A 55,071-nucleotide genomic window follows, 5' to 3' on the forward strand; every position below is an offset into this window, starting at 1 on the left:
GTCTTGCCGGGGTACAGCGCGCCGAGCTGGGAGACGAGCCCGGTGGCCGAGGTCTGGGTGTCGGTGGCCATCTGGTGGGCGGCGTTGTCGTAGTAGTCGAAGGTCATCATGTTGACCACGTCGACGCGGGTGCCGTTGGAGACGGCGTTGCGCAGTACGGCCAGGCCGCTGTCGGCGAGGCCGCGGGTGGTCGTGGGCAGGGTGTAGGAGATCTGCAGCGACCGCCCGGACGCCGCGGCCCAGTCCTGGACCTTCTTGATGGCCTTGTTGCGGCGGTCGATGCCCGCCGAGTTGGTGAGCGAGTTGTCCTCGATGTCCATGTCGAGGCGGGGGACGTCGTAGGTGGTGATCACCGACTCGTAGGCGGCGGCGATCGAGTCCACGTTCGTGCAGCTGTCGGCGATCTCGGTGCCGGTGTTGTCGGCGGTGTAGCCGCCGAAGGACGGGATGACGTCGCCACCGCGGGAGCGGATGGTGGCGATGTCGGAGCCGAAGACGCCGGTGGAGATCGGCATCCCGCTGTCGCCGTTCCAGTAGACGGTGCAGGATCCCTTGGTGGCGGCCTGGATGAACGCCATCGTGAGGTGCTTGGCGCCCGACTGCTGGGCCAGCGCGGCGGGGCTCTCACCGGTCCAGGCTTCGAAGTACGGCGCGAAGACGTGCGTGGGCAGCGGCGTCGCGGCTTGGGCGGTTCCGGCGCCGGCGACCAGCGATCCGGTCGAGATCGCTGTCAGGGCAAGAAAAACGGACATTCGGGAGAAAGGTCTGCGTCGACGCATCTGCGCTCCAGTGCCGGCGGGGAGCCGTGCCGCGGCGTAACACGGCGAGAACGTCTTCAGGATTGGATCAGACCAATATCGACGTCAAGGTCTAGACCATTAAACCGGCCGGATGGCCGCACGCGTTGCTCGCTCCCCAATCGACGGCCGATGACGGCGTGTGAGCAACAATCGAATACAAAAACGTGCCAACTCCTGCGATCTGCCGGTAGCGTGCGCGTCCATGCGGGTGAAATGGGGGAAGATTGGACAGCGCAGAGTGACCAAGCCGTGGCGTGCGGCACCGAAGGCCGCCCTCTCCAGCCCGCTCACCCTCATCGTCGCGGCGGTGACCTCGCTGCTCGCCTGCTTCCTCGGCACGGCCGCGGTCCTGCAGGCCTCCGCCGCCGGCGGCGCGGCGATCGCCTACCAGACCGGGATCACCTGCCCCGACAGCTACGGCCCGGTCTTCGGCAAGGGCAACATCCCCGTCCAGGACATCCCGGCCGTCACCGGCGCCGTGCAGCGCCACGCCGGCGCGCACGGCTTCGGCACCCCGGTCGTCGGCCAGTACACCACCGTCCTGCCCGGCACCCAGTTCAACGGCGACCCGCACTACAAGATCCGCCTCGCCTACCGCGACCAGGCCGGTCTGGACAACCTGACGCTGCAGCAGGGCAGCCGCGCCCCCGGGCTGTGGCTGGGCAACGTCGTCGCCGACGCCGAGCACATCGGCATCGGCGCGAAGCCCAGCATCCGCGGCGACGTCCTGCCGCCGGTCACCGGCATCTACCGCGACCTGGTCGACCCGCCACCGCGGTGGTGGTGCTCGCAGCAGTCCGGCGCCGTCGTCGACCGGCTGGCCAACGACCCCATCGACTCGATCGTGTTCGCCACCGACCGCAAGACCTTCGACGACGCGATCCGGGCGATCGGCCTGCCGAAGATGCAGTACTTCCACATCTCCTTCTACGAACCGGCCCCGGCCACCCTCAGCGCCGCCGAAGACCTCCTGCAGCGCTCCCGCGACCTCGTCACCGACGTCCGCGCGGACCTGACCGCCCAAGGGCTCGGGAACCTCGTCCCCGGCGACGTCCCGACGTTCGAGCGCTCGGTGCAGATCGCCCGCCAGGCCCAGGACAACGTGTTCGTCTCGATCCTGCCGCTCGCGCTGATCAGCGTCCTGGTCGGCTGCGCCGGCCTCGGCACCGTCGCCCTGCAGTGGTACCAGCGGCGGCACGCGCAGCTGCGGCTGCTTTCGGCGCGCGGCAGCGGCCCGGGCGCCCTCGGCGGCCTCGCCGTCGCCGAACTGGGCCTGCCGATCCTGCTCGGCGGCGCCCTCGGCGCGGCCGCCGCCCGGCTGCTGCTGGGCGTGTACGGCCCACCCGGCGCGCCCGACCCCGACGCCGAACTGCGCGCCGGCACCGTCGCCGCGGGCGTGCTGGTCGTATCGCTCGCGCTGCTGGCCCTGATCGTCGCCGTGCGCGCGCACCGCGAGTTCGAACTCGGCCGCGTCCGCCGCGGCGGCAACCGGATGCGGCTGCTCGGGTACTTCCCGTGGGAGCTCGCGACGGCCGGCATGGCGTGGCTCGGCTGGACCCGCCTGGCCCACTACAGCACCGGCTCCCGCCTCGGAAATCCATTACCCCAGGTCGACCCGCTGGCCCTGACCTACCCGGTGTTCGTCGTGCTCACCGTCGGCCTGCTGACCGCACGGCTGGCGTGGCTGGCCCTGCACGCCTCCCACCGGGCCCGGTTCTGGTCCCGCCCGGCCCTGCAGCTGGCGATCCGGCGGCTGGCCGGCGCCCGCGCCCCGGTGACCGGCGTCCTGGTCATCGGCACCCTCGCCATCGGCACGCTGGCCACCGGCCTCGGCATCGCCAACGGCCAGGAAGCCGCGCTCGACACGAAGTCGGCGATCTTCGTCGGCGGCAACGCCCGCCTCGACACCGACAGCCCGATCGGGATGGGCACCGTCGCGATGCCCGCCGCGCTGGCCGGCACCAGCACCGTCGTCGGCGAACTGACCGGCACCGGCAGCGTCGTGCTCGTCGTCGACCCCGCGACGTTCACCAAGGGCGCCGCCGTCGGGGACATCCCGGCGACCGACCTCGACGGCCTGCTGCGGAAGATCTCCCAACCCGACCCCCACGGCACACCCGTGATCCGCATCGGCCACACCGCGAAGCAGCGCGCCCAGCTGCCAGGTGGGCTGCGCGACGCCGTCACCGTCGCCGACCTGCCGGTCTTCCCGATGATCGGCACCTCACCCGGCTACGTCGTCTCCCGCACCGCACTCGACCACGAGCAGCTCGACGGGATCCCGAAGTGGAGCGTCCTGACCGGCGCGTCGCTGGCCGACGCGACCACCGCCCTGCGCGCCGCGGGCGTGTTCATCCCCAACCGGATCAGCCGCGAAACCGCGCTCGACGGCCTGCCGTTCTTCGTCGTCTCGTGGACGTTCTCCTTCGTGGCGCTGCTCGGCGCGGTCCTCGGCGTCGTGGCGATCCTCGCCCTGCTCGTCGCGGTCGAAGTCCGGCGACGGCAGAACGCCCTCGCCGGGGCGCTGGTGCTGCGGATGGGCATGCGGCCGCGGACCCTGCTGGCCAGCCACCTGATGGAATTGGGCGCGCTCAGCGGGCTGGCGATCGTCGTCGGCGTGGTCTGCGGGGTCTCCGTGGCCGGGCTGTCCGTGCCGCGCTTCGACCCGGCGACCTTCCTCGCGCCACGCTCCGAACTGCCCGACCCGCTGCCGTTCGTGCTGACCGTGCTCGTCGTCGGGGTGCTCGTCGTGGCCCTGGCCGGCTGGATCGCGGTGCGCTCGGTGCGCACCGCCCGGACCGCGGAGCTGATCCGTGCCTGACAAACCGATCTTCACCCTGCGCGGCATCGGCGTCGACTACCCGACCCCGGCCGGCGTCGTCACCGGCGTCGACGACGTCACCTTCGACGTCCCCGCCCACGGCATGACCGTCTTCGCCGGACCGTCGGGCTCCGGGAAGTCGACCCTGCTGCGCGTACTGGGCCTGTTCGAACAGCCCGTACGCGGCACCCTGACCTTCCAGGGCGCCGACGTCCGCAAGCTCAAGCACCGCGAGCGGCGCGCGCTGCGCCGCCACCACCTCGGCTTGGTGTTCCAGAACCCCTCCGACAACCTGCTCGGCTACCTCTCGGTCGCCGAGAACCTGCGGGCCGCGGCCGAAGCCGCCGGGACCGACTGCACCGCCGAGGACATCCTCGGGCAGCTCGGCCTGCACGGCACCGGCGACTGGAAGATCTCCGCGCTCTCCGGCGGCCAGCAGCAGCGGCTGGCGTTCGGGTGCGTGCTCGCCGCGCGCTCCACGGTGATCCTGGCCGACGAACCGACCTCCCAGCTCGACGAAGCCTCGGCCGACCTCGTGCTGGACACCCTGCAGTACCTGGTGGACCAGGACTTCGCCGTACTGGTCGCCTCCCACGACGAACGCCTCATCGACCTCGGCGCACGCGTGGCCCGGCTGCACAAGGGCACGCTCGACGGCGTCGAAGAACGGGAGCCGCAACGGTGACCACGGAAGTCACGCCGTCCATGCTGGAAGCCGTCGGGCTGCGCCGCAGCTTCGCCCACCCCAGCGGCGACATCGAGGTCCTGCGCGGACTCGAACTGCGCGTCGCCGCCGGCGAGCTCGTGACGGTCTCGGGCCGCTCCGGCTCCGGCAAGAGCGCCCTGCTGGCGCTGCTGTGCGGGTTCGACTCCCCCGACTCCGGCTGCGTCCTGCTCGACGGCGTCCCCATCAGCGGCGCCCCGCCGTGGCACACCTGCGCGGTGCTGCCCCAGGCCCTCGGGCTCGCCAACGAACTCACGATCGCCGAAAACGTCGCCCTCCCCCTGCGGCTGCGCTCCGACGTACCCCGCCCGTCGCCCGCCGCGATCCACGCCCGCGTCACCGAACTCCTGGACGAGCTGGGCATCGGCGAACTCGGCGACCGCTACCCCCTCGAGGTGTCGTTCGGCCAGCAGCAACGCGTCGCCCTCGCCCGCGCGGTCGCCGGGAAGCCCCGCGTCCTGCTCACCGACGAGCCGACCGCCCACCTCGACGCCGGCAGCACCCCCCGGGTCCTGCGCCTGCTGCGCCGCTGCGCGCAGGAGGGCGCGGCGGTGATCGTCGCGACCCACGACGACGAGGTCCACCGCATCGCCGACCGCCGCGTCCGCCTCCTCGACGGAGTGCTCACCGCCCTGCTGGACTAACCGATCAGGAATCGAGAAGCGCTGGTCACCGGGCCGCGAATAGCGTCATCGCCGTACCGCACCACCGACTTCAGGAGCAACCCGCGATGAGCACCCAGGGGATCAAGACCGTTCTCCACCCCGTCACCGACGTGGCCGCCGCCAAAGCCGTCTACACCGCCCTGCTCGGCATCGAACCCGTGGCCGACGCCCCCTACTACGTCGGCTACGACACCGAAGGCCAGCACATCGGCCTCGTGCCCAACGGCGCGCAGCAGGGCATGACCGGCCCGGTCACCTACTGGCACGTCAGTGACATCGCCGCCAAGCTCGCCGAGGTGACCGCCGCGGGCGCGAAGGTCAAGGACGAACCGAAGGACGTCGGCAACGGCCGCCTGGTCGCGACCTTCACCGACGCCGACGGCAACGTCCTGGGCCTGCTCGAAGACCCCGCCTAATCCAGCGCGGTCGCCCGGCTGACCTCCTCCCAGGCCGCCAGGTCCGCCGCGAGCGCCTCGTGCTGGGCCCGGATCGCCGCCACGGCGTCCGCGCCCAGCGCGAGGTGCAGCGGCGCGTCCGCACTGCCGACCGCCCGCACGATCGCCGCGGCCGCCTTGGCCGGGTCGCCCGGCTGGGTACCGTCCATCGACTCCACCGCATCCCGCGTGCCCGACGTCGACACCGCGTAGGCGTCGATCGTGCGGGACCGACGCATCCGGCCACCGCCGAACTCCGTGCGGAACGCACCCGGCTCCACGATCAGCACCCGCACCCCGAACGGCTTCACCTCTTCCGCAAGAGCCTCGGACAAACCCTCCAACGCGTACTTCGCCGCACTGTAAGCACCGAACCCGGGCATCGACAGCTGCCCGCCCATCGAACTGATCTGCACCACCGTGCCGCTGCCCTGCGCACGCAGGTGCGGCAGCACCGCCTTCGTCACCGCCACCGCGCCGAAGAACATCACCTCCATCAGCGCACGCAGCTCCTCCAGCGTGAGTTCCTCGACCGCGCCGACCGACCCGTTGCCGGCGTTGTTGACCACGACGTCGATCCGGCCGAACTCCGCCAGCGCCGTCTTCACCGCCGCGTCGACCTGCCCGGCATCGGTCACGTCCAGCGCCGCCGTCCGGACCCGGTCCCCGCCACGCTCCTGCAGCTCGCCCAGGGTCTCCGGGCGCCGCGCGGTGGCCAGCACCCGGTCACCCGCGGCCAGCGCGGCCAGCGCGATCTCCCGCCCGAACCCGGCCGAGCAGCCGGTGATCAGCCAGACGCGGCCGTCGGTGTTCGTCATCTTCACGTTCCTCCCAGTGGATTCCTCCCTGCCATCCTGGGGACGATCACGACCGCGCCGCCAACACCGATCTCCTGCCAGGGCTACAGTCCCAGCCTGTGACTCCCGAGCTGCGACAGCTTCGCTACTTCGTCGCCGTCGCCGACGAAACCAGCTTCACGCGCGCCGCCACCGGCCTGCACATCGCCCAGCAATCCCTCTCCCAGCAGATCACCGTGCTCGAACGCAGCCTCGGCACGCGCCTGTTCGACCGCGACACCCGCGGCACCCGCCTCACCGCCGTCGGCGAGCTCTTCCTCCCCGAAGCCCGCGCGGTCCTGGCCCGCGCCGACGAAGCCGTCGCGACCCTCGCACGGGCGGTGCGCGGCGAGATCGGCACCATCCGGCTCGCCTTCCTCACCACCACGGCGAACTACCTGCTGCCCCCGGTGGTCCGCGCCGTCCGCGAACGGTTCCCCGACCTCACCGTGACGACCGCCGAAGCCTCCATCGCCGAACTCGTCGACGGCTTGCGCGAACGCCGCTTCGACCTCGCCTTCACCCGGCCACCCCTGGTCGACGGCCTCGCCTCCCGGACCCTGCTCACCGAGGAAGTGTGCGCCGTCCTCCCCACCGGCCACCCCCTCGCCGGACGCACGTCCCTGAACCTGGCCGACCTGGCCGCGGAACCGTGGGTGCTGACCCCGCGCAGCACCTGGGAACCCTGGCACCGCAGCTACGACGCCGACTTCGCCGCCGCCGGCTTCACCCCGCACGTCGTCCAGCGCGCCGCCACCGTGCAAGGACTGCTCGGCCTCGTCGCCGCCGGCGTCGGCATCACCCGGCTCACCCGCTCCTCCCACAGCCTGCGCCGCAGCGGCGTCGCGTTCGTCCCCCTCGAGGACGACCTCGCCCGGACCGAACTCGTGTGGGTACCCGGCCACGACAACCCCGCGATCCCGGTCATCGCCGACGTCGCCGCCGAACTCGCCGCGACCACCGACCTCACCGAAGCCGGATAGCCCGCCCCGAATCGCGAAGCTTGCCCGATCTCACCCCATTAACATCGAAAGTTGATCGACAAGCCCATTTCGTTGACAACCGTGATCACCTTTTCTTGTTGACGCCCAACCAGGCACGCCAATAACCTGTTCAATGTCAACGAATGAATTTCTTCGTTCTGGGGAAATCGGTTTCAGCGAAGGAGCCGCGGGATGAACTCGCCCGAAGTCCGCCCACCGTCACTGGAAGACGGCGGATCCGCGTTGTTCGCATGGGTCGACGAGATGCGCGAGAACCACCCGGTCATCGAGGACGACAACGAAACCTGGCACGTATTCCGGCACGCCGACGTCCGCCGCATTTTCACCGATCACCAGTCATTCTCCTCCGACCCGGGATTACTCCTTCCGGACACCGCCGAAGCCGTCCGCGGCAATATGGCGGCCGTCGACCCACCCGTCCACCACCGCCTGCGGAAACTGGTCAGCAAAGCCTTCACCCCCAAAGTCGTCGCCGACCTCGAACCGCGGATCGTCACCGCCACCGACACCCTCATCACCGAAATGGCGCAACGCGACGACCCCGACCTCATCCGCGACCTCGCCTACGCACTACCCGTCGTGGTCATCGGCGACCTCATCGGCATCCCACCCGAAGACCGCACCCTCTACCGCGGCTGGGCCGACGCCCTCCTCGCCGGCGGCGGCCCCCAGGAAGACGGCACCAACCTCACCGAGGTCATGGAGACCTACCTCGCCGCCTTGCTCGCCCAGCGCCGCCGCGACCCCGAAGACGACCTGTTCAGCGCCCTCGCCCACGCCGAAGTCGACGGCGAACGCCTCGCCGACCACGAAGTCCTCAACTTCGCCTCCCTGCTGCTGGCCGCCGGCCACATCACCACCACCATGATGCTCGGCAACACCGTGCTCTCCCTGCACGAATTCCCCGAAGCCGCCGCCGCGGTCCGCCGCGACCCCAGCCTGATCCCCAGCCTCCTCGACGAAGTCACCCGTCACCGGCCCCCGATCATGCGCCTCCTGCGGATCAGCACCACCGACGTCGACCTCGGCGGCGTCACCATCCCCGCCAAGTCGATGGTCACCCCCTGGGTCCTCGGCGCCAACCGCGACCCCCGCCACCACACCCGGCCCACCGAGTTCGACCCCCGCCCCCGCAAGGAAGCCAACCTCGCCTTCGGCGGCGGCGTCCACTTCTGCCTCGGCGCACCCCTGGCCCGCCTCGAAGGACGAGTCGTCTTCGAACAACTGCTGGACCGCTTCGACGACATCCGCGTCCGCGACGGCGTCCAGGTCGGCTACCCCTCACCGATGATCTTCGGCGTCCGGGAACTGCCGGTCGACCTCGTCCCCCGCCACGTCGTCGCCCGCACGGCGTGACCGGTGACGCACACCCCGCCCACCCCTGATCCGTAGACTCGACGACGATGCGACGTCTCAAGTGGTACTGGGGAGCCTTGGTCCTCGCGTGCGTGGCCCTGCTGGCCGGATTCTTCGTCTTCTTCGGCTCCGAAAGCAAAAACGGGCAACCCCAACCCCGGCAGGGCCCACCCGGCACCGGCCCGCTCACCGTCGTCGCCATGGGCGACAGCACCGTCTCCGGCGAAGGCGCCGGCCAATACACCCCCACCACCAACGGCCAGGGCGGCAACTGGTGCCACCGCTCCCCCAACGCCTTCGTCGACAAGATCGCCATCCCCGGCATCACCGCCCACGTCAACCTCGCCTGCTCCGGCGCACCCGCCGAACAGGTCGCCCTCGGCGACGTCAAGCAGTGGACGGAACCCTCCCAGGCCCAGCAGCTCGCCGCACTGGTCAAGGACCACCGCGTCGCCGCGGTCGTGATCGCCGTCGGCGCGAACGACGAACCGAAGTTCTCCAACCAGGTCACCGACTGCTTCAAGGCGTGGTTCAACGCCGCCGGCCCGCCGTGCAGCACCGCGCTCAAGCAGACCTGGCAGTCCAAAGTGGACGCCATGGTCCCGAAGGTCGCCACCGCCGTCGCCGACGTGAAGAAGGTGCTGGCCGCCGCCGGGTACGTCCCCGCGGACTACCAGCTGATCCTGCAGTCCTACGCCGCCCCGATCGGCCCCGACCTCCCCGAGGACCTGCGCAGCCTCAACGGCTGCCCGTTCCGCGTCGAAGACCTCCAGTGGATCTCCCAGACCGGCATCGGCGTGCTCTCGGCCGGCCTGAAATCCGCCGCCCAGCAGACCGGCGCACGGTTCCTCGACCTGGCGAAGGCCGGCGTCAAGCACGAAGCGTGCAGCGGCGGCGCCAACCCGGCGACCGAGTGGTTCACCCGGCTGACGCTCCAGCTGGCGGACCTCGGCCAAGCCGACCGCGCGGGCCACGCGCTCCAGGAGTCGTTCCACCCCAACGCGGCCGGCCACGCGGCGATCGCGAACTGCCTCACGGAGTTCATCGCCGCCCGCGACGGCAACGCGTCCTGCCTCGCGGGCGCGGACGGGAAGCTGCACGCGGCCCCGGAGGTCGTCGCCCGCTGACCCCCTCGCCCTGTGCGGTTTTAGGGGTGACGTGGGCGCTTACCGGACCGCTGTTTTCCCACCACGTCGAGCGGTATAGGCCGTTATACACTCAGAGATCGAGGGCGGCTCGCAGGGCGATGTCGATGCGCTCTTGGACTTCGAGGTCGATCTCGGCGATGCGCTCGTCGAACCACGGCCGGTAGAGCCGGGTGAGGTTGAGCGTCGACACCCAGTACCGGGCGTCGATGGCTACGCCGAGGATGTCCTGCGGGTCGCGTTCGAGCAGTTCGGTGCCGAGGAGCCAGGGGCGCTCGGACTCGTTCACCCCGTCCGAGGACAGCAGCACGACGGTGCGTTGCCGGGCCGGTTCGGTCGGGGGGTGGTACGTCCAGACTTCACCCCTGCGCACGCAGATCCTTCTCCGCCGCCGCGAGCTCGGCCTCGTCGACTTCGGCGAGGGCCGGTTCCGGCTTCTGCGGGGTGTAGCCCGTGCGTACCGCCTCGCGCCTGGCTGCCTTGGACAGCCAGGACGAGACCGAGATCCCGTGTGCTTTCGCGGCGCGTTCGGCGAAGTCGAGGGCGCCACTGTCCAGTGAAAGAGTGACCTTACGTGTTGCCATACCTTTTACCGTACCAGCGCCCCGGTCGCCGGGCGGGGCGCTGGTGTCAGAACGTCGGCGAACGTCCCTCGAACGGCGTAGAGAGCACCACCGTGGTCCTCGTCGACACCTTCGCGGCCTCGCGGATCCGGCGCAGCAGGTCCTCCAGGGCCAGCGGCGACTGGACGCGCACCAGCAGGATGTAGGACTCGTCGCCGGCCACGGAGTAGCACGACTCGATCTCCTTGATGTGCTGGATCCGCTGCGGGTAGTCGTCCGGCGCCCCCGGGTCGTTCGGCGTCAGCGAGATCAGCGCCGTCAGCGGCAGGCCGATCTGCTCGCCGTCGAGCCGCGCGGTGTACCCGAGGATGACCCCGCGCTGCTCCAGGCGGCGCACCCGCTGGTGCACCGCCGACACCGACAGCCCGACCCGCTCGGCGAGGTCGGTGAAGCTGCGCCGCCCGTCGGCCGCGAGCTCCTGGACGATCGACTGGTCCAGCGGCTCCAGGCCGCCGACCGTCATGCGTCCAGCACGACGAGCTCGTGCGGCTGGTTGTTGACGGACTCGACGCCGTCCGCGGTGACGATGACGATGTCCTCGATCCGGGCGCCCCACCGGCCAGGCTGGTAGATGCCCGGCTCGACGCTGAAGGCCATGCCCGGCTCCAGCGGCAGCGCGTTACCCGCGATGATGTAGGGCTCCTCGTGCACGTCCAGGCCGATGCCGTGGCCGGTGCGGTGGATGAAGTACTCGCCGAACCCGGCCTCGGCGATGACGTCGCGCGCGGCGGCGTCGACCGCTTCGGCGGTGACGCCCGGCTTGACCGCGGCCACCGCGGCGGCCTGGGCGCGCTGCAGCACCGCGTACGTCTCGGCCACGTCGGCGTCGCGCGGGGTGCCGACGGCGTAGGTGCGGGTGGAGTCGGAGTTGTAGCCGGCCGGCAGCGGGCCGCCGATGTCGACGACCACGACGTCGCCCTTCTCGATGACGCGATCGGAGACGTCGTGGTGCGGGCTCGCGCCGTTCGGGCCGGACCCGACGATCACGAAGTCGGCCTGGACGTGGCCCTCCTCGACGATGGCGGCGGCGATGTCGGCGCCGACCTCCGCCTCGGTGCGGCCGGGCCGCAGCCACTCGTGGACCCGGGCGTGCACGCGGTCGATGGCCGCACCGGCGTCCCGCAGCGACGCGACCTCCGCGGCGTCCTTGCGCATCCGCAGCTCCCGGACCACCGGGCCGGCCAGCGTCTGCTCGGCCGTCCCGAGCGCGGCCCGCAGGGCCAGGACGTGCAGGGCCGGGGTGAAGTCACTGACCGCGACGCGGCCGGGCTTCCCGAGCCGGTCCGCGACGAGCGCGTACGGGTCGTCGCCGTCCACCCAGGTGACCAGCTCGACGCCGAGGGCGTCGGTCGGGACGTCGGCGTACCCGGGCGCCTCCAGCTTCGGCACGACCAGCGCGGGGGTGCCGTCAGCGGGCACGACGAGGGTCGTGAGGCGCTCGAACGAGCCGCCGGCCTGGCCGATGAGGTAGCGCAGGTCGGAACCCGGCGCGATCAGCAGGGCATCGGTGTCCGCGGCGGCCGCGGCCGAGCGGGCGCGGTCCAGGCGGGCCCGGAGGGCGGCGGCGTCGGGGGCGGGCGTGTGGAGGGAACGGCGCGACATGAAGCCGAGCCTAGTGGGGCGGCCCGGGTGATCCGCCCGCCCGGGCCCACGACATGCCGTGCCGGGTGACGCGGCTCCCCTCCCCCGGCCCGTGAAGGCACTTCAGTTCTCTTGATGTGCCCTTCACGGCCTCCCGGGCACCGCTGCGGCGGCCGCGTGCGCGTGGCTTGCCCCGAGCCCCCGCCCGGCGTGGCAGGCTGTGCGGGTGACCGGATCCCTTGCCCTGCTCGACTCCGCCAGCCTGTACTTCCGTTCGTTCTACGCCCTGCCCGACTCGATGCGCGCGGCCGACGGGACGCAGGTCAACGCCGTGCGGGGGTTCGCCGACACGATCGCGCGGATCCTCACCGACCGGCACCCGGCCCGGCTGGTGTGCTGCCTCGACGCGGACTGGCGGCCGAAGTTCCGCACCGACCTGCTGCCCAGCTACAAGGCGCACCGGGTGGCCGAGGAGAACGGCACCAGCCCCGACGTCGAAGAAGTGCCCGACACGCTCACCCCGCAGGTCCCGATCATCCTCGACCTCCTCGAGGCGTTCGGGTTCGCCACCGCGGAGGCGGCAGGCTACGAGGCCGACGACGTCATCGGCGCGCTGGCCACCCGCGAGACGAAGATCCCGGTCGAGGTGATCACCGGCGACCGCGACCTGTTCCAGCTGGTGCGCACCGAGCCCTCCCCCGCATCGGTGATCTACGTCGGCAAGGGCTGGGCCAAGGCCGAGGTGCTCGGCCCGGCCGAGATCGCCGAGCGCTACAGCCTCCCCCTCGAGACGGCCGGACCGGCGTACGCGGACATGTCCATGATGCGCGGCGACCCCTCCGACGGGCTCCCCGGCGTCGCCGGCATCGGCGAGAAGACCGCCGCCAAGCTGATCACGCAGTTCGGCAGCCTCGACGCGCTCCTGGAGGCGTCGGCCGCGAGCGACCCCCGCGTCCCGCTCAAGACGCGCCTGCGACTGGCCGACGCCGCCGACTACCTGGCCGTGGCGCCGACGGTGGTCCGGGTCGCCGTCGACGCGCCGGTGGAGCAGTCCCGCCCCGACACGGTGCCGGCAACCCCGGCCGACCCGGACCGCGTGGCCGAGCTGACCGAGCGGTGGAACCTCGGCAACTCCACCGAACGGCTGCTCAAAGCCCTGCCCGGCGCCTAGGCGGCGTCCTGCAAGTCAAGCTCGCGGTCTTCGCGCCCAAGCGGCCCCTGACGGCACGGGCGGACCACCCGAGTACAACCCGGTACGAGGGCGCTCCGCCCGCACCGCCAGGAACCACGTGGATCACGAAGCCCATCGAGCAGGCTCACAGGACACCGCCTAGAAGTACGTTCCGCACCACGGCGCGGCGATGGTGGTGAACAGCTCGTCCGCCCGGGCGAGCGCTGCCGGGTCGTGCGCCGTGATCCGGCCGGCCTCCGCCAGCGCCGTCGCGCTCCACTGGCCGAGGTAGAGCATGCCGAGGGTGTCTACGTCGAGGGCCAGGTCGGCCGCCGCGTCCGTGCGGTGGGCGCCGTCGGGCGAGACCTCGTAGTTCCCCGTGTTGGCCGGGAGCATCCGGTCGGCCACCGCGAGGACCACCGGCGCGGCCGCCCGGTAGGTGCGGGCGGCCAGCGCCGCGGCCACGTCGACCGGCCGCAGCCACAGGTCGTCCTCGACGTCGGTGGTGTGGGCGTGCCGGTGGTCGGCCAGCAGCAGGGCGAGCGGCTCGTCGACCGGGCGGTAACGCGCCCGCACCCCGGAGACGAGGTCGATCGACAGCAGGAACCGCCACAGCGCGGCGCGCGCGGCCGCGTCCGCGGCCAGCAGCTCCCGGACCTTCAGCACGGCCCCTTCGTCGGGCGACGCCAGGGTGCGGCGGTCCACCGTGTCGTACACGACGAACCCGTCGTCGCCATCCGGTCCACTGTGGACGGCCACGACGTGGCTGCCCTGCGGGCCGACGAGCCGGTCGTGCGCGATCGGCCACCACTCGGCGGGCCGGCCGATCATCCCGGCCCGGTGCAGCCCGATCCGCTGGTACAGCGCCGGAATCTCCGTCAGGGCTTCCTCGGGCGTGAGCATCCGGACGTCGCCCGCCGCCGGGACGCGTTCGTGCAGCCGGGCCGCGGGCCGGGGCAGCCACACGGTCTTGCCGAGCGCGGCCGAACCGTAGCCGAACCGGCCGTAGATCGTCGGCTCGCTCGCGTGCAGCGCCGCCAAGGGGATTCCGCGCGCGGCGAAGTCGTCCAGCTGCTCCGCCATCATCGCGGTCAGCACCCCGCGGCGGGTGCGGTCGGCGCGGACCCCGACGCCGTCGACCGCCCCGAGCGGCAGGACCGCCCCGCCCGGTACCGCGATCTCGGTGTCGAACGAGCTGGCGATCCCGATCGGGGTCGCGCCGTCGAACGCGCCGAACTTGTGCGCCGCCGGCCACGAATCCCCGTACTGCGCCCAGGAATCGTCACTGATCCGGTTGGTGTGCAGGGAACGCCCCAGCAGGTCCAGCGTGGCGCGGCGCTCGTCCTCGGTGACGGCGCGGACGTCGAAGTCGGTCATGCCGCCGATCCTGCCGTCCGCCCGCGCCCACGGCATCCCGATTTCCGGCGGCCGCTCAGAAGTGCGTGCCGCTCCACGACGCCACCCGCGTCCCGAAGAGCAGATCGGCGTCCGCCAGGACGCTCGGGTCACGGACCTCGATCCGGCCCGCACCGGCCAGCGCGGACGGTCGCCACGTACCGAAACAGACCATCGCGAGGGTGGTGACGTCGAGCCGGAGCGCCGCGGGCTCCCCGGTGCGTTCCGCGCCGCCGGGGCCGATCCGGTACGTGCCGCCGTTGGCCGGCAGCAGCGGGTCCTCGACCTCGATGACGACCGGCGCGGCGTTCCCGTACTCGCGAGCGGACAGCGCCTTCGGGACGTCGACGAGCCGGATCCAGTGCTCGTCGCCGACCCGGTCGACGGTGGCCGTCCGGTGGTCTTCGAGGATCAGCTCGATCGGCTCGTCGAGCGGACGGGCCTCCGCGACGACCCGGTCGACCAGGTCGATGCCCAGCAGGAACCGCCACAGCCCGGCGAACGCGGCCGGCGTACCGGCGAACAAGTCCATCAGCTGCAGGTTCTTCGTCCACGGGTGCACCTGCAGCCCCTCGACGAAGTAGAACGCCAAGCCGTCCGGCCCGTCGGGGCCGTAGTGCACGGCGGCCCGCATCGGCTGGCGATTGCGCCGCGACTGCGCCTCGTACAGCCGCCACAGCACCTCCGGGCGCGACATCCGCCCGGGCCGGCCCGGGAGGCGCTCGTAGACGCCGGGACAGACCTCCAGGGCCTCGTCCAGCTCGAGCAGCCGGACCTCCCCCGACGCCGGCACGTCCGGACGCAGCCGCGCGCGGTGCCGGTCGACGCTGTAGGTCCGGTGCCGCAGGGCCAGCCCGTAGCCGAACCGGCCGTAGATCCGGGCCTCCGACGCGAGCAGGCTCGCGAACATCATCCCCCGCGCGGCGAAGTCCGCCAGCTGCGCGGCCATCAGCGCCCGCAGCACGCCCCGCCGGGTCCGGTCCGCGCGCACGGCCACCCCGGTGACCCCGGCCATCGGCAGGCTCGCCCCGCCGGGGACCGTCAGCTCGGCGTCGAAGGACCGCGCGGTGCCGATGAGCCCGGTGTCGAACGCACCGAGCGTCCGGCCGGGCTGGTACGCGCGGGACACGCGCTCCCAATCGTCGTCGGCGCACGGCGGCACGTGCAGGCTCGCCCGGAAGAGGTCACCCGCCGCGCGGACCTCGTCGTCACGCAGCGTCCGGATCTCGAAGTCGCTCATCCCCGGATCATCTCCGGAAACGACGAAGTCCGGCCACCGCAATTCCGCGGCGACCGGACCTCGTGGGCACAGCTACTTCGTGGCGGGCGGGGAAACCTCGTAGTTCCCGCCGTCACCCTTCACGGTGATGGGGATCTGCTGCGGCTTGCCCGCGATGGTCGCGGTGCACTCGAACTTCGCGCCGTCCTCGACCTTCTGCTCGGCCGGGCAGGTGACACCGGTGACGCCTTCGATCTTGTACGTCTCGGTGAGCAGCTTCTGCACGTCGGTCTGCATCTGGGTGTTGTTGAACACCTGGGTCTTGAAGAACCCGGGCGCCACGAACCCGAGGATGCCGACCACGGCCACCACCACGACCAGCACCACGATGCCGATCAGCAGGCCCTTCTTCGACTTCGCCGGCTGCTCCCCCTCGGGCGCACCCTGCCCGGGGAACTGCTGCTGGCCGTAGTCGTACTGGCCCTGAGGCTGCTGCTGGCCGTACTGCGGCTGCTGCTGGGGCCCGCTCTGCGGGTACGCCCCGCCGGGCTGCTGGCCGTACTGCGGCTGGGCCTGCGGGCCGCTCTGCGGGTAGCCGCCACCGGGCTGCTGACCGTAGGGCGGCGGTTGCTGACCCCACTGCGGCTGCTGCGGCGGCGTGTACCCCCCGGGCTGCTGGCCCCACTGAGGTTGCTGGGGCTGCCCGTACTGCTGCTGGTTCGGGTCGTACGAAGGCGGCTGCTGGCCCCACTGCGGCTGCTCCTGCGGGCCGCTCGGGGGGTACGCGCCGCCCGGCTGCTGCCCGTACTGGGGCTGCTGTGGGTCGTTGCCGCCATACGGCGTGCTCATCTTCTGCCTCCGCCTGCTTCGCTCATCTCGCTGTCCACCCCGAAACCGCCGCAATGCCGCGTACACCCGGTCTTGCAGGCGATCCAACCACAGGTCGGAGCCGAGCACACGTGTCCACGCGCAGCTCCTGCCCGGCCGTCCATCAGCCCTTACACGAAGTTCACGCCGCGCCTGCGGCCACGACACCCCGCCGCAGCGCCTTCACCGCCTCGGCCGCCGTCGCCCCCACCGGATCGGCCTTGCCGAGCACGTCGCGGATCTGGTCGAGCAGGTCGATCACCTGACGCGACCAGCGCACGAAGTCACCCGCCGACAGCTCCTGCCCGTTCGCCTCGGCCGCCGTCAGCACCTTCTCCAGCGACTCGCCGCGCGCCCAGCGGTAGACCGGCCACGCGAACCCCGCGTCCGGCTCCCGGGTGCGGTCGAGCCGGTGCCGCCGCTCGTCCTCGGTGAGGTCCACCCACAGCTTCACCGTCTCCTGCCACGCCTCGGGCACCGCCCCGCCGGGCAGCCGGGGCTCACCCGCGGTGTCCCGGCGCGCCTCGAAGACCAGCGTCGAAACGACCGCCGCCAGCTCAGCCGGGCCCAGCTTGCTCCACACGCCGTGGCGGATGCACTCCGCGGCCAGCAGATCGGACTCGCTGTAGAGCCGGGTCAGCCGCCGGCCGTGCTCGGTCACACGGTCTTCGCCGTCGCCCGCCGACTCCGGCCCCAGATAACCGCGCTCGCCGAGCAGCGCCAGGATCCGGTCGAACGCCCGCGCCAGCGAGTGGGTCGTCGCCGCGACCTTCCGCTCCAGCTGCTGGGTTTCCGCCGCCAGCCGTTCGTAGCGCTCGACCCAGCGCAGGTTCGCCTCGCGCTCGGCCAGCCCGTGGCACGGGTGCGCCCGCAACGCCCGCCGCAGCGCCGCCAGCTCACCGTCCTCGTTCGCCCCGGACCGCTGCTTCTGCCTGCCGGGCAACGAAATCCCGGCGTTGCGCAGCGTCGAAGCGATGTCGCGGCGCGTCTTCGGCGACCGCAGCTCGATGTGCTTGGGCAGCTTGATCCGGCCCAGCGCCTCGACCGGCGCCGGGAAGTCGGCCACCGACAACGGCCCCGACCACCGGTCCTCGGTCACCACGACCGGACGCGGCTCGCGGATCGGGTCCAGTCCCGGGTCGACCACCACGGCCAGCCCCGCCCGCCGGCCCGCCGGCACCGCGATCACGTCACCCTTCCGGAGCTTCTCCAGCGACTCGGCCGTCCCGGCCCGGCGCACGGCGGTGTTCTGCCGTGACAACGCCTTCTCCCGCGCCGAAATCTTCGAACGCAGCTCCACGTACTCGAGCATCTCGGCGAAGTCCCCGGTCACCGCGGCCGTGTAGCCCTTCAGGGCCTCCTTGTTCCGCTCGATCCGGCGGGCCGTGCCCACCACCGACCGGTCGGCCTGGAACTGCGCGAACGACTGTTCCAGCAGCTCACGGGCTTCTGCCGCGCCGACCTGGGCGACCAGGTTCACGGCCATGTTGTAGCCGGGCCGGAACGAGGACCGCAGCGGGTAGGTCCGCGTCGAAGCCAGCCCGGCGACCTGCTTCGGGTCGACCCCCGGCTGCCACGCCACGACGGCGTGCCCCTCGACGTCGATGCCGCGCCGCCCGGCCCGGCCGGTCAGCTGGGTGTACTCCCCCGGCGTCAGGTCGACGTGCGCCTCGCCGTTGTACTTGACCAGCCGCTCCAGCACGACCGTGCGGGCCGGCATGTTGATCCCGAGCGCGAGTGTCTCGGTGGCGAACACCGCCTTCACCAGACCGCGGACGAACAGCTCCTCGACGGTCTCCTTGAACGCCGGCAACAGCCCGGCGTGGTGCCCGGCGATCCCGCGCTCCAGCGCCTCGCGCCACTCCCAGTAGCCGAGCACACCCAGGTCACCCTCGGGCAGCTCCGACGTCCGCTCCTCGATGATCCGGCGGATCTCCTCGACCTCACCCGGCCCGTTGAGCCGCAGCCCCGACCGGACGCACTGCGCGACGGCGGCATCGCACCCGGCGCGCGAGAAGATGAACACGATCGCCGGCAGCAGCCCGGCCCGGTCCAGCTGCTCCACGACGTCGACGCGCGACGGCGGCCGGAACCGCGGCATCCGCGGCGCACCCCGCCGGGACCCGCGCGGCCCCCGGAACCCGGCGGGCGCGTACTGGCGGCCGATCTCCTCGGCGCGGCGCAGCAGGGTCGGGTTGATCCGCAGCTCGGCCCCGGGCGCGTGGACGTCATCACCGGCGAACAGGTCGAGCAGCCGGTTCCCGACCAGCATGTGCTGCCAGAGCGGCACCGGCCGGTGCTCGTCGACGACGACGGTCGTGTCCCCGCGGACCTCGACCAGCCACTCGCCGAACTCCTCGGCGTTGCTGACCGTGGCCGACAGCCCGACCACGCGGACGTGCTCCGGCAGGTGCAGGATCACCTCTTCCCACACCGCCCCGCGGAACCGGTCGGCCAGGTAGTGGACCTCGTCCATGACCACGTAGCCGAGGTCGGTGATCGTCGAGGACCCGGCGTAGAGCATGTTGCGCAGCACCTCGGTGGTCATCACGACCACCTGCGCGTTGCCGTTGATCGACGTGTCGCCGGTGAGCAGGCCGACGGCGTCCTGGCCGTACCGGGCGACGAGGTCGCCGTACTTCTGGTTCGACAGCGCCTTGATCGGCGTGGTGTAGAAGCACTTGCGGCCTTCGGCCAGCGCCAGGTGCACGGCGAACTCGCCGACGATCGTCTTGCCCGCCCCGGTCGGCGCGCAGACGAGCACGCCGTGACCGCCCTCGAGGGCTTCGCACCCCCGGATCTGGAACTCGTCGAACTCGAAGGACACTTCCGCGGCGAAGCGCGTCAGCTGGGGGTACTTCCCTCGACGCGAGGAGGCCGCATAGGCCTCGGCCGGGGACTGAGAAGGGCTACTGGCCACCTCGTCAGGGTTTCACATCCCCCCGACAGTTCGCACGCGGCGTGACCGACGCCGGAGTTCGCCGTGATGTATAGGTCGTTATACACTTGGGTGGCGGGGTGGAACCGGGGTGGGTGCGGCGGCGTCGGAGGCTGCATGACCGAACCGTGTCCGAGCTGCGGGCTGCTGGATCAGGTGCAGCACGTGCCTGCCGTCTACCAGGGCGGGCATGCGTTCTTCCGCGGGCAGGGGCCGACGGTGGCGGTGCCCGTCGGGGACGGGCTGGTCTACACGAGCAGTCAGGTCAGCGGGGTTTCGGTGTCGGCGGTGGCGCGGTCGCTGGACCCCTTCCCTCCCCCGCGTCGCAACGGCGGGCTGGTGGCGGCGGTGATTCTGCTGGCGTTGATCGGGAGCTGTTTCCTGGCGTTGCCGCTCTCGGCGGTGGACGATCCGCCGCCGGGTGGGCCGGCGGCGGAGGTGCTGGGGTTCGCGGTGATCTCGTTGCCCGCGTTGTGCGTGTACGTCGCCGCGGGTGTGGTGATTTGGCTGTACGTCCGCCGGGTCCGGGCGCACCGGCGCCAGCGGCGCGGGGTGCCGGCGGCGCGGCAGGTGTGGGAGCAGGGCTGGTTCTGCCACCGCTGCGGCGGGGTGTACTTCACCGACGCCGGGCAGTTGCTGACGCCGGCGCACTTCCGGCAGCTCGTGGCGCGCGCGGGCGGCTACGAGCGTTAGGCGAGGACGGTCAGCGCGCCCGGGACGCAGCTGACGGTCACCGGCACGGTCCCCTGCGGCTCGCCGTCGGCGTAGGCCGGCCAGCTGTTGCCGGTCAGGGACACCTCGCGGGCACGCAGCGTGCGGACCGCCGGGTGCGTGAGGTGCTTGCCCGTGCGCAGGCCCGGGAGCATGCGGACGAGGCCGCGGCGGCTGACGTCGCCGACGACCGTGACGTCGAAGACGCCGTCCTCCGGGTCCGCCGTCGGGCAGATCGGGACGCCGCCGCCGTAGAAGCGGGTGTTGCCGACGGCCACCAGGGTCGCGTCGAGCTCGAGGCGTTCGGTGCCCGTGTCGACCACCACCGGGCGGGAGCGGAACGCCGCGAGCTCGGCGAGGATCGCGAGGTCGTAGCGGCGCGGCCCGGACGGCCAGCGCATCCGGTTGGCGCGTTCGTTGACACTCGCGTCGAAGCCCGCGCACAGCACGGTCGCGAACCAGGTGTCGCCGGCCCGGCCGAGGTCGATGCGCCGCCGGGCGCCCGAGCGCAGGGCCGCCACCAGCGCGTCGACCGCGGGCAGGGGCTCGCCGGGGACGCCGAGGGCGCGGGCGAAGTCGTTGCCGGTGCCCGCCGGGACCAGGCCGAGCGCGACGTCGTGGTTCGCGCAGAACTGGACGCCCTGGTGGGCCGCGCCGTCGCCGCCGAGGACGATCAGGACGTCCAGGCCGGCGTCGTGGGAGGTCCGCATCAGTTCGCGGGACTCTTCGACGGAGTTGGCGACCAGCACGTCGAGGCGGTCGACGGCGGCGCGCAGCCGGTCGGCGACGGTGTCGGCGATGCGGGCAGCCGCGCCGTGCCCCGAAGCCGGGTGCACGGCGAGCGCGGCGTGGATCCCCACTACGTGATGTCGTCGGTCGCCGAGCGGCCGCCGGACGCGGTCGGGGCGGACGGCTCGTCGTCGATCGTGCTCGGGGTGTAGCTGAACGGCGCGGCTTCGTCGTCGTCGAGCTGGTCCCAGCCCTCGTCGGCGCGCTCGCGGTCCTTCTTGCGGTCGTGCAGGCGCGCGAGCTGGATCGACAGCTCGAACAGGACCGTCAGCGCGCCCGCCAGGCCCAGCATCGAGAACGGGTCCGAGCCGGGGGTGACGAAGGCGGCGAAGACGAACAGCGCGAACACGATGCCGCGGCGCCACCTCTTCAGCTGCCGGTACTTGACCACGCCGACGCGGTTGAGCATCACCACGAGCAGCGGGAGCTCGAAGCTGATCCCGAAGATGATCAGCAGCGACAGCATGAAGGAGATGTACTTGTCCGCGGTCAGCGCGGTGATGAACTCTTCCTGCCCGAAGCCCATGAGCAGCTGCAGCGCGTGCGGGAAGAGGATGTAGGCGAGCACCGCGCCGGCGGCGAACAGCACCGACGCGAAGCCGACGAAGGTCAGCGCGTACTTGCGCTCCTTCGAGTACAGGCCGGGCGCGATGAACGCCCACACCTGGTAGAGCCAGAGGGGCGAGAACAGCACGGCGCCGGCGGCCAGGCCGACCTTGAGCTGGATCATGAACGCTTCGAACGGCACGGTCTGCAGCAGCTGGCAGCCCTGGTAGCCGTTGAGGCGGCGATCCGGCGGGATGGCGCAGTAGGGGTCCTTGACGATCTCGCCGAGCGACGGGATCGGGCCCACCTTGGTGCTGAACCAGAAGAAGCCGACGATCCCGCCGATGACCACGGCGAGCAGCGCGAAGCCCAGGCGGCGGCGGAACTCGTAGATGTGCTCGATGAGCGTCATCGTGCCGTCGGGGTTCTTGCGGCGGCTGCGCTTGCGCCGCTTCGACCGGCGGCTGGTGCCGTTTCCGGAGGCGGGTTCCGCCACGGGATGTTCCGTTCTCGTCGGAGTCCGCCGGAGCGCGCCGGGACCGGCGCGCTCCGTGGACCAGGGACCGGGTGTGGCCCAGCCGTCAGCTGGCGTTCTTCTGCGGCTGGTCGGCCTGCTGCTTCTTCAGCTCGTCGAGCTGGCGCTGCAGGTCGGCGACCTGCTGGTCGGTCGCGGCAGGCGGGGTCGCCGGGGCGGGCGTGGCCGGGATCTGCTTCGTCTCGACCGGCTCGGCGTCCTCGTGCGAGGCGCTCTTGTCGCCCGCGAGGTCCTTGGTCTCGGCCTTGAAGATCTTCATGGACTTGCCGATCGACCGCGCCGCATCGGGAAGCCGCTTGGCCCCGAACAGCAGCACGACGAGCAGCACCAAGATGATCAAATGCCATCCTTGCAATCCGTTGGCGAACAAGATGGCCTCCTATCTGCGTCTGGTAGGGATGTTACTGGTTTTCCGGGTTCCGGCGGCGCTGGGCGAACGCGACGCGCAACGCTGCCGACCGGGCGCGGAGGAGACCCGCCCGGTCCTGGGTGTTCGTAGCCACCATGCTTGCGGTCTGCTTGAAACCACGCAAGACCTTGACGGTCCGCACCAGCAGGAGCACGAGCAGCAGCAGGCCGATCGCGACGAGCACGACGGTGGGCAGGTACGGCACGTCGATCACCCTAGTGGTCGCAGGTTGACGGAAGGTGACGGGCTCGGGCCACCGCGTCGGCGGCGCGGCGTCCGACGTCGGACGCGAGGTCGGCCGGGCTCTCCACCAGCGCTTCCCCGCCCAGGCCCAGCACCAGGCGCACCATCCAGGACTGGTCGGCGTAGCGCATCCGGATCCGCAGCCGGCCGCCGTCGAGCTCGTCGAGCTCCTCGCACGGGTAGTACTCGGCTACCCAGCGTGCATCCGGGTCGAGGACCAGCACGGCCTCCCGCTGGTCGGGACGCTCCCGGAAGACCCCCTCGGAAATATCGGTGGGGTGGGCGTGCGCCGGCGGGCGCGAAGGCTCGTCGAGCACCGTCAGGTCGTCGATCCGGTCGAGCCGGAACAGCCGGACGCCCTCGGCGCGGCGGCACCAGGCCTCCAGGTAGCCGACCGACTGCACGATCAGCAGCCGCATCGGGTCGACCGTGCGCTCGGTGATCTGGTCCTTGGACGCGGTGTAGTAGCGGATCCGCATCGCCCGCCCGTCCCGCAGCGCCCCGGCGACCTCTTCGCGGTTCTGCGCGGTCTTCTTGCCCTCGCGCAGTCCCCCGCCGACGACCACGCCGGCCGGCTGGGCCTGCCCGGCCGCGGACTCGATCTTGGCGATGGAGCGGCGGACGGCGTCGCCGTCGACCACGCCCGGCGTCTCGCCCAGCGCGCGCAGCGCGACCAGCAGGGCCGTGGCCTCGCCGCCGGTGAGCCGCAGCGGGCGGTTCATCCCGGCGTCGTGGGTCACGACGATCGTGTCACCCTCGAAGGAGAGGTCGATCAGGTCGCCGGGGCCGTAGCCGGGCAGCCCGCACATCCAGAGCAGCTCGAGGTCCTTGCGCAGCTGCTTCGGCGTGACGTCGAAGTCGTGCGCCGCCTCGTCGACGCGGATGCCCGGGCGCGCCAGCAGGTAGGGCACCAGCGCCAGCAGCCGCGGCATCCGGTCGGTCGACCCGCTCACCGGCCGCTCCCCTGCCGGGCCACGACGGCTTCGAGCCGATCCTGGACGGTCTTGGCCAGCACGTCGGGTTCGAGCACGACGACGTCGGGGCCCTGCGCGGTGATCCAGTCGGCCGCCGACTCCGGGAAGTAGAGCCCGATCTCGACGAGGTCGCCCTCTTCGCCGTCGATCGTGCAGCGGCCCAGGACGGTGCCCCGGCGCCGGACCCCGGCGGCGCGGCCGTCGGCGACCCACAGCCGCGCGGTGGTGACCGGCGCGGGCTCGGCGCTCCCGCTGGTGGCCGACACCAGCTGCAGCAGGTTGACGCCGTCGGGCCGCCGGACCGCGCCGGGCTTGCCCACCGGGCGCACCTGGCCGGTGACGCGGGAGAGGCGGAAGCAGCGGGTGGCGCCGCGGTCGCGGTCGTGCCCGACGACGTACCAGCGGGCCTTCCACGACACCACGCCCCACGGCTCGAGGGTGCGCATGATGCGTTCCGGCGAGCCGCTGCGGCGGTACTCGAAGCCCACGGCCTGGCCGTTCTGCACCGCGGCCAGCAGCGGCCCGAACGCGGGTTCGGCACGCACGCGCGGCTCGACGACGGTGGGCGCCTGGTCGTCGACCTCCAGCCCGGCGGCGCGCAGCTTCACCAGCGCGCCCTGCGCCTGCCCGGTCAGCTCCGGGGAGTCCCACAGCCGGGACGCGAGCGCGACGGCGGCGGCTTCGTCGGGGGCGAGGTCGATCTCGCCGAGTTCGTAGTCGCGGCGGGCGATGCGGTAGCCCTCGATGGCGTCGAAGGCGGAGTTGCGGCCGGTCTCCAGGGGGATGCCGAGCTCGCGCAGCTCGGTCTTGTCCCGCTCGAACATCCGGAAGTAGGCGTCGTCGCTGGCCGCGTCGCCGTATCCGGGCACGATGCCGCGGATCTTCTCGGCAGTGAGGTACTGCCGGGTGGACAGGAGGGCCAGCACGAGATTGACCAGCCGTTCGGCGCGTGCGGTGGACACCCGGTAGAGCCTAGCCCGCGCCGCCCGGCCCGATCGTGAGGTCCGGGGTGCGCGCGTCGTAATCGGTCCTGGCGGCGGCCACGGCGTCGAAGTGCGTCTCGGCCCAGTCCTTGAACCCGGCCATCAGCGCGCGGAGGCTTTCTCCCAGCGGGGTAAGGGAATAGTCGACGCGGACGGGCACCGACGGGGTCACGTCGCGGCGCACCAGGCCGTCCCGTTCGAGCACCCGCAGGGTCTGGGTGAGCATCTTCTGGCTGACGCCGGCGATGCGCCGCGAAAGGTCGCTGTAGCGCTGCGGGCCGTCACCGAGCGCGACGAGGATCAGGCTGACCCACTTGCCGGCGATCTCGTCGAGGAGCTTCCGGGTCGGGCAGGCCGCGAGATAGGCGTCGTAGGCGGCTTTTTCGGCCTGCCGCCGCTGTTCCGCCGTGCGCGTGGGCACCGGGCGAACCTCCTGGTACGTGGGGAACCTGCGGGTGCGTACTTCCCGATGGAGAGTAGCTCCCCATACGTTCGCGGAGGAAGTTCCCCCGCGAAGGAGACGAAGATGCGCGCGATCGTGGTCCGCCGGTTCGGCGGCCCGGAAGTCCTGGAGTCGATCGAGGTCCCGGTGCCGGAGCCGGGCCGGGGGCAGGTACGGATCCGGGTGGCGGCGGCCGCGGTCAACCCGGTCGACCTTGCGACGCGGGCCGGGATTTTGACTGGGGCGGGGGTGATCCCGCCGCGGGAGGTGCTCGGCCTGGGTTGGGATGTCGCCGGCGTGATCGAGGCCGTGGGTGAAGCCGAGGAGAGCGACGCGCGCGAACCGGGTTCACCCCGGCAGAACGCCAGCCTCGGCAGGCCGAGCGAGCGGGCGCGGCTCGGGCACGACGACAGCTTGGGCGAACCGGTTCCGCTCCGGGCCGGCGGAGGGCCTGCTGCCCCGGCCGGCGGGCAGCCCGGCCGATTCCGCGTCGGCGACCCCGTGATCGGCCTTCGCGACCGGCTCGCCACCCCGCTCGGTGCCTACGCCGAGCAGGTCGTGCTGGATGCCTCGGCCGTCGCGCCCGCGCCCCCTGGCCTCTCCCCCCTCGAAGCCGCGACCCTGCCGCTCAACGCCCTCACCGCCGCCCAGGCGCTCGATCTCGTCGGAACCACCGGAACCCTGCTGGTCACCGGCGCGGCGGGCGCGGTCGGCGGGTACGCCGTCGCCCTCGCGCACGCCCGGAAACTGCACGTCATCGCCGTCGCGGCCGACGCCGACGAAGCCGCCGTCCGGGACTTCGGTGCCGATCGGTTCGTCCCGCGCGGCCCGGACCTCGCCGAGCGCGTGCGAGCCCTCGTCCCCGGCGGGGTCGACGCCGTCCTCGACACCGCGCTGCTCGGCCTGGACGCGCTCGATGCCGTCCGCGGCGGTGGGGAGTTCGTCGCCTTCGCCGCCGGGGCCGCGCCGATTCCCCTGCGCGGGATCCGCGTCCGCGACGTCTGGATCCGGGCGGACGGCGAACGGCTGGCCGAGCTGGCCGGCGCCCTCCGCCCGCGCGTCGCCGGCGTGCTGCCGCTGTCGCGGGCCGCCGAGGCCCACGAACGGCTGGCCGCGGGCGGGCTGCGCGGCCGGCTCGTGCTGACGCCGTGAAATCTCCTTAGCCTGGGCGTCATGGATGATCGCGTTCTCCTCATCACCGGTGCCTCGCGCGGCCTCGGCGCCGCCACCGCGCGGCTGGCCGCCGCCTCCGGGTTCAAGGTCGCCCTCGTGGCCCGCAAGGCCGACTCCGTCACCGGCCTCGCCGCCGAACTCGGCGAAGACCGGGCGATCGCGCTCGGCGCCGACGTCGGCGACTGGCCGAGCATCGACGGCGCCGTCACCCGGGCCGTCGAGCGGTTCGGGCGGCTCGACGCGGCCTTCGCCAACGCCGGGATCGGCGTCGGGACCTCGTTCTTCGGCACCGACGACCCCGACCCCACCCAGTGGGAGGAGATGGTCCGCACCAACGTCCTCGGCGCCGCCTACACCGCCCGCGCGGCCCTGCCCGCGCTCAAGGAGTCCTCCGGGCACCTGCTGATCACCGGCTCGGTCGCCGGCCGCTACATCCGCAACGCCAGCCTGTACTCGGTGACGAAGTGGGCCGTCACCGGGATGGCGGGCGCCATCCGCGAGGAGGCCGTCGGCACCGGGGTGCGCGTCACGCTGGTCAACCCCGGCATCACCGACACCGACATCCTCGACGACGACCAGCGCAAGAAGCCGAAGCTGGACGCCGGCGACATCGCCCGCGCCGTGCTCTACGCACTGCAGCAGCCGCCCCACGTGGACGTCAACGAGATCATGGTCCGCCCGACCGGCCAGGTGCTCTAGCGGCTCAGGCGGGCGACCCGGCCCTTGGCGCCGCCGGCCCAGCAGCTCGTCCCGGCGCAGTCCACCGAGTCGAAGCTGCCGGAGTCGAACGCCGTCCAGTGCCGGCCGCCGTCCGGGCTGTAGTCGCTGCCGCCGGTGCCGACGGCGATGACGCTCCCGCCGCGCCAGGCCAGCCCGGAGCGGTACCCGGCGGGGTACTGCCCCGGGGTGGTCCAGGTGCGGCCGCGGTCCCGGGTCAGCGCGACGGCCGGGCCGGGTGCGGTCGGGTTCGCGTAGTCGCCGCCGATCGCGATCCCCTGTCCCGGGCTCCGGAAGGCGACGGCGAACACGCCGGCCGACGGGCTGCTCGGCAACGGCGTGTCGGACGCGGTCCAGTGGCGGCCGCCGTCGCCGGAGTGCAGGACGCGGGCGGTCGCGCCGCCGCCGGTCGCGAGCCAGGCGTCGAACGGTCCCGAGGTGGTGATGCACTGGCCGCTGGCCGCGAACCCGGCCTCGCCGGGCAGCGCGGGCGGGAAGCCGCTGTCGGGGACCGGGCGCCAGCTGCGGCCGCCGTCGAAGGTGGCCTGGACGCGGAACTTCCCGTCGACGGGATCGCTCATCGCGAGCCCGCGCCACGGGTCGAAGAAGGCGAGGCAGTCGTAGAACGCCGCCGCGTCGGTGTTCTGGAACGTCCGGCGCCAGTGCGCGCCGCCGTCGTCGGTCCGGTAGACGCGCGAGTCGGTGCCGGGGCCGATCGAGAGGGTCACGGCGTGGTCGGCGTCGAAGGCCTCGATGTCCCGGAGCTCGAGCGCCTCCGCGCCGGGCGGGCCGACGGACTTCCAGCTCGTCCCGCCGTCGGTGGTGCGCAGGACGGTGCCCTGCGTGCCGCTGACCCACGCGACGCGGGCGCTGACGGCGGACAGGCCGCGGAACTGGGCGGTGACCCCGGTGGGCTTGACGTCCCACTTCGGCAGGCGCTCCCCCGCCGACGCCGGAGCCGCCACCGAGACCAGCAGAGCGAGGACGAGCAGCAGGACACGCATGCGGAGATCCTGCCGCACCCGCCCGGCGACTTTCGTAGGGAACACCGGGCGGGTGTGCGGGACTAGAGCGAGCTGATCAGGCGTTCCACGCGCTCGTCGACCGAGCGGAACGGGTCCTTGCACAGGACCGTGCGCTGGGCCTGGTCGTTCAGCTTCAGGTGCACCCAGTCGACCGTGAAGTCGCGCCCGGCGGCCTGGGCGGCGGCGATGAAGTCGCCGCGCAGCTTCGCCCGGGTCGTCTGGGGTGGGGTGTCCTTGGCGGCCTCGATCTCGCCGTCGTCGGTGACCCGGCGCACCAGGCCCTTGCGCTGGAGCAGGTCGAAGATGCCCCGGCCGCGGCGGATGTCGTGGTAGGCCAGGTCGAGCTGGGCGATCCGCGGGCTGGACAGGTCCAGGTCGTGCTTGTGCCGGTAGCGCTCGACCAGCCGGTGCTTGATCGCCCAGTCGATCTCGGTGTCGATCTTGCCGAAGTCCTGCTGCTCGACGGCGTCGAGGGCGCGGCCCCACAGCTCGATGACCCGCTCGTTCGCCGGGGTCGTGCCGTTGTCCTTGAGGTGCTGGACGGCGCGGGCGTGGTACTCGCGCTGGATGTCCAGCGCCGAGGCCTCGCGCCCGCCGGCCAGCCGCACCTGGCGGCGGCCGGTGAGGTCGTGGCTGATCTCGCGGATCGCCCGGATCGGGTTGTCGAGGGTGAAGTCGCGGAATTGGACGCCGGCTTCGATCATCTCGAGCACCAGGTTCGCCGAGCCGACCTTGAGCATGGTCGTCGGCTCCGCCATGTTCGAGTCGCCGACGATGACGTGCAGGCGCCGGTAGCGCTCGGCGTCGGCGTGCGGCTCGTCGCGGGTGTTGATGATCGGCCGCGAGCGGGTGGTCGCGCTCGAGACGCCCTCCCAGATGTGCTCGGCCCGCTGCGAGAGGCAGTAGACCGCGCCCCGCGGGGTCTGCAGCACCTTGCCGGCGCCGCAGATGAGCTGCCGGGTCACCAGGAACGGCAGCAGCACGTCGGCGATCCGGGAGAACTCACCCGCGCGGGTCACCAGGTAGTTCTCGTGACAGCCGTAGGAGTTGCCCGCGGAGTCGGTGTTGTTCTTGAACAGGAAGATGTCGCCGCCGATGCCCTCGTCGGCCAGCCGCCGTTCGGCGTCGACCAGCAGGTCCTCGAGGATCCGCTCACCGGCCTTGTCGTGCGTGACCAGCTGGACGAGGTCGTCGCACTCGGCCGTCGCGTACTCGGGGTGCGAGCCGACGTCCAGGTAGAGCCGGGAGCCGTTCGACAGGAAGACGTTCGATGAGCGTCCCCACGAGACGACTCGCCGGAACAGGTAGCGCGCCACCTCGTCGGGCGAGAGCCTGCGCTGTCCGTGGAAGGTGCACGTGACCCCGAACTCGGTCTCGATGCCAAAGATCCGCCGCTGCATGCCACCAGAGTAGGCGCTGGACCCCCTTCGACGGTGCGCCGTTCGGGCGTCGACACGCCCCCGGTGTGCCACAGACGGTGAAAACCCCCCGATTCAGGCACGATTGGAGCACTGCTCTTGACTACTCGGGGAAGGCGACTCCTTGTCACACCAGCTCATCCAGGCCTTCCGACGGGTCGGGCGAACCGACCGGGCCCTCATGCGGCGCAGTGCCGCCCTCCCGGCCACGAAGGCCGACGACGCGCTGATGGCGCTGTCGAGATCGGCGAACAAGTCCCGCCTCTGGTGGGGCGTGGCGGCGCTGCTGGCGGTGCAGAAGGGCCCCACGCGGCGGGCCGCGCTGCGCGGGGTCGTCGCGATCGCCGGGGCCAGCGCCGCGGCGAACCTGATCGGCAAGCCGCTGTTCCCCCGCCGCCGCCCGGCCGAGGAGGAGGTGCCCATGCACCGCCGCCTGCGGAAACGCCCCACTTCGTCGTCGTTCCCGTCCGGCCACTCCGCCTCGGCCGCGGCCTTCGTGACCGCGGTGGCGATGGAGTCGCCGCGCGCCGGTCTCGCCGTGGCCCCCCTCGCGCTCGCCGTCGCCTACTCGCGCGTCCACACCGGCGTCCACTGGCCTTCCGACGTCGGCGTCGGCCTGGGCATCGGGGTCGGCGTGGGCCTGGCGACCCGGCACTGGTGGCCGCTGCACGACGACGTCCCGGCCCGCACCGCCCACGACGCGGACGCACCGGAGATGGTCGACGGCGACGACATGCTCGTGCTGGTCAACCCGAAGTCCGGCATCGACGGCCAGGACCCGACCGAGGACGCCCGGCACGCCTGGCCCAAGGCCGAGATCCTCCACCCGGACCCCGACCAGGACCTGATCGCCCAGCTCGAAAGCGAGATCGACGCCCGCGGGACGGTCCGCGCGCTCGGCGTCGCGGGTGGTGACGGCACCGTGGCCGCGGTCGCCGCGGTCGCCGCGGAACGCGACCTGCCGCTGGCGCTGATCCCGGCGGGCACGCTCAACCACTTCGCCCGCGACGTCGGCGTCAGCTCCATGCCCGACGCGGACGCGGCGACCGAGCTCGGCAACGCCGTCGGCATCGACCTCGGCGAGGTCGAAATCAAGGAGGGGGACGGCGGCACGGCGCACCGCTGGTTCGTCAACACCGCCAGCCTCGGCGGCTACCCGGAGATGGTCCGGCTGCGCGAGAAGCTGCAGGAAAAGCACCCCAAGTGGCCCTCGGCCGCGATCGCGCTGACCCGGTCGCTGCGGCACGCCAAGCCGCTGACCGTGCGGCTCAACGGCAAGCTCACCCAGGTGTGGCTGCTGTTCGTCGGCAACGGCACGTACGCGCCGAAGGGCTTCGCGCCCAGCCGGCGGCCCGCGCTCGACACCGGCCTGCTCGACGTCCGCTACCTGCGCGCCGACCTGCCCTACTCGCGGGCCCGGTTCCTGCTGGCGATGGTCACCCGCACGCTCGCGGCCAGCCACGTCTACCAGGAGCTCGACGTGGCGGAGCTGGACGTCGAGCTGCTGGACGGCCACCGGCGCGTCGCCACCGACGGCGAGGTCGGCCCGCTCGGCAACCGGTTCCGCTTCCGGTCCCGGCCCAGCGCCCTGACCATCTACCGTCTTTAACCTTTCTTTACTTTCTCTCAACGAACCCACAGCCGCCCCTGGCTAGCGTCTTGATCGAGATGCGGGCGACCCTGCCCGCGGCCAGGGGACGAGCGGGGATCGAACATGGACGGGCACGGCCTGGCGAGCGGTATCCACCGGGCCGCCACCGACCCGGTGCTGCCCGGCGACGTCACCGCACGCGCCCGGGACCTCGGCCCGTTCGAGTCCCCGCTCATCTGGCTCGCCCTCGCCTCGGCCGCCGTCGCGGTCCTCGCCGTCGTCTTCGCGTTGTGGCACCGGCGGCGGGTGCGCCGCTGGGGCTTCACCGCCTTCGGCGTCCTGCTGCTGCTCGCGGCAGTCACTGCCCTGAACAGCTACGTCGGGTACGTCCGCACCTCCGACGACCTCGCCCGCCTGCTGCAGAAGGGCCCCGGCGTCGTCAACCTCGCCGGCCGGCTGCTCGACGACGGCCACGAAGCACCGTCCGACTCCGAGTCCGCCGGGTCGCACCCCGGCGCCGGCACCGCGACCGCCGGCCAGCGGATCGACGTCGTGAACCTGCCCGACCCGGCGCACGGTGTCCCGTCGGGCAGCAACTACGTCGTCCTGCCGCCCGGGTACGACGCGACCGCGGCCCGCCGCTACCCGGTCGTCTACCTGATCCACGGCTACCCGTTCGGCGGCCCTCGCGACTGGCTGACCTCCGGCGACGCCCCGGGCACCCTGCTCGCGCTGCAGCAGGCCGGCGTGATCGAGCCGATGATCGTGGTCAGCGTCGACCTGACCGCCGGAAACCCCGCCACCGACTGGGAATGCCTCGACATCCCCGGCGGCCCGCAGCTCGAGACGTACCTCGCCCGCACGGTGGTCCCGGCGATCGACCAGCGCTACCGCACCATCGCCGACCGCGGCCACCGGGCACTGGGCGGCATGTCCGGCGGTGGCTTCGGGGCGCTCAACATCGGCCTGCACCACGTCGACGAGTTCGGCACCCTGCTGATCGCCCTCCCCTACGACGACCTCAACGACTCCGTCGGCGTCCTCGACGGCAACCGGGCGGCGATCGCCGCCAACACCCCGCGCCGCTACCTGCCGACGATGCCCTTCCCGGCGCCGATCTCGGTGATGCTCGCGGTCGGCACCGGAGCACCCACCGACGTCACGACGGCCCACCGGATCGCCGACGCCCTCCGCGCCCGCGGCCAGGAAGCGGTCGTCCACGCCGAACGCGGCTTCAACCACACCTGGCACACCGCCCGGGCGACGCTGCCGTACCTGCTCGCCTTCGCCGACCAGAACTTCCGGGCCTCCCCCGCGACGTCCTGAACCCGGGACGGGTCCCCGGGAGCCCCGGCTACGGTCGCCGGGTGCGCCTCGGTTCCCTGGTCCTCGCTGTGACGGCGACCCTGGCCCTCTCCGCGTGCGGGCCACCGGACCCGCTCCCGTCCACGGCGGCCCTGCTCGACGAGTACGCCCGGTCGACGTCGGTGAAGAACGACCGGTTCACCGGGACCGGGTCGAGCGCGGAGCGAGCGCAGTACCTCTTCGCCAACTACCCCGGCGGACGGCTCTTCGGTGCGCTGCTGGCGACGTTCCGGTGCGGCGCCGGCGACCAGCACGGCCCGTTCCCCTCCGACAAGTGCGACCTGACCGACGAAGTGCGCCGCACGGTGAGCACCGTCGCGGGCGGTGACCTCTACGCCCGGTCGCTGCTCGTCAAGCACGAGCGCGGCTCGCTCGAACTCGTCATGCTCTACGTGGTGCGTGGCCCCGGGAAGTCCGTGGCCGTCGACCGGACCGGACGCGGCTACACCGACCTGGCGGACTTCCGGGCCCACAACGACCTGCTCACCGCCGAGGACCTGGTGCTGACCCCGGCGGACATCACGGCGGTGCCCGGCGGGAACGCGGTCGTCGTCACCGGGCACACGCCGCCGGCCTGGCCGTGGTGGGTGCTCGGCGGGTGCGTCGCCCTGGTCCTGGTGCTCACCGCGGTGTTCGTCCTGCTCCGGCGGCGGGCGAAAGCCCGGTTCGACGGCCTCTTCGGCCCCGGCGCCACCTGAAATCCGGTTGTGGCGCACGCGATCCTGGAGCATGGACCTCGCGACGCACTACGCCACCGGACCCGCCGAAGACAGCCGGCTCGACCGCACGCCGCACGGCCGCCTCGAGTACCTGCGCACCCGGGAACTGCTCCGCCGCTTCTTACCCGGCCGCGAACGCGTTCTCGACGTCGGCGGCGGCACCGGTGTCCACGCGGCCTGGCTCGCGGCCGACGGGCATCCCGTCCACCTCGTCGACGTCGTCCCGGCCCACGTCGCCCGGGCGGCGGCACTTCCCGGCGTCACGGCCTCGGCCGGTGACGCGCGCGAACTCGACGCGTCCGATGCCTCCTACGACGCCGTCCTGCTGCTCGGCCCGCTCTACCACCTCGTCGAGGCGGCCGACCGGGCCCGGGCGCTCGCCGAAGCCCGGCGCGTGCTGCGTCCGGGTGGCCTGCTCGCCGCCGCGGGGATCAGCCGGTACCTCTCGCTGCTGGAGACCGGCGCCGCCGGCACGCTCACGCCCGGCCGCGTGGACCCGGTCCGCGCGGTCATCGAGACCGGTGCCTACGACGGCCACGCCGGCTTCGTCCCCACGCACTGGCACACGGCAACCGAACTGCACGACGAAGTCGCCGCCGCGGGCTTCACCGGCACAGCCGTCTTCGGCGTGGAAGGGCCTTCGTGGCCCGCGCTGGACTTCGCCGGCCTCTCGCGGTTCGACGAGCTCGCCGAACCGGCCCTGCGCGCCGCCCGGATCGTCGAGCGGGACCCGCGGCTCATCGACGCCAGCGCCCACCTGCTCGCCTTCGCCCACCGGCCCGCATGACGAAGGCGGGGGCACGGTCACCGACCACGCCCCCGCCTTCGCGAAGTCCTACTCGCCTTCCGGCTTGGCCTCCGGCTCCTCGCCCTGCGGGTCCGGCACCGGCAGCAGCGAATCCAGCGCCGTGCCCGTCAGTCGGCGGAACGAGCGACGCGGGCGGTCGCGGTCCAGCACCGCCACCTCCAGCTTGATCGGCGGGTCGGTCTCGCCGTTGCCGTTCGCCGCGGACGAAGAAGTGGACGACGACGCCGAGGAAGACGACGAAGACGTCGTCGAGGACGTCGACGGCTGGGTCGGCGTCCGCAGCGCGGCCACCGCCACCCCCAGCGCGGCCTGCAGGTCCAGGCCGTCCTCGAACGTCTCCTTCAGCTTCGCCGCGATCTTCTCGTTCTGCCCGCCCATCACGATGTACTGCGGCTCGTCGAAGATCGACCCGTCGTAGGTCAGCCGGTACAGCTGGTCCTCCGCCGCGCTCGCCCCGACCTCCGCCACGCAGACCTCCACCTCGAACGGCTTCAGCTGCTCGGTGAAGATGCTGCCCAGCGTCGCCGCGTACGCGTTCGCCAGCGCCCGCGCGCTCACGTCACGCCGGTCGTACTGGTACCCCTTGAGGTCCGCGTGCCGGATGCCCGCCACCCGCAGGTTCTCGAACTCGCTGTAGCGCCCGACGGCGGCGAACCCGATCCGGTCGTAGATCTCGGACACCTTGTGCAGCGTCGCCGACGGGTTCTCCGCCACGAACAGCACGCCGCCTGCGTACTTCAGCACCACCACGCTCCGGCCGCGCGCGATGCCCTTGCGCGCCAGCTCGGAACGCTCCCGCATCAGCTGCTCGGGAGAGGCATACAACGGCATCGTCACGGTGTGCGCTCCAGGTCTTTCGGTGTTTCAGCGTTCACTGGTCCCGTCCGGCGTTTCAGGAGAGCCGGCTCTGCTGGCGCTCGATCCGCCCGGCCACCACGGCCTCCGCGACCGCGGCCGTCTCCGATTCGGGCAGCTGCACGGCCCCGTGCTCCGCCGTGATCGTGACGACGCTCGGGAAGATCCGGCGCACCAGGTCGGGCCCGCCCGAGGCGGTGTCGTCGTCCGCCGCGTCGTACAGCGCCTCGACAGCCACTCGCGTGGCGCCTTCGACGTCGGCGTCCGGGTCGTGCAGCTTCTTCAGCGCGGATTTCGCGAACAGCGAACCCGAGCCGATGCCCGCGTAGCCGCCGTTCTCCTCGTAGCGCCCGCCCGCGGCGTCGTACGACACGATCCGGCCCGCGTGCTTCGCGTCCTCGGCTTCCAGGTCGTACCCGACGAACAGCGGGATCGCGGCCAGCCCGGCCATCGCCATCTCGAGGTTCGCCTTGACCATCCCGGCCAGCTTGTTCGTCTTGCCGTCCAGCGACAGCGAAACGCCCTCGATCTTCTCGTAGTGCGCCAGCTCCACCGCGTACAGCCGCACCATCTCCACGGCCAGCCCGGCCGTGCCCGCGATGCCCACCGCCGAGTACTCGTCGGTGACGTGCACCTTCTCGATGTCGCGGCTCGCGATCAGGTTCCCCGACGTCGCCCGCCGGTCACCCGCGATCAGCACGCCGCCCGCGAAGGTCAGCGCGACGATCGTCGTCCCGTGCGGCACGCCCAGCTCCGCCGCACCACCGGACATCCGGCGCTCCGGAAGCAGTTCGGGTGCCTGCACCCGCAGGAAGTCCGAAAACGACGACGTCGCCGACGAGAAGTACGCCCCCGGCAGAGCGGGACCCGAGATGCCCCTGGTGTTGTCCATACGTGCTCAAAAATCCCATCTGTGCGGGCCGCAGGCTCCGCGCCGGGCGACGCGGGCCCACCGGGCCACGGTCACCTCCACGCGGAACCCCGGCCGCCGGCTGAACGGTCGGCTGGGGCGCAGCGCCCCGAGCGGCTACTCGCCGCCCTTCTGCACGTAGGCCCGGACGAAGTCCTCGGCGTTCTCCTCGAGCACGTCGTCGATCTCGTCGAGGATCGTGTCGACGTCCTCGCCGAGCTTCTCGCGCCGCTCCTGACCCGCTGCGCCGGTGTCGTCGAACTCCTCGTCGGAATCGCCGCCGCCGTGCTTTTCGATCTTTTCCTGGGCCATCTCGCCTCCCGGTGTGGCTGATGTTTCCTAGCCTACCCAGCGGCCCCGACATTCGGGGTCACGCCGCGATCGCTGGTGCGTCCCGCCTAGTCCGAACCGGTGAGCGCCTCCACCAGGTCTTCGGCCGTCGCCGACTCGTCCAGCAGCTTGCCGACGTGCGCCTTCGTCCCCCGCAGCGGCTCCAGCGTGGGGATCCGCACCAGCGACTCCTTGCCGACGTCGAAGATGACCGAATCCCACGAGGCCGCCGCGATCGAGGTCGCGTACTTCTCCAGTGCCCGGCCCCGGAAGTAGGCCCGCGTGTCCGACGGCGGCGTCGTCACCGCGGCCAGCACCTCTTCCTCGGTCACCAGGCGCTTCATCGACCCGCGCGTCACGAGCCGGTTGTACAGGCCCTTGGCCAGCCGCACGTCCGAGTACTGCAGGTCGACCAGCCGCAGCCGCGGCGCGCCCCAGGCCAGGTTGTCCCGCTGCCGGTAGCCCTCCAGCAGGCGCAGCTTCGCCGGCCAGTCCAGCCGGTCCGCGCACTCCTGCGGGTCGCGCGCCAGCGCGTCCAGGACCTCGCCCCAGACCCGCAGGACCTCCTTCGACGCCTGGTCCGCGCCGGTGCGCTCCAGGTTCTGCGAGGCGATCTCGTGGTAGGCGAACTGCAGGTCCAGCCCGGTGTACTTCTTCCCGTTCGCCAGCGCCACCTGCACCTTCAGCGTCGGGTCGTGGCTGATCTGGTGCACCGCGCGCACCGGCTCGTCCAGCTTCAGGTCGTCGAACCGGATGCCCGACTCGATCAGGTCGAGGATCAGCGCCGTCGTCCCGACCTTCAGGTACGTCGAGTACTCCGACATGTTCGCGTCACCGATGATGACGTGCAGCCGCCGGTACTTGTCCGCGTCCGCGTGCGGCTCGTCCCGGGTGTTGATGATCCCGCGCTTGAGCGTCGTCTCCAGGCCGACCTCGACCTCGATGTAGTCCGCACGCTGGGAGAGCTGGAACCCGGCTTCCTCGCTCTGCTGGCCGATCCCGACCCGGCCCGACCCGGTCACCACCTGCCGCGACACGAAGAACGGCGTCAGCCCGGCGATGATCGCGGTGAACGGCGTCGAGCGCGCGCACAGGTAGTTCTCGTGCGTGCCGTAGCTCGCGCCCTTGCCGTCGACGTTGTTCTTGTACAGCTGCAACTGCGGCTGGCCGGGCACGGACGCCGCCTTCAGCGCGGCCTCCTCCATCACCCGTTCGCCGGCCTTGTCCCAGATGACCGCGTCACGCGCGTTCGTCACCTCGGGCGCCGAGTACTCCGGGTGCGCGTGGTCGACGTACAACCGCGCCCCGTTGGTCAGGATGACGTTCGCCGCGCCGAGGTCCTCGACGTCCGGGTCGTGCCCCGGCCCGCCCGGGCCGGTCAGGTCGAACCCGCGCGCGTCCCGCAGCGGGGACTCCACCTCGTAGTCCCACCGCGCCCGCCGGGCGCGCGGGATGTCGGCCGCGGCCGCGTAGGCCAGCACGACCTGGGTCGAGGTGAGTACCGGGTTCGCCGTCGCGTCGCCCGGCACGGAGATGCCGTACTCGACTTCGGTTCCCATGATCCGCCGCATGTCCACCACCCTACGGGGTCGTCCTAGTGGAACGATGCACCCATGCCAGGCAGTGACGAACTCGTTGCGCTCTATGACCAGGCCGGCTCCGCCGTCGGCACGACCACCCGCGCCCGGGTCCGCGCCGAGGGCCTGTGGCACGCCGCCGGCGTCGTGCTGGTCCGTTCGGGTGACGGCAAGGCCGTCTACGTGCACCTGCGCACCGCCACGAAGGACGTGTTCCCGTCCACCTGGGACTGCTGGGCAGGCGGCGTGGTCGCCGCGGGCGAGTCACCGGCCGAGTGCGCCCGCCGCGAACTGGCCGAAGAGCTGGGCGTCCACGAGGTGGAACCCGTTCCGCTGTTCACCAAGGTCTACGACGACGGCCGCAACCGCTGCCACAACTTCGCCTTCGAAGTCCGCTGGGACGGGCCGATCCACCACCAGGCCGAAGAGATCGCCGAAGGCCGCTGGATCCCCCTCGACGAGCTCCGCGCCTGGATCGACGACCCGGCACCCGAACTCCCCTTCATCCCCGACGGCCGCGAAGGCGTCCAGGAGTGGTTCCGCCGTTACGGCTGAGCCGCGAGCTTCGCCGCCATCGCGGGCAGCAGCCGCTTGGCCGCGTCCACGGCCCGCGCCTCGGTGCTCGCCGAGACGGTCAGCCCGGACACGAGCTTTCCCTTCGCCAGCAACACCGTGCACGTCTTGCCCTCGCACCAGGCCTGCTGGCGGTCCACCCCGGCCTGCGCCGGGACGCTCACCGTCTTGCCCGCGCAGTCCGCGTTCGCGACGGCTTCGGCGGCCGCCTCGTCCGGGTACGCCGCGACGCGGTGGCGCAGCACCGAACCGCTGGGGTACTGCCAGGACGCGGTCCGGCTGCTCGCCGACACGCTGCCGGTGAGGCAGCCCGAAACCTCGCCGGAACCCCGTTGCACGCCTTCCTCGGCGACGTCCGCATCGGACAGCAGCGCCCGCTCCGCGAGCAGCCCCAGGTCGGGCGCCACCGGGGCGGCGGGAGCCGCCTTCGCGGGGCTCACCGGCACTTCGGTGACCGACGCCGGTGCCGACGTGGGGGCCGGATCGTCGTAGTACGTCTCGAGGTTGTTCGGGTCGGGCCCGTCGCAGGCCGTGAGGCCGACGAACGCGACCGCGGCGAGGGCGAGCACCTGACGATGACGCACTTGCTCCGGCCTCCTGTCGTGTGCGTGTGCCTGCGAAGAGTAGTGCAGCGCCTCAGTCCCACCCGAGGGAGGACCGGTGTCGCCAGTACTCCTCCGGATTTTCCGCGAGACCCGCCAGCGCGGCTTCCTCGTCCGTGCTCAGCGAAAGCGTGGTCGCCCGCAGGTTCGCCGCCAGCTGCGCCGGGCTCGCCGGGCCGATGACGGCCGTGCCGGCCCAGTCCCGCGCCAGCACCGCGGCGACGGCCACCGCGTCCGGCCCGGCCCCGTGCACCGCCGCGATCTCCCGCAGCGCCCCGGGCGCCTCCACCACGAGCCGGCCGTTGGCGAGGGTTTCCTTGACCAGCACGCGCTTCCCGGCCGCGTGCGCCGCGGCCAGCGCCGGCCCGGCCGACGGTTCCAGGACGTTCCACGTCGACTGCACCGCCGAGAACACCGGCCGCCCGGCCATTTCCAGCGCGAACGCGCGCTCGATCGCGGCCGCCTGCGCCGGCCCGGACGTCGAGAACCCGACCGCGACCCCGTTCGCGGAAAGCTCCGCCAGCGCTTCGAGCAGTGGCTCGTCGGTGAACAGCGGACTGTCCACAGTGAGCGAATGCACCTGGTAGAGGCCGACCCGATCCCCCAGCAGCGCCAGGGTTTCCGCCCATTGGGTGGCGAACCGCGCCGCCGAGTGCTCCTTCACCTCGTGCACGTCGGCGTCGAGCCGCCAGTCCCCCACGTACGCGTAGCCCCACTTGCTGGAGACCTCGACGTCGTCGTGCCCGCGCTCGGCGAGCCAGCCGGCGAGGAACTCCTCCGAGCGCCCGTACGACCGGGCGACGTCGACGTGCCGGATCCCCGCGGCGTAGGCGTCGTCGAGCACCGCGAAGGTCGCGGCGCGCATGGACTCGACGTCCCGTACCGCCGGCAGCGCGCCCTCGCGGCCGAGGTTGATGTAGGCAGGGCGGCCCAGTGCGGCCAGGCCGAGCGCGACGCGGTTCATGCCGTCTGCTTGTGCCGGAGGATCGCCAGCCACTGGTCGGCGTTCTGGGCCTGGCGGTGGAGCTTCTCGAGGCGCGCGGCCGGGGCCCGGACGTACCCCTTGCCGAAGACCGGCGCGATCTGGCGGAGGCTCGCGCCGCCTTCGCGCGCGGCCAGCAGGGCCCAGTCGGACGCGTCGGCGCAAGCGGCCGAGGCGCGGCGGAGCTCCCCGAGGATGTCGATGAGCTCCTGGGCGTTCACCTCCCCCGCCTGGACGGCGGCGGCCGTCGTCTCCAGCCAGGCCAGGACGTCGGACTCGGTGATGGGCGCGCGGGGGCGGCGGGTTTCTTCGCTCACGGCCCGTGAGTATAGGTCGTTATACGTCGATATACTCGGTACCAGCCATGACGACACGCGCCGAATCCCAGCCGGACGTCGAGCGGGTGCTCGACGTCTTCAAGGCGCTCGCGAACCCGGTGCGGCTGCAGGTGCTGCAGTGGCTGCGGGAGCCCGCCCGGCACTTCCCGGTCGACCGGGCCATCGCCGACCCGGTCGAGGTCGGGGTCTGCGTGAGCCACATCCAGGAGAAGACGGGGCTCGCGCAGTCGACCGTCTCGGCGTACATGGCCGAGTTGCAGCGCGCCGGCCTGGTGCGCGCGACCCGCGTCGGCAAGTGGACGCACTACAAGCGCGACGAAGCCCGGATCGCCGAGTTCGTCGCGGTGCTCGGCCACACCCTCTGACACTCCCCTCCCCCGCCCCGGCGGGCACCCGGTTGACTCATATCGTAAATCTGCGATACTTCGATTTATGGGTATGATCGAGAACATGCGGCTCGGCCGCTACGGGATCTGGACGTTCGACTTCGAAGACCAGCCGGCCGGCCTGATCCGCGACTCCGTGCAGGAGCTGGAAGAGCTCGGCTGGCCGGCGGTCTGGATCCCGGAAAGCGACGGCCGGGAGGCTCTGACGCACGCCGGGTTCCTGCTGGCGGCCACCGAACGCCTCACCGTCGTCAACGGGATCGCGCAGATCTGGTCGCGGGGCCCGCGCTGGACCCGCGGCGCGGCCCTGCTGCTGGCCGACGCCTACCCGGACCGCCACCTGCTCGGCCTCGGCTTCGGCGCCGGAAAGCCCGGCGCGAAGCCACTGCGGGCGATGAACGACTACCTCGACGACCTGGACGCCATCACGAGCGTCAACCCCGAGCCGCGGGCGCCCATCCGGCGCCTGCTCGCCGCGTACGGCCCGAAGATGCTGGAACTGGCCCGGGACCGGTCGGCGGGCGCGCACACCTACCACGTGACGCCGGAGCACACCGCCCAGGCGCGGGAGCTCCTGGGCGCCGGTCCGTTCCTCGGCGTCGAGCACGCCGTGCTCTTCGAAACCGACGCGGCCGAGGCCCGGGAAATCGCCCGCGGCCACCTGCACATGTACCTCACCTCGCAGTACAACGTCGCCAAGTTCCGCCGGCTCGGCTACACCGAAGCGGACATCGACGGCGGCCGCGGCAGCGACCGGCTCGTCGACGACCTGGTGTTCTGGGGCGACCTCGACACGATCACCGGGAGGCTGCAAGCCCACCTGGACGCCGGCGCCGACCACGTCGGCATCCAGGTCATCGGGGTCGAACCGGGCACTTCCGCCATGCCGCATTGGCGCCGGCTGGCCGAGGCGCTGCTACCCGCCGGCGTCGCCGCGTAGCCCGAAGCGCGCGGTGCAGTGCCAGACGCGCTTGAGCACCTGGGGGCCGTGCCGGCCGGCGCGGACGGCGTCGCCGATGACGCGCGCGTCGAGCAGGCCGTCCTGCGCGATCTCCTTGCCGGCCCGCACGACGTCCTCGCCGCGGTAGCCGGCGTGCTCGGCCAGGACCTCGACCGGCAGCCGGAAGCCGTGGTGCCAGTACGTGGGAAACGGCAGCTCGGCGGCGGCCGCCTCGACGTCGGTGCCCCGGAACGCCGGGTCCAGCACGAGGGCCTCGACGTCGGCGGCGAGCCGGAGCGGGCCGTGGACGTGGGCTTCGATGTGGTCGTCCAGTTCGTCCTGGACGTCCGCCTCGGCGAGCGGCAGCAGCGGCAGGTGCCCGGCCGTGCCGAAGTCGTCCGGCTCGGCGAAGCTGTCCGGGTAGCAGAACGTCGTGCGGGCCAGTACTTCCCGCTTCAGCCGCAGGTGGGACGAGCCGAACCGGACGGACCCGCCCGCGGGCCGGCGGCGGTAGTTCAGCGAGCCGTACTTGGGCCGGGCCGACGGCGGCAGGTCGTCGTAGGCGCCACCGAAGATGCGGTGCTCCCAGCGCCACCGGTCGCCGCCGGCGTGCGCGGTCAGGCCGCCGTTGCTCGTGCCCGTCTCGAACTGCGAGCGGTAGACGCCGTCCGTGACGAGGTGGCGCAGCAAGGGCACCTCCCCCACCAGGCGGTCCGGGTGGAAGTGCACGGTGACGTCGAGGTCGCCGGGCAGCGGCGGCCCTTCAACGCGGCTCGCGACGTACGCGACTGCTCGCCGCCACGGTTCGTTCCCCCACGCCATGGGCGGCATCCTAGCCCGAGCGGTATAGGTCGTTATACACAATTATCGGGACCGGCTCGGCGGTGATGTACCTCACACCGAGGGCCGGACACGCCGATGGGGCGGTCGCCGAAGCGGCCGCCCCATCGGGGGTTCGACCCGTTACAGGTACTGACCGGTGTTCGTGGCGGTGTCGATCGCCCGCCCCGAGTCCTGGTTCTTGCCGGTGACGAGCGTGCGGATGTAGACGATCCGCTCGCCCTTCTTGCCGGAGATCCGGGCCCAGTCGTCCGGGTTGGTGGTGTTGGGCAGGTCCTCGTTCTCCGCGAACTCGTCGACGATCGCGTCCAGCAGGTGCTGCACGCGAAGGCCGGGCTGGTTGGTCTCCAGCACGGACTTGATCGCCGACTTCTTCGCCCGGTCCACGATGTTCTGGATCATCGCGCCCGAGTTGAAGTCGCGGAAGTACAGGACTTCCTTGTCCCCGTTGGCGTAGGTCACCTCGAGGAACCGGTTCTCGTCGCTCTCCTCGTACATCCGCTCGACCGTGTGCTGGATCATCGCGTCGAACGTCGCCTTGGAGTCCCCGCCGAACTCGGCGAGGTCGTCGGCGTGGATCGGCAGGCCTTCGGCCAGGTACTTGGAGAAGATGTCCTTCGCGCCTTCGGCGTCCGGACGCTCGATCTTGATCTTGACGTCGAGCCGGCCCGGCCGCAGGATCGCCGGGTCGATCATGTCCTCGCGGTTGGAGGCGCCGATGACGATGACGTTCTCCAGGCCTTCGACACCGTCGATCTCCGACAGCAGCTGGGGCACGATCGTGGTTTCCACGTCGGACGACACGCCCGACCCACGGGTCCGGAAGATCGAGTCCATCTCGTCGAAGAACACGATCACCGGGGTGCCCTCGGAGGCCTTCTCCCGCGCCCGCTGGAAGATCAGGCGGATGTGCCGCTCGGTCTCCCCGACGAACTTGTTGAGCAGCTCGGGACCCTTGATGTTCAGGAAGTAGGACTTCCCGTCCTCGTTGTCGCCCCGGGCCGCGGCCACCTTCTTGGCCAGCGAGTTCGCGACCGCCTTCGCGATGAGCGTCTTGCCGCAGCCCGGCGGGCCGTAGAGCAGGACACCCTTGGGCGGGCGCAGCTGGTACTCCTGGTAGAGGTCCGCGTGCAGGAACGGCAGTTCCACCGCGTCCCGGATCTGCTCGATCTGCCGGGTGAGGCCACCGATGTCCTCGTAGCGGACGTCGGGCACCTCCTCCAGCACCAGGTCCTCGACTTCCGCCTTCGGCACGCGCTCGTACGCGTAGCCGGCCTTGGAGTCGACCAGGAGCGAGTCGCCCGGCTTGAGCGGCTGCTCGGCCAGCAGGTCGGAGAGCAGGACCACCCGCTCTTCGTCCGCGTGCCCGACCACCAGCGCGCGAAGGCTGCCGCCCTCGACGTCGGCGGCGAGCACCTCACGCAGGGCGCAGACCTCGCCGGTGCGTTCGAAGCCGCCGGCCTCGACCACGGTGAGCGCCTCGTTGAGCCGCAGCGCCTGGCCGCGGCGCAACGACGAGAGCTCGACCGCGGGCGATACCGACACCCGCATCTTCCGGCCGGCCGTGAAGACGTCCACCGTGTTGTCCTCGTACGCCTCGACGAAGACGCCGTACCCGGACGGTGGCTGGGCCAGCCGGTCGACTTCCTCACGCAGCGCGAGGAGCTGTCCTCGCGCCTCACGCAGGGTTTCGACCAGTTTGGTGTTGCGCTCGGTGAGCTGACTCACCCTTTCCGAGGCCTCGGCGAGCCGCTGTTCGAGAACTCGGTTCTGCCGTGGCGAGTCGGTCAGCTTGCGGCGCAGCAGCGCCACTTCCTCCTCGAGAAAACGGATCTGCCGAGCCTGCTCGTCCGCTGTCGTCCCAGCTCCGGATGTTGCTGAAGGGTCGGCCTCCTCGCGCCGACCTCCGGGAAGGTCATGATGCATCGGGCACCTCCTCGGAGTGCTTTTCATTCCACGGTACCGGCGATCACCGACAAGAAAAGGCCTTTCCGGATCACAAGATCGGCGCGTCGCGGTTTCCTCGCCTGGTCCAGCACGGACATTCCCGCAGCGCAAGCGGCCATTTCGGTGCCGTGACCCCGGCGCGTCGCGGGTCCATCCGGGCAGGGACGAACCAAGCACGTCGGGAGTACCCGGTCCCGCGGGGCCCCAACCGTGCCCGAGCCGGGCAATTCCGGCCAGTTCCGCCCTAACCGCGCGGCGGGCCCGCCCGATGGCTAGCATCGGGCCGACGTCGGCCGCCTCGAAGGCCGCGTCACCGTCGAAGGAACGCTAGGGGGAACCACCCATGACCTACCCGCCGCAGCAACCGGGCGGCTACGGGCAGCAGCCCGGCGGCTACGGGCAGCAGCCCCCGCCGTACGGCCGGCAGCCCGGCGGCTACCCCCAGAGCGGACCGCAGCCCCAGCCGGGCTACGGCGGCACTCAGCAGTTCGGCCAGCCCGACCCCTACGGGCAGCCTCAGCAGGGCGGTTACCCGCCCCAGACGGGCTCTCAGCCCCAGCAGGGCTACCCGCAGTACGGACAGGACCAGTACGGGCAGGACCAGTACGGGCAGGACCAGTACGGGCAGGACCAGTACGGGCAGCAGGACCAGTGGGGCCAGCAGCAGCAGAACTACGGCGGCTACGACCCGTACGGCGGCGGCAGCTTCGGTGAGGCTCCCCCGCCCAAGAAGAAGAAAACCGGGCTCATCGTCGGCATCGCGGCCGCCGCGGTGGTCCTCGTCGGCGGCGGCGTGACCTGGGTCGTCCTGGCCAACGGGGACGACGGCAACACCGCCGCACCGCCCGCGAGCAGCAGCTCCGCGGCGCCGACGTCCGCGCCGAAGACGTCCAGCTCGAAGCCGAAGGCGACCTCGCCCACCCGGCCGTCGACGACCGGCAGCAAGCCGGCCAGTGGCCCCGCCCCCTCGGGCAAGGACAGCTCGCAGGACCTGTTCGACACGACGATCGCCGCGTACAACGCGAGCGACGAGAAGGCGCTGGCCGACACCATCTGCCGCAGCGTCTTCGAGGGCACCACGGGCGACATCCCGAAGGTCACGGTGAAGCTGACCGGCACGCCGCAGGACACCGGCGACAAGTCCACCGTGCGCTACTCGGCCACGGACGGCAGCAAGACCAAGGTCGGCACGATGTCGGCCAAGAAGGAATCCGGCCTGTGGTGCCTGTCCAACGTGCAGGCGGACGGCTCGTGAGCCCGCGCCGGCGGTGAACCGCGCGCTCGCCGCCGGGCTCGTGCTGCTCGGCGTGGCCGGTGCGGGCGTGGTGCTGGGACTGCTGCTGATCGCGCCGTCCGGCTCCCCGCCCGCACCGTCGAGCTCACCGCCGCCGACGACCCGGACCGCGGCGTCGCCGGCGCCGAGCGCGGTCGACACGGCGGCGGTCAACGTGCTGTCCCGCGCGATCATCGACGCCATCACGGCCCACGACTCGGCGGCGTTCGGCAAGCTGACGTGCCGCCCGCAGAGCGCGGAGGCGCTCGCGGGGCTGCAGCGGACGTGGGACGCGGCCGGCCCGGTGACGGCGACCCTGAAGGAGCCACCGGAGGTGCGCGGCGAGTCGGCGACGGCGAAGGTGCACGTCGAGGCCGCGGGCGGCACGAAGGACACGCCCTTCCCGCTGCACAAGGAGAACGGCCGCTGGTGCGTGCCGGGCTAGGCCGGCGGCCCGAACCCGGCGGGCCAGCGCGTGGTCGGGTCCGCTTCGATTCCGTCGAGCACCGCACCGTCGAGTTCCGCACCGGTGAGGTCGGCCCCGCGCAGGTCCGCCCCACGTAGGTCCGTGCCCCGCAGGATCGCACCGGTGAGCGTCGCGCCGGCGAGCTTCGCGCCCGTGAGCGTGGCTTCTTCGAGGTTGGCCCCGGCCAGGCAGACCCGCGGGATGGCCAGCCCCGCCAGGTCGGCGCCCCGCAGGTCCACCCGCTCCAGCTCCGACCCGGCCCCCGGCTCGATCACGGCACCCCGGCCCACCACGGCCAGCGCGGCGGCGACGTCGTTCGCCGGCCCGCCCTCGCGCCGCGGGGTCCCGGGAGCCCACGGCGCGCGCAGGCAGACGAACGACGTCAGCAGCGCGTGGACGTGCCCGCGGTAGCGGGGATCCAGCTCGGCCAGCCGCTCGAGCGCGTAGACGGCGCCGTGCCTGGTCGCCTCGTTCTCCCCGGCAAGCTGCTCGATCGCCTTGGTGAACAGGTCGATCGACCGGCCCTCCCGGTTCAGCTCGAGCTGCCGGGCGGTCAGCCGCGCCCCGAGCGCGACACCGCCGAGCGCCAGCAAGCCACCCAACGCCTGCAGGAGCGTCGACCGGATGTCGTTGACCGCCTTGAGCCGTTCCGCCGCGCTCAGCGCCGGCGGGCCGCCGGCCAGCCACGCGGGGGCGAACACCACGCACAAGGCGACCAGCCCGGCGAACCCGGCCGCGGCGACCGCGAGCCCGAGCCGCCGGCGGGCGGGCACGGCGTCAGCCCTTGCCCTTGCTGGGCCGGCGCGACACGCGCGGGGACACGGTTCCGTCGGCGAGCCGCCGGGCGGTGAGCAGGAACGCCGTGTGCGCGACCATCCGGTGGTCCGGGCGCACCGCGAGCCCCACGACGTGCCACGGCCGCATCAGCGTTTCCCACGATTCGGGCTCGGTCCAGCACTGCTGCTCGCGCAGGGACTCCGTGACGCGCGAAAGCTGCGTCACCGTCGCGACGTAGACCGTCAGCACGCCACCCGGCACCAGGTGCGCGGCGACGTTCGGCAGCTGGTCCCACGGGGCCAGCATGTCCAGCACGACCCGGTCGACCTCGCCTTCGTGCGACGCGAGGTCGGCCACCGTGAGCGACCAGTTCGCCGGCTTCTCGCCGAAGAACTTCACGACGTTGTGCTCGGCGTGCACGGCGTGGTCGTCGCGGATCTCGTAGGAGTGCACGCTCCCTTCCGGGCCCACCGCGCGCAGCAGCGAGCACGTCAGCGCACCGGAGCCGGCGCCCGCCTCGAGCACGCGGGCGCCCGGGAAGATGTCGCCCCACATCACGATCTGCGCGGCGTCCTTCGGGTAGATCACCTGCGCGCCGCGCGGCATCGAGAGGACGTAGTCCGGCAGCAGCGGGCGCAGCGCGAGGTACGTCGAGCCGCCCGCCGAGGTCACCACCGAGCCCTCGGGACGGCCGATGAGGTCGTCGTGGGCGAGCCCGCCGCGGTGGGTGTGGTACTCACCGCCGTCGGCCAGCGTCAGGGTGTAGTGGCGCCCCTTCGAGTCGGTCAACTGCACCCGATCACCCGCGCGAAACGGTCCGCTGACCGACAACACTTCCTCCTGTACCCCGAATGGCCGACGACAGATCTTCGCAGGCCGTCCGGGCCGGTACCTCAGCGGGTACGGCGGTTCAGCGCGGCGCGCAGGTCGTCCCGGCGCAGCACGCCCGCCGGGCGGCCCTCGTCGTCGACCACCAGGAACTGCCAGGCCGGGGTTTCGCGGACACGTTCGACGACGTCTTCCCCCGGCTCCGAGGCCAGCAGCACCGTCTCGGCCCGGATCGGCTCGGCCGCGAGCTCGGCCGGCGCGTGCGGCGACGTGCCCGCGAGCCGTTCCGCCGCGCCCGTGTCGAGCAGCCCGGCGGCGACGCCGTCGGCCCGGACCAGCACTACGCCGCGGCCCGCCGACGCGGCCAGCGCGTCCGACACCGGGCTCTCGGCGGGCAGCTGCAGCACCGGCCGGACCAGGTCGTCCAGCCGCAGCCCTTCCGGCCAGGTGCGGCGGGCTTCCGCGGCCAGCTCCGAGCGCGCGCCGAGGATCACGAACCACGCCGTGACGACGCAGACGCCGAGGCGCAGCCAGCGGTCCGGGCTGCCGGTCGCCAGGCCCCACAGCGCCCACACGAGCAGTCCCACGGCCACGAGCGCGCCGCCGGCGACCGCGGCACGCGTGCCCTTCGCGCGGATCCCCGTCGCCGCCCAGACGCCCGCGCGGACCAGCCGCCCGCCGTCGAGGGGCAGGCCGGGCAGCAGGTTGAACACGCCGACGGCGAGGTTCGCCACCGCGCACTCGGCGACCAGCATCCAGACCGCGCCATCCGGCGGGACGGCGAACATCAGCAGGCCGCAGAACCCGCCCAGCAGCAACGAGACCGCCGGGCCGGCCGCGGCGACCAGGCCCTCGTGGACGGGCCGCTTCGGCGTGCGGGCCACTTCGGACAGCCCGCCGAGCAGGAAGAGGCGCAGCCGCCGCACCGGGATCCCCAGCCGCAGCGCGGCCAGGCAGTGCCCGAGCTCGTGGGCCAGCACCGACAGGCCCAGCAGCAGCGCGAAGGCGCCGGCCAGCAGCCACGACGTCAGCGTCGAGGCGTCCGGGAGCAGGCGGCCGACCAGCGGCGCGTAGAGCACCACGACGACCAGCGAGCCGATCCACCACGACGGCGCGAGCAGCACGGGCACGCCGGCGACCCGGAACAGCAGGAGGCCGCCGTCCGGGAGGACGGCCTGCCGGGTGCCCCCGGTGCCCTGCTCACTGGTCGCGGCCATGCCGGAGAGCCTAGAGCCCCGGGTGTGGGGACCGGGTGATCCGGGTCCGGCGGGTGTCGCCGGCGCGGGCACATGTACCTGGAAGGACGACACACGCACCCAGCCGGACGACTCACGTACCCGAAGGGTCGGCTCGCGTACCCGAAGGGTCGGCTCACGTACCTGGAGGGTCGGCTCACGTACCTGGACGGTCGGCTCACGCCCGGGCCGAACCGACTCCCCGGGTACGCGAACCGACTGCCTGGGTACGTGAGCCGACCCTCGGGGTACGCGAGCCGACCCTCGGGGTACGCGAGGTGGGCTCGGGAGGTGGAGTTGTCCGGACCTGTCCGGGGTGGCGGGCGTTGCGGTCGCCGGAACTGTCGTACCCCGGCGTTACGCTCTGCCCATGCCCGACGCCGACACCGTCACCACGGATCCCCCAGACTCCGCCGTCGCCACCGTACGGCGGCGGCCCGCGTTGTCGCCGTCGAGGGCCAGCGACTTCAAGCAGTGCCCGCTGCTCTACCGGTTCCGCGCGGTCGACCGGCTGCCGGAGGTCCCGACCAAGGCCCAGCTGCGCGGCACGCTCGTCCACTCGGTGCTGGAGCGGCTGTTCGCGCTGCCGGCCGCCGAGCGCGTGCCCGCACAGGCGCGGGAGCTGCTCGGCCCGGCGTGGACGGACCTGTCCGCGGATCGTCCGGAGTGGACCGAGCTGTTCGACGGCGAGAAGCCCGACGAGCACGCGGACTGGTTGCGGTCGGCGGAAAAGCTGCTGGACTCGTACTTCGAGCTGGAGGACCCGCGGCGGCTCGAGCCGGAGGCGTGCGAGCTGCACGTCGAGATCGAGCTCGGCTCCGGTGTCCTGCTGCGCGGCTACATCGACCGGGTGGACGTCGCGCCGACCGGCGAGATCCGGGTCGTCGACTACAAGACCGGCGCCGCGCCGCGCGAGATCGGCGAAGCCAAGGCGATGTTCCAGATGAAGTTCTACGCCGTGGTGCTGTGGCGGCTGCGCGGGATCGTGCCGCGCCAGCTGAAGCTGATGTACCTCACCGACGGCCAGTCGCTCGCCTACACCCCCGACGAAGCCGAGCTGCTCCGCTTCGAGCGCACCCTCGAAGCCATCTGGCAGGCCATCCTCAAGGCGGGCAAGACCGGCGACTTCCGGGCCAACAAGAGCAAGCTGTGCAACTGGTGCGACCACCAGGCGCACTGCCCCGAGTACGGCGGCACGCCCCCCGCCTACCCCGGCTGGCCGGAGCCCGCCGCGGGCGACGAGACGCCGCTGGACCGGGCCGACTGATGGCCGACGCCTTCTACGTCCCGCTCGGCGACGGCCGGTTCTCCGCGACCGCCCACACCGCCGGGCCCTGGTCGTCCGAATCGCAGCACTTCGGCCCGCCGTCGGCGTTGCTGGTCCGGGCCCTCGAAAACGTCGAACCCGCGCACCCGGCGGAGCTCGCCCGGGTGACCGTGGAGATCCTCGGCCCGGCACCGGTCGCCGAGCTCGCCGTCCGGGCCCGGATCGAGCGGCCCGGCCGGTCGGTCGAACTGCTGCAGGCCGAGCTGGCGAGCGCCGATCGCGTCGTGGCGCGGGCTTCGGCGTGGCGCATCGCGACGGCCGACACGGCCGAGATCGCCACCGACGCCGGGCCGCTGATGCCCGCACCGGACACCGTCACGGAGTCGCCGTGGCCCGAAGGCTGGCAGGCCGGCTACCTCGACGCCGTGGAGTGGCGCGCGGTCCGCGGCGGCATGGACGTCCCGGGCCCGGCGGCCGTCTGGGCCCGGCAGCGCGTCCCACTGGTCGACGGCGAGGAGCCGAGCGGGCTGCAGCGCCTGTTCGCCGTCGCCGACTCCGGCAACGGCGTGTCGAACTACCTCGACCCCCGCAAGTGGTGGTTCATCAACTCCGAGCTGACCGTGCACCTGCGGCGGCCGCCGGCGGGCGAGTGGATCGGCCTGGACGCGGTCACGCTCGTCGGCAAGCACGGCGTCGGCACGGCGACGAGCATCCTGCACGACGGCGGCGGCCCGGTGGCCACCGGCGCGCAGGCGCTCATGGTGCGCCCGCGACAGGCCGGGGGCGGATAGCCACCCACAACGGGCCCGGATCCAATAGCCTTCGCGGAACGACCGACATGAGGAGCGCTCCGGCATGCAGATCACCTCGGTGGTCAACCAGAAAGGCGGGGTCGGGAAGACCTCACTGAGCGTCGGCACCGCGGCCGCGCTGGCCGAGCGGGGCCGGCGCGTGCTGCTGGTCGACCTCGACCCCCAGGGCCACGCGACGACCGAGATGCTCGGCCTGGAAGAGATCCGCGGGGACGCGCCGACCCTGGCGAAGGCGCTGGCCAAGACGTGGAAGGGGCCGATCGAAGAGCTCGTCGTCCCGCACCCGCGCAGCAACCTCGGCAAGGGCGGCGCGCTCGACGTCATCCCGACGTCACCGGGGATGTTCGACCTGATCCGGCGGCTCGACTCGTTCCGCGTGCCCGGCTGGCAGCTGGCCCGGGTCATCCAGTTCGCCAACTACGACCACTGCGTCATCGACTGCCCGCCGGCGCTGGACGTGCTGACCAACAACGCGCTCGCGGCGTCGCACGGGATCCTGGTCCCGGTGCAGCCGGACAAGACGAGCATCCGCGCGCTGCGGCTGCTGGCCGACCAGGTGCGCTACGTCGAGCAGACCGTCGGACGGCAGCCGCTTTCGTGGTTCGGGCTGGTGCCGAGCCTCTACCGGCGGCCGATCTCGCACTACGCGGCCGCGGCGCTGCAGGAGATGTACGAGTTCGGCATCCCGATGCTGTCGCACCTGCCGCTGGGCGTGGTGATGAACGAGGCGGCCGCGCACGGCGTGCCGGTGACGACCTACGCCCCGGAAACCCTGCAGGCGCTGTCGTTCCGCGAGATCGCCGGAACGCTCGACACCTATCTGGAGCAGAACTCGGCGCCCGCGGTGATCCCGGCCGACGAGGAGTTCGTCTTCGAGGACTTCATCTCCGAGGTGTCGGTGGCCCGCAACACCAACGACAACGGCGTCCGCAAGGGTCTCTACGACCTGCTGCCGAAGAAGCCGCACCGCCCCCGCTGACCTGGGTTCGCGGGCGGGAAACGCCTTCCCGCCCGCGAACGGGGTGGTTCAGAGCCGGCAGGAGCGGATGTCCGACGCCAGGATCGCCTTCGCGCCCACCTCGGCGAGCTCGTCCATGACCCGGTTGACGTCCTTGCGCGACACCATCGCCCGCACCGCCACCCAGTCGTCGTCGGCCAGCGGAGCCACCGTCGGCGACTCCAGGCCCGGCGTGATGGCGATGGCTCGGTCGACGAGCGTGCGCGGGCAGTCGTAGTCCAGCATCAGGTACTGCTGCGCGAACACCACGCCGCGCAGGCGCGCCGCGAGCTGGTTCTTCGCCTTGCTCTGCTCGGTGCCCTTGCGCTGCAGCAGCACCGCTTCCGACACGCAGATCGGGTCGCCGAACGCGACCAGGTTGTTCTGCCGCAGCGACCGGCCGGACTCGACGACGTCCGCGATCGCGTCCGCCACACCCAGCTGGATCGAGATCTCGACCGCGCCGTCGAGGCGGATCACCTCGGCCTCGACGCCGTGGCGCGCGAGGTCGTCGCGCACCAGCCGCGGGTACGACGTCGCGAGCCGCTTGCCCTGCAGGTCGGCCGGCTTCCAGTCCTGGCCCGCGGGGGCGGCGTAGCGGAACGTCGAGCCGCCGAAGCCGAGCGCCTGGATCTCCTCGACCGGCGCGCCGGAGTCGAGCGCGAGGTCACGGCCGGTGATGCCGAGGTCGAGGTCACCGGAGCCGACGTAGATCGCGATGTCCTTGGGGCGCAGGAAGAAGAACTCGACCTCGTTCACGGTGTCGAGCACCGTCAGGTCGCGCTGCTCATGCCGCTTCCGGTAGCCCGCCTCGCCGAGCATCTCCGTCGCCGCGGCGGCGAGGGCTCCCTTGTTCGGCACGGCAACACGCAGCATTTCGCTTCTCTCCTCGTTCAGCGAGCGGTGGGACCACCCGTCACAGGTAGCGGTAGACGTCCTCGGTCGACAGCCCGCGGCCGAGCATCAGCACCTGCAGCCGGTACAGCAGCTGGGAGATCTCCTCCGCGAGGCGCTCGTCGGACTCGTGCTCGGCGGCGATCCACACCTCGCCGGCTTCCTCGAGCACCTTCTTGCCCTGGGCGTGCACTCCGGCGTCCAGGGCGACGACGGTGCCGGACCCGTCGGGACGGGTACGCGCGCGCTCGGCAAGCTCCGCGAACAGCTCATCGAAGGTCTTCACGGTCTGCAGATCCTTCCATCCCGGCCCGGTCCCCGCTGCCCCGGGCCGGTCCGGATGCCGCCGATCTCACACCGAAGTGGACGACACCTCCCGAGGAATGGGACGAGCTTCGAAGTCGAGGAGGTACCGCTTCCGCTCCAGGCCGCCGCCGTACCCGGTCAGCGAGCCCGTCGAACCGACGAGCCGGTGGCACGGGACGATGATCGAGATCGGGTTCTTGCCGTTGGCCAGGCCAACCGCTCGCGCGGCCGACGGCTTGCCGAGCAGCTGCGCCAGCTCGCCGTAGGACGCGGTCTCGCCGTACGGGATGTCGAGCAGGGCGGTCCAGACGGACTGCTGGAACGGCGTGCCGCGGAAGGCCAGCGGCAGATCGAACTCGCGCCGCTGCCCGGTGAAGTACTCGTTCAGCTGGGCCTCGGTGCGTTCGAAGACTTCGCCGTCGCCGCGGGAGCCGAACGTCGGCTCGGCGGGCCGGTGGCGCTGCTCGTGCATGTACAGCCCGCAGAGCACGTCGCCCTCGGCGACCAGGGTCAGGGGGCCGCAGGGGCTGTCCACGACCGTGTGGGAACGCATGGGATCTCCTAAGCGGCGGGCATCCGGTTGATCGCGTGGTCACCGGTGGCCCACAGGTGCTGGGTGGCGTACGCGCGCCAGGGACGCCACGCCTCGGAGCGGGCGACGACGGCCGCCGGGCCGCCGAGGCCGAGGGTCTCCGCCGCGTACTTGATGCCGAGGTCGGTGGGGAGGAACGCGTCCGGGTCGCCGAGAGCGCGCATGGCGATGCTCTCGACCGTCCACGGCCCGAACCCGGGCAACGCGGTCAGCGCCGCCCGCGTCGCCGCCCAGTCACTGCCCGCGCCGAGGTCGAGCCCGTCCGTCAGCGCCGCGACCAGCGTGAGCAGCGTGCGACGGCGGCTGCGTGGCATGGCCAGCGTCTCGGGGTCGAGCGAAGCCAGGGCCTCCGGCGACGGGAACAGGTGGGTCAGCCCGCCCTCGGGGTCGTCGACCGGCTCGCCGTGCGCCACGACGAGCCGGGCCGCGTGGGTGCGCGCCGCCGCCGTCGAGACCTGCTGCCCCAGCACGGCCCGCACGGCGAACTCGGGGCCGTCGACCGTGCGCGGGACCCGGCGGCCCGGCGCCGCTTCGACCAGCGGCGCGAGCAGTGGGTCGGTGGCGAGCTGGTCGTCGACGGCGACCGGGTCGGCGTCGAGGTCGAGCAGCCGGCGGCAGCGGCTGGTGGCGGCGGGCAGGTCCCGCAGGTCGGTCAGGCTGAGCCGGCAGGCGATGTGACCGTCCTCGGGCCGCAGCGCGACGACGCCGTGGCCGTGCGGCAGCCGCAGGGTCCGGCGGTAGGCGCCGTCGCGCCACTCCTCGACGCCCGGCACGCCGGTCGCGACGAGGTGGCCGAACAGGTTGTCCGGGCAGAGCGGCTTCCGGTAGGGCAGCCGCAGCAGGATCGCCCCGGCCGAAGGCGTGCCCTTCGCGCGCTTGCGCAGTTCCGTCGGGGTGAGCGCGAAGACCTCGCGGACGGTGTCGTTGAACGACCGGATGCTGCCGAAGCCGGCCGCGAGGGCCAGCTCGGTCATCGGCAGGGTGGTCGTCTCGATGAGCGTGCGGGCGGTCTGCGCCCGCTGGGCCCGCGCGAGCGCCAGCGGGCCGGCGCCGAGCTCGGCGAACACCTGGCGCTCGACCTGCCGGACGCTGTAGCCGAGCCGCGCGGCGAGGCCGCTGACCCCTTCGGTGTCGACGACGCCGTCGGCGATCAGCCGCATCGCCCGCGCGACGAGGTCGGCGCGCTCGTTCCACAGCGGCGAACCGGGGCTCGCGTCGGGGCGGCAGCGCTTGCAGGCGCGGAACCCGGCCTGCTGCGCCGCCGCGGCGCTCGGGTGGAAGCTCATGTTCTGCCGCTTGGGCGGCACCACCGGGCAG

Annotated in this window: 58 protein-coding genes and 1 pseudogene (2 of these 59 cut by a window edge); 23 read left to right on the top strand and 36 right to left on the bottom strand. The window is 72.3% G+C overall.

All coding sequences use genetic code 11. The features are described from left to right. A protein-coding gene (locus QSK39_RS15320) for a glycosyl hydrolase family 18 protein (RefSeq protein WP_285478410.1) crosses the window boundary here: on the bottom strand, positions 1-752 show its start. 964 nt of this gene lie to the left of the window's left edge; only the first 752 of its 1,716 coding nucleotides appear in the window; it begins with the start codon at positions 750-752; its stop codon lies beyond the left edge, outside the window. 286 nt (positions 753-1,038) lie between these two features. Here QSK39_RS15320 and QSK39_RS15325 point away from each other — a divergent pair, with 286 nt between their 5' ends. The 4 genes from QSK39_RS15325 (at position 1,039) to QSK39_RS15340 (ending at position 5,426) form a co-directional block, all read left to right on the top strand. Then, positions 1,039-3,621 carry an FtsX-like permease family protein gene (locus QSK39_RS15325; RefSeq protein ID WP_285478411.1) on the top strand — a complete coding sequence of 861 codons (2,583 nt, stop codon included), beginning with the start codon at positions 1,039-1,041 and terminating at the stop codon, positions 3,619-3,621. Then, positions 3,614-4,306, top strand: coding sequence for an ABC transporter ATP-binding protein (locus QSK39_RS15330; RefSeq protein WP_285478412.1), 693 nt, complete (start codon positions 3,614-3,616; stop codon positions 4,304-4,306). The genes QSK39_RS15325 and QSK39_RS15330 overlap by 8 nt, the downstream gene beginning before the upstream one ends. Positions 4,307-4,326: 20 nt before the next feature. Beyond that, complete coding sequence (locus tag QSK39_RS15335; protein WP_285479908.1) at positions 4,327-4,989, top strand: ABC transporter ATP-binding protein; 663 nt, start codon at positions 4,327-4,329, stop codon at positions 4,987-4,989. Between the two features lie 86 nt (positions 4,990-5,075). Beyond that, positions 5,076-5,426, top strand: a complete 351-nt coding sequence (locus QSK39_RS15340; protein WP_284744951.1) for a VOC family protein — start codon at positions 5,076-5,078, stop codon at positions 5,424-5,426. Here the strand turns inward: QSK39_RS15340 and QSK39_RS15345 are convergent. Then, positions 5,423-6,262 carry an oxidoreductase gene (locus QSK39_RS15345; RefSeq protein WP_285478413.1) on the bottom strand — a complete coding sequence of 280 codons (840 nt, stop codon included), beginning with the start codon at positions 6,260-6,262 and terminating at the stop codon, positions 5,423-5,425. The genes QSK39_RS15340 and QSK39_RS15345 overlap by 4 nt on opposite strands. 98 nt (positions 6,263-6,360) lie before the next feature. On the opposite strand from QSK39_RS15345, the gene QSK39_RS15350 reads away from it, so the two are divergent. The 3 genes from QSK39_RS15350 to QSK39_RS15360 all read left to right on the top strand — a co-directional run bounded on the left by QSK39_RS15350 (position 6,361) and on the right by QSK39_RS15360 (position 9,767). Further along, on the top strand, positions 6,361-7,263 hold the full coding sequence (locus QSK39_RS15350; RefSeq protein ID WP_285478414.1) for a LysR family transcriptional regulator: 903 nt from the start codon (positions 6,361-6,363) through the stop codon (positions 7,261-7,263). Between the two features lie 192 nt (positions 7,264-7,455). Beyond that, the gene (locus QSK39_RS15355) at positions 7,456-8,640 is read left to right on the top strand and encodes a cytochrome P450 (protein WP_285478415.1); all 1,185 of its coding nucleotides are present in this window, start codon (positions 7,456-7,458) and stop codon (positions 8,638-8,640) included. 47 nt (positions 8,641-8,687) lie between these two features. Next, positions 8,688-9,767: a GDSL-type esterase/lipase family protein gene (locus QSK39_RS15360; RefSeq protein WP_285478416.1), complete on the top strand. Its 1,080-nt coding sequence runs from the start codon at positions 8,688-8,690 to the stop codon at positions 9,765-9,767. 91 nt (positions 9,768-9,858) lie between these two features. On the opposite strand, the gene QSK39_RS15365 is transcribed toward QSK39_RS15360, so the two are convergent. Genes QSK39_RS15365 through QSK39_RS15380 form a run of 4 tightly spaced genes read right to left on the bottom strand, consistent with a single transcriptional unit; the run spans position 9,859 to position 12,010 of the window. After that, the gene (locus QSK39_RS15365) at positions 9,859-10,158 is read right to left on the bottom strand and encodes a hypothetical protein (protein ID WP_125316436.1); all 300 of its coding nucleotides are present in this window, start codon (positions 10,156-10,158) and stop codon (positions 9,859-9,861) included. Next, the gene (locus QSK39_RS15370; RefSeq protein ID WP_285478417.1) at positions 10,145-10,369 is read right to left on the bottom strand and encodes a hypothetical protein; all 225 of its coding nucleotides are present in this window, start codon (positions 10,367-10,369) and stop codon (positions 10,145-10,147) included. The genes QSK39_RS15365 and QSK39_RS15370 overlap by 14 nt, the downstream gene beginning before the upstream one ends. 46 nt (positions 10,370-10,415) lie before the next feature. After that, complete coding sequence (locus tag QSK39_RS15375; RefSeq protein WP_247023285.1) at positions 10,416-10,871, bottom strand: Lrp/AsnC family transcriptional regulator; 456 nt, start codon at positions 10,869-10,871, stop codon at positions 10,416-10,418. Then, on the bottom strand, positions 10,868-12,010 hold the full coding sequence (locus tag QSK39_RS15380) for a M24 family metallopeptidase (protein ID WP_285478418.1): 1,143 nt from the start codon (positions 12,008-12,010) through the stop codon (positions 10,868-10,870). The genes QSK39_RS15375 and QSK39_RS15380 overlap by 4 nt, the downstream gene beginning before the upstream one ends. A 205-nt stretch (positions 12,011-12,215) precedes the next feature. Here QSK39_RS15380 and QSK39_RS15385 point away from each other — a divergent pair, with 205 nt between their 5' ends. Further along, positions 12,216-13,160 (top strand): 5'-3' exonuclease, encoded by a 945-nt coding sequence (locus tag QSK39_RS15385; protein ID WP_285478419.1) that lies wholly within the window; start codon positions 12,216-12,218, stop codon positions 13,158-13,160. Between the two features lie 159 nt (positions 13,161-13,319). Here QSK39_RS15385 and QSK39_RS15390 read toward each other — a convergent pair whose 3' ends face one another. The 4 genes from QSK39_RS15390 to QSK39_RS15405 form a co-directional block, all read right to left on the bottom strand. Then, the gene (locus tag QSK39_RS15390; RefSeq protein WP_285478420.1) at positions 13,320-14,537 is read right to left on the bottom strand and encodes a GNAT family N-acetyltransferase; all 1,218 of its coding nucleotides are present in this window, start codon (positions 14,535-14,537) and stop codon (positions 13,320-13,322) included. A gap of 55 nt (positions 14,538-14,592) precedes the next feature. Beyond that, positions 14,593-15,795, bottom strand: coding sequence for a GNAT family N-acetyltransferase (locus QSK39_RS15395; RefSeq protein ID WP_285478421.1), 1,203 nt, complete (start codon positions 15,793-15,795; stop codon positions 14,593-14,595). 72 nt (positions 15,796-15,867) lie between these two features. Then, the gene (locus QSK39_RS15400) at positions 15,868-16,623 is read right to left on the bottom strand and encodes a DUF4333 domain-containing protein (protein ID WP_285478422.1); all 756 of its coding nucleotides are present in this window, start codon (positions 16,621-16,623) and stop codon (positions 15,868-15,870) included. A 160-nt stretch (positions 16,624-16,783) separates the two neighbouring features. Next, positions 16,784-19,561 carry a DEAD/DEAH box helicase gene (locus QSK39_RS15405; protein ID WP_285478423.1) on the bottom strand — a complete coding sequence of 926 codons (2,778 nt, stop codon included), beginning with the start codon at positions 19,559-19,561 and terminating at the stop codon, positions 16,784-16,786. 135 nt (positions 19,562-19,696) lie between these two features. On the opposite strand from QSK39_RS15405, the gene QSK39_RS15410 reads away from it, so the two are divergent. Further along, on the top strand, positions 19,697-20,272 hold the full coding sequence (locus tag QSK39_RS15410) for a hypothetical protein (protein WP_285478424.1): 576 nt from the start codon (positions 19,697-19,699) through the stop codon (positions 20,270-20,272). On the opposite strand, the gene QSK39_RS15415 is transcribed toward QSK39_RS15410, so the two are convergent. The 8 genes and pseudogenes from QSK39_RS15415 to QSK39_RS15445 form a co-directional block, all read right to left on the bottom strand. Next, positions 20,269-21,150: a diacylglycerol/lipid kinase family protein gene (locus QSK39_RS15415; protein WP_285478425.1), complete on the bottom strand. Its 882-nt coding sequence runs from the start codon at positions 21,148-21,150 to the stop codon at positions 20,269-20,271. The two genes, QSK39_RS15410 and QSK39_RS15415, sit on opposite strands and share 4 nt — an antisense overlap. Beyond that, positions 21,150-22,121, bottom strand: a complete 972-nt coding sequence (gene tatC / locus QSK39_RS15420) for a twin-arginine translocase subunit TatC (protein ID WP_285478426.1) — start codon at positions 22,119-22,121, stop codon at positions 21,150-21,152. Before tatC ends, QSK39_RS15415 begins: the two co-directional genes overlap by 1 nt. An 85-nt stretch (positions 22,122-22,206) precedes the next feature. Then, a complete protein-coding gene (gene tatA / locus QSK39_RS15425; protein WP_434056777.1) occupies positions 22,207-22,500 on the bottom strand; it encodes a Sec-independent protein translocase subunit TatA in 294 nt (97 codons plus the stop codon). A gap of 61 nt (positions 22,501-22,561) precedes the next feature. After that, positions 22,562-22,774 (bottom strand): bacteriophage holin, encoded by a 213-nt coding sequence (locus QSK39_RS15430; protein ID WP_285478427.1) that lies wholly within the window; start codon positions 22,772-22,774, stop codon positions 22,562-22,564. A gap of 10 nt (positions 22,775-22,784) precedes the next feature. Beyond that, the gene (locus tag QSK39_RS53265) at positions 22,785-23,291 is read right to left on the bottom strand and encodes a helix-turn-helix transcriptional regulator (RefSeq protein ID WP_502873295.1); all 507 of its coding nucleotides are present in this window, start codon (positions 23,289-23,291) and stop codon (positions 22,785-22,787) included. A 177-nt stretch (positions 23,292-23,468) separates the two neighbouring features. Then, positions 23,469-23,744, bottom strand: a pseudogene (locus tag QSK39_RS53270) (protein pafC); the annotation flags it as partial. Positions 23,745-23,761: 17 nt separating this feature from the next. Further along, positions 23,762-24,748, bottom strand: a complete 987-nt coding sequence (locus QSK39_RS15440; RefSeq protein WP_285478429.1) for a helix-turn-helix transcriptional regulator — start codon at positions 24,746-24,748, stop codon at positions 23,762-23,764. Positions 24,749-24,758: 10 nt separating this feature from the next. Then, positions 24,759-25,190 carry a winged helix-turn-helix transcriptional regulator gene (locus QSK39_RS15445; protein ID WP_285478430.1) on the bottom strand — a complete coding sequence of 144 codons (432 nt, stop codon included), beginning with the start codon at positions 25,188-25,190 and terminating at the stop codon, positions 24,759-24,761. Between the two features lie 105 nt (positions 25,191-25,295). On the opposite strand from QSK39_RS15445, the gene QSK39_RS15450 reads away from it, so the two are divergent. Next, on the top strand, positions 25,296-26,363 hold the full coding sequence (locus QSK39_RS15450) for an NADP-dependent oxidoreductase (protein WP_285478431.1): 1,068 nt from the start codon (positions 25,296-25,298) through the stop codon (positions 26,361-26,363). 21 nt (positions 26,364-26,384) lie between these two features. Then, on the top strand, positions 26,385-27,083 hold the full coding sequence (locus QSK39_RS15455; protein ID WP_285478432.1) for an SDR family oxidoreductase: 699 nt from the start codon (positions 26,385-26,387) through the stop codon (positions 27,081-27,083). Here the strand turns inward: QSK39_RS15455 and QSK39_RS15460 are convergent. Beyond that, positions 27,080-28,105 (bottom strand): WD40/YVTN/BNR-like repeat-containing protein, encoded by a 1,026-nt coding sequence (locus tag QSK39_RS15460; protein ID WP_285478433.1) that lies wholly within the window; start codon positions 28,103-28,105, stop codon positions 27,080-27,082. The genes QSK39_RS15455 and QSK39_RS15460 overlap by 4 nt on opposite strands. Positions 28,106-28,167: 62 nt before the next feature. Beyond that, positions 28,168-29,526 (bottom strand): Pup--protein ligase, encoded by a 1,359-nt coding sequence (pafA, locus tag QSK39_RS15465; protein WP_285478434.1) that lies wholly within the window; start codon positions 29,524-29,526, stop codon positions 28,168-28,170. 199 nt (positions 29,527-29,725) lie between these two features. Here pafA and QSK39_RS15470 point away from each other — a divergent pair, with 199 nt between their 5' ends. From QSK39_RS15470 to QSK39_RS15485, 4 genes are all read left to right on the top strand, one after another. Then, entirely contained in the window at positions 29,726-31,153 is a 1,428-nt protein-coding gene (locus QSK39_RS15470; protein ID WP_502873276.1) for a bifunctional phosphatase PAP2/diacylglycerol kinase family protein, read from the top strand. 105 nt (positions 31,154-31,258) lie between these two features. Next, positions 31,259-32,461 carry an alpha/beta hydrolase gene (locus tag QSK39_RS15475; RefSeq protein WP_285478436.1) on the top strand — a complete coding sequence of 401 codons (1,203 nt, stop codon included), beginning with the start codon at positions 31,259-31,261 and terminating at the stop codon, positions 32,459-32,461. Positions 32,462-32,502: 41 nt separating this feature from the next. Further along, positions 32,503-33,198 carry a DUF4381 domain-containing protein gene (locus tag QSK39_RS15480; protein WP_285478437.1) on the top strand — a complete coding sequence of 232 codons (696 nt, stop codon included), beginning with the start codon at positions 32,503-32,505 and terminating at the stop codon, positions 33,196-33,198. A gap of 31 nt (positions 33,199-33,229) precedes the next feature. Continuing rightward, complete coding sequence (locus QSK39_RS15485; protein ID WP_285478438.1) at positions 33,230-34,006, top strand: class I SAM-dependent methyltransferase; 777 nt, start codon at positions 33,230-33,232, stop codon at positions 34,004-34,006. Between the two features lie 48 nt (positions 34,007-34,054). Here the strand turns inward: QSK39_RS15485 and prcA are convergent, their stop codons facing one another. The 4 genes from prcA to dop form a co-directional block, all read right to left on the bottom strand. Next, positions 34,055-34,864 carry a proteasome subunit alpha gene (prcA, locus tag QSK39_RS15490; protein ID WP_285478439.1) on the bottom strand — a complete coding sequence of 270 codons (810 nt, stop codon included), beginning with the start codon at positions 34,862-34,864 and terminating at the stop codon, positions 34,055-34,057. Positions 34,865-34,919: 55 nt separating this feature from the next. Then, positions 34,920-35,774 (bottom strand): proteasome subunit beta, encoded by an 855-nt coding sequence (gene prcB, locus QSK39_RS15495; RefSeq protein WP_285478440.1) that lies wholly within the window; start codon positions 35,772-35,774, stop codon positions 34,920-34,922. Between the two features lie 135 nt (positions 35,775-35,909). After that, positions 35,910-36,104, bottom strand: a complete 195-nt coding sequence (locus QSK39_RS15500) for a ubiquitin-like protein Pup (RefSeq protein WP_013226725.1) — start codon at positions 36,102-36,104, stop codon at positions 35,910-35,912. Between the two features lie 86 nt (positions 36,105-36,190). Next, complete coding sequence (dop, locus tag QSK39_RS15505) at positions 36,191-37,693, bottom strand: depupylase/deamidase Dop (protein ID WP_284744980.1); 1,503 nt, start codon at positions 37,691-37,693, stop codon at positions 36,191-36,193. A 42-nt stretch (positions 37,694-37,735) separates the two neighbouring features. Between dop and QSK39_RS15510 the strand changes: the two genes are divergently transcribed. Then, positions 37,736-38,254 (top strand): NUDIX hydrolase, encoded by a 519-nt coding sequence (locus QSK39_RS15510; RefSeq protein ID WP_285478441.1) that lies wholly within the window; start codon positions 37,736-37,738, stop codon positions 38,252-38,254. Here QSK39_RS15510 and QSK39_RS15515 read toward each other — a convergent pair. From QSK39_RS15515 to QSK39_RS15525, 3 genes are read right to left on the bottom strand one after another with little or no spacing between them, the layout of a single operon-like run. Then, on the bottom strand, positions 38,245-38,856 hold the full coding sequence (locus tag QSK39_RS15515; RefSeq protein WP_285478442.1) for a hypothetical protein: 612 nt from the start codon (positions 38,854-38,856) through the stop codon (positions 38,245-38,247). The genes QSK39_RS15510 and QSK39_RS15515 overlap by 10 nt on opposite strands. Before the next feature lie 52 nt (positions 38,857-38,908). Beyond that, positions 38,909-39,838 carry an aldo/keto reductase gene (locus tag QSK39_RS15520; RefSeq protein ID WP_285478443.1) on the bottom strand — a complete coding sequence of 310 codons (930 nt, stop codon included), beginning with the start codon at positions 39,836-39,838 and terminating at the stop codon, positions 38,909-38,911. Then, on the bottom strand, positions 39,835-40,173 hold the full coding sequence (locus QSK39_RS15525; RefSeq protein WP_284744984.1) for a hypothetical protein: 339 nt from the start codon (positions 40,171-40,173) through the stop codon (positions 39,835-39,837). The genes QSK39_RS15520 and QSK39_RS15525 overlap by 4 nt, the downstream gene beginning before the upstream one ends. 47 nt (positions 40,174-40,220) lie before the next feature. Here QSK39_RS15525 and QSK39_RS15530 point away from each other — a divergent pair, with 47 nt between their 5' ends. After that, entirely contained in the window at positions 40,221-40,559 is a 339-nt protein-coding gene (locus tag QSK39_RS15530; protein WP_285478444.1) for an ArsR/SmtB family transcription factor, read from the top strand. A gap of 67 nt (positions 40,560-40,626) precedes the next feature. Further along, complete coding sequence (locus QSK39_RS15535; RefSeq protein ID WP_502873277.1) at positions 40,627-41,520, top strand: TIGR03620 family F420-dependent LLM class oxidoreductase; 894 nt, start codon at positions 40,627-40,629, stop codon at positions 41,518-41,520. On the opposite strand, the gene QSK39_RS15540 is transcribed toward QSK39_RS15535, so the two are convergent. Further along, the gene (locus tag QSK39_RS15540) at positions 41,497-42,342 is read right to left on the bottom strand and encodes a DUF3626 domain-containing protein (protein ID WP_285478445.1); all 846 of its coding nucleotides are present in this window, start codon (positions 42,340-42,342) and stop codon (positions 41,497-41,499) included. The two genes, QSK39_RS15535 and QSK39_RS15540, sit on opposite strands and share 24 nt — an antisense overlap. A 141-nt stretch (positions 42,343-42,483) precedes the next feature. Continuing rightward, a complete protein-coding gene (gene arc, locus QSK39_RS15545; protein ID WP_285478446.1) occupies positions 42,484-44,286 on the bottom strand; it encodes a proteasome ATPase in 1,803 nt (600 codons plus the stop codon). Between the two features lie 364 nt (positions 44,287-44,650). Here arc and QSK39_RS15550 point away from each other — a divergent pair, with 364 nt between their 5' ends. Both QSK39_RS15550 and QSK39_RS15555 read left to right on the top strand, forming a co-directional pair. Beyond that, positions 44,651-45,562 (top strand): flagellar basal body-associated FliL family protein, encoded by a 912-nt coding sequence (locus QSK39_RS15550; protein WP_285478447.1) that lies wholly within the window; start codon positions 44,651-44,653, stop codon positions 45,560-45,562. A 13-nt stretch (positions 45,563-45,575) separates the two neighbouring features. Then, positions 45,576-46,025 carry a hypothetical protein gene (locus QSK39_RS15555; RefSeq protein WP_285478448.1) on the top strand — a complete coding sequence of 150 codons (450 nt, stop codon included), beginning with the start codon at positions 45,576-45,578 and terminating at the stop codon, positions 46,023-46,025. Here the strand turns inward: QSK39_RS15555 and QSK39_RS15560 are convergent. The 3 genes from QSK39_RS15560 to QSK39_RS15570 form a co-directional block, all read right to left on the bottom strand. Next, positions 46,022-46,819 carry a pentapeptide repeat-containing protein gene (locus QSK39_RS15560; RefSeq protein ID WP_285478449.1) on the bottom strand — a complete coding sequence of 266 codons (798 nt, stop codon included), beginning with the start codon at positions 46,817-46,819 and terminating at the stop codon, positions 46,022-46,024. The two genes, QSK39_RS15555 and QSK39_RS15560, sit on opposite strands and share 4 nt — an antisense overlap. A 4-nt stretch (positions 46,820-46,823) precedes the next feature. After that, entirely contained in the window at positions 46,824-47,654 is an 831-nt protein-coding gene (locus QSK39_RS15565; RefSeq protein WP_285478450.1) for a tRNA (adenine-N1)-methyltransferase, read from the bottom strand. Between the two features lie 62 nt (positions 47,655-47,716). Beyond that, positions 47,717-48,868 (bottom strand): site-2 protease family protein, encoded by a 1,152-nt coding sequence (locus tag QSK39_RS15570; RefSeq protein WP_285478451.1) that lies wholly within the window; start codon positions 48,866-48,868, stop codon positions 47,717-47,719. Between the two features lie 388 nt (positions 48,869-49,256). On the opposite strand from QSK39_RS15570, the gene QSK39_RS15575 reads away from it, so the two are divergent. The 3 genes from QSK39_RS15575 to QSK39_RS15585 all read left to right on the top strand — a co-directional run bounded on the left by QSK39_RS15575 (position 49,257) and on the right by QSK39_RS15585 (position 51,944). Beyond that, positions 49,257-50,153, top strand: a complete 897-nt coding sequence (locus tag QSK39_RS15575; protein ID WP_285478452.1) for a RecB family exonuclease — start codon at positions 49,257-49,259, stop codon at positions 50,151-50,153. After that, positions 50,153-50,944, top strand: coding sequence for a thioesterase family protein (locus tag QSK39_RS15580; RefSeq protein WP_285478453.1), 792 nt, complete (start codon positions 50,153-50,155; stop codon positions 50,942-50,944). Before QSK39_RS15575 ends, QSK39_RS15580 begins: the two co-directional genes overlap by 1 nt. A 64-nt stretch (positions 50,945-51,008) precedes the next feature. After that, a complete protein-coding gene (locus QSK39_RS15585; protein ID WP_284744994.1) occupies positions 51,009-51,944 on the top strand; it encodes a ParA family protein in 936 nt (311 codons plus the stop codon). Positions 51,945-51,992: 48 nt separating this feature from the next. Here QSK39_RS15585 and hisG read toward each other — a convergent pair whose 3' ends face one another. The 4 genes from hisG to QSK39_RS15605 all read right to left on the bottom strand — a co-directional run. Continuing rightward, entirely contained in the window at positions 51,993-52,838 is an 846-nt protein-coding gene (gene hisG / locus QSK39_RS15590; protein ID WP_285478454.1) for an ATP phosphoribosyltransferase, read from the bottom strand. Between the two features lie 40 nt (positions 52,839-52,878). Then, the gene (locus tag QSK39_RS15595; protein WP_155544123.1) at positions 52,879-53,142 is read right to left on the bottom strand and encodes a phosphoribosyl-ATP diphosphatase; all 264 of its coding nucleotides are present in this window, start codon (positions 53,140-53,142) and stop codon (positions 52,879-52,881) included. A gap of 66 nt (positions 53,143-53,208) precedes the next feature. Next, positions 53,209-53,715, bottom strand: a complete 507-nt coding sequence (locus QSK39_RS15600; protein ID WP_285478455.1) for a methylated-DNA--[protein]-cysteine S-methyltransferase — start codon at positions 53,713-53,715, stop codon at positions 53,209-53,211. An 8-nt stretch (positions 53,716-53,723) separates the two neighbouring features. Further along, a protein-coding gene (locus tag QSK39_RS15605; protein WP_285478456.1) for an AlkA N-terminal domain-containing protein crosses the window boundary here: on the bottom strand, positions 53,724-55,071 show its 3' portion. It continues 110 nt past the right edge of the window; only the last 1,348 of its 1,458 coding nucleotides appear in the window; its start codon lies beyond the right edge, outside the window; the stop codon is at positions 53,724-53,726.

This window comes from Amycolatopsis sp. NBRC 101858 (assembly GCF_030269325.1).
Classification (GTDB): domain Bacteria; phylum Actinomycetota; class Actinomycetes; order Mycobacteriales; family Pseudonocardiaceae; genus Amycolatopsis; species Amycolatopsis ponsaeliensis.

Excerpts from the sequence above, each read along its gene's own strand:
- QSK39_RS15335 (WP_285479908.1), top strand. The coding sequence starts at position 4,327 with ATGCTGGAAGCCGTCGGGCTGCGCCGCAGCTTCGCCCACCCCAGCGGC.
- QSK39_RS15340 (WP_284744951.1), top strand. The coding sequence starts at position 5,076 with ATGAGCACCCAGGGGATCAAGACCGTTCTCCACCCCGTCACCGACGTG.
- QSK39_RS15345 (WP_285478413.1), bottom strand. The coding sequence starts at position 6,262 with ATGACGAACACCGACGGCCGCGTCTGGCTGATCACCGGCTGCTCGGCC.
- QSK39_RS15355 (WP_285478415.1), top strand. The coding sequence starts at position 7,456 with ATGAACTCGCCCGAAGTCCGCCCACCGTCACTGGAAGACGGCGGATCC.
- QSK39_RS15360 (WP_285478416.1), top strand. The coding sequence starts at position 8,688 with ATGCGACGTCTCAAGTGGTACTGGGGAGCCTTGGTCCTCGCGTGCGTG.
- QSK39_RS15370 (WP_285478417.1), bottom strand. The coding sequence starts at position 10,369 with ATGGCAACACGTAAGGTCACTCTTTCACTGGACAGTGGCGCCCTCGAC.
- QSK39_RS15375 (WP_247023285.1), bottom strand. The coding sequence starts at position 10,871 with ATGACGGTCGGCGGCCTGGAGCCGCTGGACCAGTCGATCGTCCAGGAG.
- QSK39_RS15380 (WP_285478418.1), bottom strand. The coding sequence starts at position 12,010 with ATGTCGCGCCGTTCCCTCCACACGCCCGCCCCCGACGCCGCCGCCCTC.
- QSK39_RS15390 (WP_285478420.1), bottom strand. The coding sequence starts at position 14,537 with ATGACCGACTTCGACGTCCGCGCCGTCACCGAGGACGAGCGCCGCGCC.
- QSK39_RS15395 (WP_285478421.1), bottom strand. The coding sequence starts at position 15,795 with ATGAGCGACTTCGAGATCCGGACGCTGCGTGACGACGAGGTCCGCGCG.
- QSK39_RS15400 (WP_285478422.1), bottom strand. The coding sequence starts at position 16,623 with ATGAGCACGCCGTATGGCGGCAACGACCCACAGCAGCCCCAGTACGGG.
- QSK39_RS15410 (WP_285478424.1), top strand. The coding sequence starts at position 19,697 with ATGACCGAACCGTGTCCGAGCTGCGGGCTGCTGGATCAGGTGCAGCAC.
- QSK39_RS53265 (WP_502873295.1), bottom strand. The coding sequence starts at position 23,291 with ATGCGGATCCGCTACTACACCGCGTCCAAGGACCAGATCACCGAGCGC.
- QSK39_RS15450 (WP_285478431.1), top strand. The coding sequence starts at position 25,296 with ATGCGCGCGATCGTGGTCCGCCGGTTCGGCGGCCCGGAAGTCCTGGAG.
- QSK39_RS15455 (WP_285478432.1), top strand. The coding sequence starts at position 26,385 with ATGGATGATCGCGTTCTCCTCATCACCGGTGCCTCGCGCGGCCTCGGC.
- QSK39_RS15460 (WP_285478433.1), bottom strand. The coding sequence starts at position 28,105 with ATGCGTGTCCTGCTGCTCGTCCTCGCTCTGCTGGTCTCGGTGGCGGCT.
- pafA (WP_285478434.1), bottom strand. The coding sequence starts at position 29,526 with ATGCAGCGGCGGATCTTTGGCATCGAGACCGAGTTCGGGGTCACGTGC.
- QSK39_RS15470 (WP_502873276.1), top strand. The coding sequence starts at position 29,726 with ATGCGGCGCAGTGCCGCCCTCCCGGCCACGAAGGCCGACGACGCGCTG.
- QSK39_RS15475 (WP_285478436.1), top strand. The coding sequence starts at position 31,259 with ATGGACGGGCACGGCCTGGCGAGCGGTATCCACCGGGCCGCCACCGAC.
- QSK39_RS15485 (WP_285478438.1), top strand. The coding sequence starts at position 33,230 with ATGGACCTCGCGACGCACTACGCCACCGGACCCGCCGAAGACAGCCGG.
- prcB (WP_285478440.1), bottom strand. The coding sequence starts at position 35,774 with ATGGACAACACCAGGGGCATCTCGGGTCCCGCTCTGCCGGGGGCGTAC.
- QSK39_RS15500 (WP_013226725.1), bottom strand. The coding sequence starts at position 36,104 with ATGGCCCAGGAAAAGATCGAAAAGCACGGCGGCGGCGATTCCGACGAG.
- dop (WP_284744980.1), bottom strand. The coding sequence starts at position 37,693 with ATGCGGCGGATCATGGGAACCGAAGTCGAGTACGGCATCTCCGTGCCG.
- QSK39_RS15510 (WP_285478441.1), top strand. The coding sequence starts at position 37,736 with ATGCCAGGCAGTGACGAACTCGTTGCGCTCTATGACCAGGCCGGCTCC.
- QSK39_RS15520 (WP_285478443.1), bottom strand. The coding sequence starts at position 39,838 with ATGAACCGCGTCGCGCTCGGCCTGGCCGCACTGGGCCGCCCTGCCTAC.
- QSK39_RS15530 (WP_285478444.1), top strand. The coding sequence starts at position 40,221 with ATGACGACACGCGCCGAATCCCAGCCGGACGTCGAGCGGGTGCTCGAC.
- QSK39_RS15535 (WP_502873277.1), top strand. The coding sequence starts at position 40,627 with ATGGGTATGATCGAGAACATGCGGCTCGGCCGCTACGGGATCTGGACG.
- QSK39_RS15540 (WP_285478445.1), bottom strand. The coding sequence starts at position 42,342 with ATGGCGTGGGGGAACGAACCGTGGCGGCGAGCAGTCGCGTACGTCGCG.
- arc (WP_285478446.1), bottom strand. The coding sequence starts at position 44,286 with ATGCATCATGACCTTCCCGGAGGTCGGCGCGAGGAGGCCGACCCTTCA.
- QSK39_RS15550 (WP_285478447.1), top strand. The coding sequence starts at position 44,651 with ATGACCTACCCGCCGCAGCAACCGGGCGGCTACGGGCAGCAGCCCGGC.
- QSK39_RS15570 (WP_285478451.1), bottom strand. The coding sequence starts at position 48,868 with ATGGCCGCGACCAGTGAGCAGGGCACCGGGGGCACCCGGCAGGCCGTC.
- QSK39_RS15575 (WP_285478452.1), top strand. The coding sequence starts at position 49,257 with ATGCCCGACGCCGACACCGTCACCACGGATCCCCCAGACTCCGCCGTC.
- QSK39_RS15580 (WP_285478453.1), top strand. The coding sequence starts at position 50,153 with ATGGCCGACGCCTTCTACGTCCCGCTCGGCGACGGCCGGTTCTCCGCG.
- QSK39_RS15585 (WP_284744994.1), top strand. The coding sequence starts at position 51,009 with ATGCAGATCACCTCGGTGGTCAACCAGAAAGGCGGGGTCGGGAAGACC.
- hisG (WP_285478454.1), bottom strand. The coding sequence starts at position 52,838 with ATGCTGCGTGTTGCCGTGCCGAACAAGGGAGCCCTCGCCGCCGCGGCG.
- QSK39_RS15600 (WP_285478455.1), bottom strand. The coding sequence starts at position 53,715 with ATGCGTTCCCACACGGTCGTGGACAGCCCCTGCGGCCCCCTGACCCTG.